This window comes from Actinomycetota bacterium (assembly GCA_035765775.1).
Taxonomy (GTDB): domain Bacteria; phylum Actinomycetota; class CADDZG01; order JAHWKV01; family JAOPZY01; genus DASTWV01.
This window is the reverse complement of sequence record DASTWV010000057.1, coordinates 57,672-106,684: the sequence shown is the minus strand read 5'-3', so window position 1 is coordinate 106,684 and position 49,013 is coordinate 57,672. Positions and strand designations below refer to the sequence as shown.

Sequence of the window (49,013 nt, the reverse complement as noted above, 5' to 3'; positions counted from 1 at the left end):
CTTCCTCCTCGAGGTGCTCTCCGACTTCCAGGTCACCATCCCCGAGCTGGGCACCATCAAGTGCAAGAAGCCCCCCGTCGTCATCCTGACCTCCAACCGCACCCGGGAGCTGCACGACGCCCTGAAGCGCCGCTGCCTGTTCCACTGGATCGACTACCCGAAGCTGGACCGGGAGGTCGAGATCGTGCGGGCCCGGGCCCCCGAGATCCCCGAAGAGCTCGCCCGCCAGGTCTCCAAGGCGGTGCAGAACCTCCGCACGAGGGACCTGCAGAAGCGGTCCGGTGGGGGCGGTGAGCTCGGTTGGTTCGAAGGGCTGGCCAAGGGGCTGACCGGCGCCCGACCGCAAGAGACACTGCGGGTGCCCGACTTGGTGGGCCTGCGGCTTGCCGAGGCCCGGCGGGTCGCCGAGGCAGCCGGTGCCGGTGTGGCCATCGCCGACGACGGCCAAGCGGGCGACGGGGCCCGGGTCGTGCGCCAGGAGCCGGTGCCGGGCTCGGAGTTCTCCGACGGCCGTGTGGTGACCGTCTGGACCCAGGAGGGTCCCGGCTCGGCGGGGGTCCGGGAACCGGGCCCGGCCGCCCCTGCACAGCGCGGCTTCTCGGTGGGCATGGATCCCGAGGGCCGCTGACCCGCAGGCCAACGGCTTCTGCAACCTGGTCAACGCCGCCGAGGCAGGGCTGCCTACGCCCGGTGCGGACTCGGCCAGTAGCCGGCGCCGGCGCCATGAGTGCCCAGGTGAGCGCGGCGGCCGACGATGCCCACACCGCGCTCAGCGGCTACGGGCTGCCCGCGTCCGAGGAGTCCTCGCGGATCACGGCTTCGTGGCCCGGCCGAGGAGGTAGGGCGCCGGCAGGATCAGCGAGCCGTCGGTCGCCGCGTTGGCCTCCTCGAGCGCGGCCTGGAACGTGCGCCGGGCCTCCGCGCCCCTGCCCAGCGACTCCAGCGTCGCCATGGTCCGCACGAACGGGCCGGCCTTGGTGAGGAAGGTCTCCATGCCCTCGTCCACCGAGGCGAACCGGAAGGTGAACGGCTCCTCGGTCACCCGGACCTCAGACAGGCCGACCGCCTCCAGCCGGCGGGCGAACTCGCCTGGCTCCGACCACTCGTCGGGCACCGGGCCACCCTCGGGCTGCGGGGGCAGCAGGGCCACGATTCGCTCCCGCCAACCTTCGGACCACCCGCCCGAGGCCCACGATGTCATGGCGAGGCGCCCAGCCGGGCGCAGGACCCGGGCCAGCTCGGCGGCGGCCCGGGTGTGGTCGGGGGCGAAGATCACTGCCATCACGCTGACCACCACGTCGACGCTGCCGTCGGGCACCTCTAGGGCCTGGGCGTCGCCGACCGAGAGGTCCACGGTGAGTCCCTCCGCCGCGCACCGAGCCCGGGCGTGCTCGATCTGCTGCGGGCTCAGGTCGATGCCCCGCACCACGGCGCCCCGCCGGGCCGCCTCGGCAGCCGCGTTGCCCGAGCCGGTCCCGACGTCCAACACCCGGTCGCCGCGACGAACTCCGGCCGCATCGACGGTCGCCACGGCAATCGGCATCAGATGCCGGGCGACGGTGGGGTAGTGGCCGAGGCTCCACAGTTCGCGCTCGGCGTCGACCGGCTCGTCCGCCACGGGCCGACTCTAGCCCGAATCCGGGAACCATGATCGAGAATGGCCCCAACAGAGCCCACCAACCGAAGCCAGCACAATGCGAATTCGCCTCGCTACCCTGTGCACGGCGCTACCGGTCGCGCTGTGCGCGTGCTCCAGCCGGTCTCCGGCGGCAGCCCATCGGCCCATCCCGTCATCGTCTCCCCGGTGGGTGACGGTGTACTCCGGTGGGGTGTCGGGCAGCGGGGCGGCCGGCTCAAGCGGCGGCAGTGGCGCCCGGTTCCGTCTCGCCGGCGGGCCGGCAGTCCTCAGCTACTCGGTGACGATGACGGGTTCCGCGGTGGTCACCTTCTCCGTCGCTCCGCTGGGTAACCGGAAGCCTGCAATGTGCACCGGCTCGGGGGCCCAGGGAACGTTCGACCGCTCGCATGTGGTCGCCGTCGTCGACAAGACCAGTACCGGCCAGGTGACCCTCCAAGCCGCCCCCGGACGCTATGAGTTGTGTTGGTGGGACCAGACGATCGCCGGCACTGGGTCACTTGCCTATGCCACCGTGGTCCAGGAACAGCAGTGACCGGGTGGCTATGGCGCTAGGGCTGCTGTGGCCAACGCGAGGAACTCCTCATCGCCGATCGCCTCGGCGTCGGTGGGCCGGAGCCGGAGGGTGGCACGCCCCGACTTGAGCTCTGGGTGCCTCGAGAGAAACCCGCCGTCGCGGTCCTCGCCCCAACCGTACAGCGACACCCCGTGCTTCCACGCGGCCAGGAAGAGCCTGCGCTTGCCCACCTTGAAGGTGGGGATCTGGTACGAGAGCACCACCTCGGCGTCCGGGGCGGCGGCCCGGATCAGGGTGTGCAGGCGGTCGAAGAGCTCCCGCTGCTCGGGCGGGATGGCGTCGATGTAGGCCTGGACTGCGTCTTCCATGGGGCGGCATCGTAGACGTGCACCTGTGCCCGCGCCGGTCCCTGCACAGCCCTTGACATGTGACTGAACGGTCACATATCATGACGCCATGAGCGAGGAGGACGACCGGGTGTTCAAGGCGCTGGCAGACCCGACCCGCCGTTTCCTGCTCGACCGGCTCTTCGAGCGTGACGGCCGTACGCTCACCGAGCTCGAGTCCGAGCTGGAGATGACCAGGTTCGGCGTCATGAAGCACCTGAAGGTCCTGGAGGACGCCGACCTCGTGGTCGCCCGCCGGTCGGGCAGGGAGAAGCTCCACTTCCTGAACCCGGTCCCGATCCGGCTGATCCACGACCGGTGGATCGACAAGTACCGGGAGCGCCAGGTGTCGGCGCTCACCGACCTGAAACGCGCACTGGAGGAGGAGGGATCCGCATGAGCACCATCGCAGAAGAGCTGGTCACCACGCAGGTCTATAAGGTCTACATCAAGGCCACCCCGCAGGCGATCTGGGACGCCATCACCAAGCCGGAGTGGACCGCCCGGTTCGGCTACGGCGGTGAGGCGCAGTTCGACGAGCGCCCGGGGGGCAGCTACCGCCACCTTGCCAGTGTCGAGATGAAGCAGGCGGGCAAGGCTGGCGGCTTCGAGGTGCCCGACGTCGTCGTCGACGGGGAGGTCATCGAGTGCGACCCGCCCCACCGCCTGGTGCACACCTTCCGCATGCTGATGGACGCCCGGACGGCCGGGGAGGGCTTCACCCAGTTGACGTACGACATTGCCGAGGGCCGCAACGGGGTGTCGATTCTGACGGTGACCCACGACCTCGAGCGGGCGCCGACGCTGGCGGCCCTGGTGGCCGGCAAGTTCGGCGGCACCGCCGGTGGCGGCTGGCCGTGGGTGCTCAGCGGCCTGAAGACGCTGCTGGAGACCGGGGAGTCGATGGGCAACCCGTACCTGTAACTCCAGCGCCGCACCAAAGAGCCGTCCGTGTCTCGGGCGGCTCTTTGCGTGTGATGATGTGCAAATATAGATAGTCATGTGTATGGATGTATGGAAGACACGGGCGGACTCAACGGGTTCGAGTCCGGGGGGATCGAGATCTGCGCCCGCACGAGCCGCCGGCTCCCCCGCGCCTGTTCGCGGGAGATCGGCCCGTACTGGCGGGCCGCAAGGGTGGCGAGGCTGGCGTCGGCATCCACGCGCGTATAGAGGGCGTGACGTTCCGTCGAGCATTGGTGAACTGTGCAACAAACTCCCCGCAATCCGGGGGTAAAGTTGCCCAGTTAGACCGGTGGGGCCCCGGGCCCCAGGGGCGCCGCCGCGCCCCGGGGAAGACCGGCGGGGCTACGCCGTCGCCGGCGGCTGCAGCAGCTTGAACTGGGCCCCGCTCGGGTCGGCCACGGTGGCGAGGCGCCCGTACGGGGTGTCCTCGGGCGCATGGACGACCGAGCCCCCGAGCGAGACTGCCTGGGCGGTGCTGGCGTCGGCATCGTCGACCGTGATGTAGACCCCCCAGCGGGTCGGGATGTCCTCCGTGAATGTGCTCGTGTCCATGATGCCGGCCAGCTGCTTGTCGCCGTCGGCCAGGATGGTGTAGTGGAACTCGGGCGTGTCCATGGCGGTCTGGGTGTTCCACTGGAACACCGTGCGGTAGAAGTTGATGCTGTCGGCGTAGGCGCCGGTGTGCAGCTCGAACCAGGCCGGGGCACCGTTCTCGCCGAAGACGCCGATGCCGGAGAAGGTGATCGGCTGCCAGGCGCCGATGACGGCGCCGCCGTTGTCCACCAGGACCGCCATCGTGCCGAGGTCGCCGACGGTCATCGGCGGGGCGAGGATCCGGGCGCCGTTCTCGGCGGCCAGGGCGACGGTCTTCTCGGCGTCGTCGCTCAGCAGGTAGACCGACCAGGCATTGGCGGGGGCTGTTCGGGCATCGGGCCCACGCAGCCGCCCACGGGCACGCCGTCGCGGAGGAACTGGAAGTAGCCGCCGAACTCGGCCAGCGGCTCGGTGACCGTCCAGCCGAACAGGGCCGGGTAAAACGCCCGGGTGCTCGCAACGTCGGGGGTGCTGAGGTCGATCCAGCACGGGGCTCCAGGGGTGGACGCGGTGGCCATGGTGCGGCTCCTTTCTGGGAGTCGGTGCTGCGCTGTCGTGCCGTCACGCGTTCAGACGGACGGAGGTGCCGGAACTCATCGCCGGCGAGCTGAAATCCGGCCAGGCAAACCTAAATCAACTGGCCGCTGGTGGGGTAGGCACTCCCCGCGGGAGGCAGGCTGCCCCCCTGGCGGTCGGGTCCCGGTGGGGCCACAGTGCAACGGGATGGAGCAACAGTGAGTGCAGTTGCGGCGCGGGTGCGCGCCGATCTTCGGAACCGGTGGCGATCCTGGCTGGGGCTGGCCGTCGTGGCGGGTCTCTTCGCGGGCGCGGTGCTGGCCAGTGCCGCCGGGGCCCGCCGCACCGACAGCGCCTACCCCCGCTTCCTGCAGTGGGCGGACTCGCCGCAGACCTTCGTCTTCCGGCCCCCGGCCGGGTCATCGGGCTTCGGCGACATCAGCACGGCCCAGCTGGCGCAGCTCCCGGAAGTCAAACGTGTGATGACCGCAGCCTCGTATGCCGCCCTCGATCCGGCCGTCGTCAACCTGACCGCCCCGGCCACCAACGCGCTCGGGACAACGATGTTCCGCCGCAAGATGCTCGCCGGCCGCCAGCCGGATCCGGCGAAGGCCGACGAGGTCACCATCAGCTTCCTGTTGGCCGACGACCTGCACCTCGGCGTGGGCGACCACCTCGACCTGACGGTGGCGAAGGCCGATGGCCAGTCGACCGCGCGCCTCCGGTTCCGGGTCGTCGGCGTCGATGCCGCACCGACCGAGTTCCCGCCCCAGCTGGGCTCCGGTGTTGACCTGGCCTGGGCGACGCCCGCCTTCTACCGGGCCCACACGGACGACCTGTTGACCTACGGTGTCTCGGCGGTCTGGCTGCGCGACGGCGACCGCGGCACGCCGAGCTTTCAGGGCGACGTCGGCCGGCTCGGCGGCGGGCTGCCCGTACAGTCGTTCCCCATCAGCGATCAGAGTGTCAACACCGAGCGTTCGATCCACCTCCAGGCCGTCGCCCTGTGGCTGCTGGCCGCGCTGCTCGCCGCCACCGGCGGGTTGATCGTCGTGCAGCTGCTCGCCCGCCAGAGCGTCCTCGAGGCGGCGGACAATGGCGAGCTCCGGGCCATGGGCATGACCCCGGGCCAGCTGTGGACAGTGGCGATGACCCGCGTCCTGGCCGTCGGCGTGATGGGGGCGGTGGTCGCGGTCGGGGTGGCCTATGCGCTCTCGCCCATCGCCCCGATCGGCCTGGCGCGCAACGCCGAGCCGCACCCGGGCCTGGCCTTCGACCCGCTGGTGTTCGGTCTCGGGACCCTCGGTCTGATCGCCGTGATCGCCCTGGCGGGCGCCGCCCCGGCGTGGCGCGCTGCCCGGAAGCCGGGCCGGCCGGCCGCCGCCACTCTGCGCCCATCGGTGCTGGCATCGGCCGTCGGCGCCACCGCGGCGCCGGCCACGGTGGCGACCGGCATGCGCTTCGCCCTGGAGTCCGGGCGCGGCCGCACCGCCGTGCCCGTACGCAGCTCGGTCGGCGGCACCGCGGTCGCGCTGGCGGCGCTCTCTGCAGCGCTGGTCTTCTCGACGAGCCTCAACCACCTCCTGGCGACACCGGCTCTCTACGGGGTGACCTGGGACGCCCAGGCGGCGAGCATCACCGCCCGCGACATCGGCCCGGCTGTGGACCTCCTGCGAGCCGACCCTCGCGTGGCTGCCGTTTCGGTGGGCTACACCGGGGCCCCGCTCGGTCTCGGCCCGAGGGGTAGCCGGGTGGACGCAATGGCGATCGACGCGGTGAAAGGCCCGACCCTGTTCCCCGCGCCGCTCGAGGGCCGGGTCCCGCGCACCTCGGGCGAGATCATGTTGGGGTCGCGGACCTTCAGCGAATTGCATGCCCACCTGGGTGGAGCGGTGCCCGCCGTGCTTGCGGACACGCCGGTCAAGCGGACCCTGCGGGTGGTCGGCGTCGGCGTGTTCCCCAGCCTGAGCGACGCCCTCGGCCTGGGCAAAGGCGCAGCCATGACCGTCGGCGGGCTGCAGGCCAGCCTGCCCCCGGGCCAGGATGGCCCGCCGCTGGACACGGCCCTGGTGCGCTTCCAGCCCGGGACGGATGCCCGGCTCGCCACCGCCGACCTGGGGCGGCGCCTGGGCGACGCCGGTTACTCGTTCCTGCCGGCGCAGCGACCGGCGGACCTCGTCAACTTCGGGCGGGTCCAGAACCTGCCGTTCGTGCTGGCCGCCCTCCTCGGCCTCCTGGCTGCGGCGACGCTGATCCACGTGCTCGTGGTGTCGATCCGGCGCCGGCGCCGGGATCTTGCGCTCTTGAAGACACTGGGGTTCGTGCCCCGGCAGGTGCGATCGACGGTGGCCTGGCAGGCGACGACGCTCGCGGGCGCCGCCGCCGTCCTCGGCGTCCCGATCGGCATCCTCGCCGGGCGCTGGATGTGGACCGCCTTCGCCCACCAACTCGGGATCGTCCCGGTGGTGATGATCCGGCCGCTGGGCTTCGTCGCCATCGTTGCCGGCGCATTGGTGGTGGCCAACCTGGTGGCGCTGCTGCCCGCCCGCCTTGCCGGCCGGGTGGCACCGGCGGCGGCCCTGAAGGCGGAGTAAGGCGGGACCGGTCGGCTGGCAGGCCCTACGACCCCTTACGACCCTTGCTTCAGGAACCCCGAGAAGAACAGCGAGGGCGTGCACGGCTTGTTGGCGGGCGGGGGGCTGGCCCCCCCTGTGCCCCCGGCGGTGCACTGCACGGTCATCTGGAACTTCTGCCCGCCGGGAAGGGTGGGCGGCGAGATGAAGTGGTAGTCCAGGTCCCGGAAGTTGTCGAGGCTCTCCACCAGCAGGGTGGAGGTGGACGACCCGTTCACCACCTGGATGGTGAGCGTGCCGCTGTCGCCGGCTGGGTTCTCCATGACGATGTCGGACACCGAGAGCGTGTTGTTCGCCGGCACCGCATAGGAGTCGGACTTGGTCTGGCCGGCCGGGAAGTTCTGCGAGGTGGGCAGCCGGGAGTAGAACGGGTTCCCGAGCGCCGTGGCCCCGACCGGTCCGGTGGGGCTGGGCGACACCGTCGGTGTCACCACGCTGTGGCCGATGATCGGGGCCACGGCGTCGTTCAGCGCCTTCTGCCCTGAGGCCAGGCTCGCCACCTGGGCCTTCTCTGAGGCGAGCGGCGCGGCGACCGCGGTGTTGGCGGCCGACTTGATCTGCGGCTTGACGAGCGCCAGCCAGGCGACCACGGCGAGGACCGCCAGGGCCAGGACCGCGGCCAGTGCCTTCATGAACCAGGGCGGCAGGATCGACTCCTGGAGCATGACGCCGTCCAGGAGCACGGGCGGGGCCGAGGCGGGCTTGATGGCTACCTGGAACGGGTGGCTGCGCGGCGGCCCCTTCCAGAATGGCTTCACCGGGCGGACCGCCAGCCGGGTGAAGGTGGCGGTGTTGGGGTTGGTCACCAGGCTGGGCGGCGAGAAGCGGAAGCGCAGGACGGCGTTGGGGTCGATGCCCTCCAGGTCGGCGTTCAGCCCGAGGTTGCCCCGGTTGTCCACCGCCAGGTCGTAGTGCGCCTCCCGGGTCCCGTGGGCGGTGCGGGGGAGCAGCTCGCCGAAGAGGTCCTTGAACGACCCGACGTTGAGGGTCCCCTCCTCGGTCACCGAGCCCTCGGGGTCCTCCTTGGAACGCACCCGGACGCCGAAGGGGAACGTGCCGGCCCGCACCTCGGAGGCCCGGGGCGGGCGGAACGACACCCGCGCCGTGCCCTCGGTCCCGGGCAGTAGGGAGAGCGACGGGGGCTCGACGCTGCTCCAGGCTGCCGGCTCGCCCACCACGTCCAGGGTGAACTCATCGACGACGTGGCCGGTGTTGCGGATCTTGATCTCGGCGCCCGCCTCGGCTCCCGGCTCGACCGCGACGGTCGAGGGGCTCAGGCTGGCGGCGGCACCCATGGCGTGGACGATACCGCGGGCCTGTGGGCAAAGGCCACGGGCGGGTAGCCAGGAAAAAAGGCATCACGGGTTGCCCGTTAAGTCTCCGTTAAGCGCCCGTAGAGCGGCGGGGGCCATCGTGGGCGGCCGCGGCCCGGAAAGCCCGGGCCGAGGTACCACGGGAGCAAGGAGGCGCTGCATGCCTGAAGGCATCCCGGTGTTCGTCTACGCCGGCGACCCCATCTCGCAGGCCGGGATGGCGACCCAGCTGCGGGGACGGACCGAACTCCGGGTGGTCGATGAACACGAGGTGGACGCCGCTGCGGTCGCCGTGGTGGTGGCCGATGCAGTGGACGAAAGCCTGGCCCGCGCCATCAAGGCGCTGCAGCGCAACCGGTGCCCGCGGGTGGTCGTCGTGGCCACCCAACTGGACGACGCTGGCCTGCTGACTGCGGTCGAGGCGGGCGCCTGCGGGCTGCTGCGGCGCTCGGAGGCGACCCCCGACCAGGTGGTGGCCGCCGTGACCAAGGCGGCCGCCGGCAACGGGGCCCTGCCGCCCGATCTCCTGGGCCGCCTGCTGGAGCAGGTGGGCCAGATCCAGCGCCAGATCCTGGAGCCCCGGGGGTTCCGGGTCTCGGGCTTGACCGAGCGCGAGGTGCAGGTGCTCCGGCTCGTGGCCGACGGGCACAACACCGCCGAGATCGCCCGCCAGCTGGCCTACTCCGAGCGGACGATCAAGAACGTGATCCAGGACGTGATCACCCGCTTCCAGCTGCGCAACCGGTCGCACGCGGTGGCCTACGCCGTGCGCCAGGGGTTCATCTGATGGGCGCCGAGGCGACGGACACCCGGCCGGCTGACAACCGGGAGCTGGAGCGCCAGCTGGAGCGCTCCAGCATGTTCACCCAGGCCTCGTTGCAGAAGGTGGTCGCCCAGATCACCGACACCCGCGACGTCCTGGCCGAACTCGTGGCGATCCTGCGGGCGAGGGGCATCCTGGAGGGAGCAGACACGGACGAGAAGGAGGAGGTCATCGAAGCCACCGCGCCCGCCCCCGACCTCGCACCCGACCTTGCCCCGCCTGACCGGAGGCCCCCCGGGCAGCGCCCCTCGATGGAGGAGGGCAAGGTCTGGCGCTGGCCGGCCATCGCGCTGGGCGTGGACACCGACGAGCACTCGGAGCCGGTCAACTGCGCCGAGCGCTTGCATATCTGCCAGGCGGTGTGCTGCCGGCTGACCTTCGCTCTGACCGGGCCGGAGGTGGATGCCGGCAAGGTGCGCTGGGACCTGGGGTTCCCGTACCACATCCGCCACGACGACCACGGCACGTGCGTCCACAATGACCCCGACGGGGGCGGGTGCACCGTGTATGCCGACCGCCCGGGCGTCTGCCGGCGTTACAGCTGCGCCCACGACGCCCGGATCTGGACCGACTTCGCCGCCATGGAGCTCAACCACGAATGGATCGAGGCCAACCTGGGCCGGGGCGAGCGGATCCGGGTCTCCGGCCCGGCCGCCCAGGAGCAGTGATCTACCCGCGGTAGACCAGCTGCGGGAGGATCTGCTCGACGCCCCCCGGGGCCAGCGGGGGCGGCACCACCAAGAAGGCGGCGGTGGCGGTCGGGAACGGGTCGGCGGTCAGGGTCCGGGGCCCGAGCCGGTCCTTGGGGAAGATGAGGACCTGGCGGCCGGTGAAGGTGCCATGGGCATCGGTGGTCACCGTCGTCCGGCCGATGCCCGGCGACCAGACCAGGGCGACGGCGCTGCTCGCCGGGAACCCGGTCCCGTCGACGGCGACCACCGTTCCCGGCGGCCCGACCGCCGGGCTCAGGGTGATCTTCGGGCTGAACCCGGGCGGCGGGGAGGGCAGCGGCGAGGCTGTCGTCGTGGGTGTGGCCGAGGCGGTGCTGGTCGGGATGATGGAGGTGGACACGGTGATCCGGTGCGTGACCCGGGCACTGGTGGAGCCCTGCCGGCTCATGGTCTTCCCGGTGAAGATGGTGCTGGGGGGCGACGTCGAGACCGTGGTCCCCGCCGAGTCCGTCTCCGTCAGCACCACCGAGTACTGGCCCGACTGGCTGTAGGTGTGGGACGCCGTGGGTGACGCCCCGGACTGGTGGGGGCTGCCGTCGCCGAAGTCCCAGTCGTAGGTGGTGATGCTGCCGTAGGCCACCGTCGACGGCGAGGCGTCGAACGTGCTGGGCTTGCCGGGGGGACCTGGAGTGGAGGCAAACTCCGCTGCCGGTGCCTGGTCGGGCGTGATGGCGATCTGGTTCATGCCCGGGGGGCAGCTCTGCGCCAGCAGGCAGGGGCCGAGGGTGCCGGGCGGGCTCCCGGCGCCGGTGACCGAGACCGTCTCGTCGCCGGTGGTGGTGATCTCGACAGTGGCGCCGTCGGGGGTCACGAACAGGCCATGGGGGCTCACGGACAACGCCAGCGTCTTGACCGTGGTCGGATTCGCCAGCGGGATCGAGTACAGGGAGTTGGCCGCGGCGTCGGTGGCGAACAGTGTGCTCGTGCCCGCCGGGGTCGTCCCGATGGCCAACTGGCTGGGCTGGGCGTTGGGGGGCAGGGCGATGGGGGTGCCCAGGGCGAGCGTGGGCTTGAGAGCGATGGGCGCGATGTCGCCGCCCGCTGCCCCGATTGACGTCAGGTATGCGGTGCTGCCGTCGGGGGAGACCACCAGGGACGGCCCGAACTGGCTGTCGCCGGATGGCACGCTCACCTGACCGGCCAGGGTCCCCGCCGGGAGGTTGAAGGCGTACAGGACCGAGTCCTGGCCCAGCACGAGGAGGGTCTTGCCGTCCGGGGTGACGGCGTCGAGCGTGGGCGCGGCGCTGGTGGGGAGGTTGATGGTCGGCTGCTCGGTGAGCGTGGGCCCCGCTCCCACGGTGACGGGTGTGATCCCACCGGTCGTGGCGCTGTCGAACCCGTCGACGACGTACGCCGTCCCGTCCGGGCCGACCGCGATGTCAACCGGGTTGGCTCCTATCGGGGCCGAGGCGACCACCTTGTTGGTCGCCGTGCTGATGGCGTTCAGCGTGCCGCCCGAGGCCAGGGCCCCGGGCGGGCGGAAGGCGGCGGTGAGGGCGAAGGGGCCCGCCGGGACCAGGGCCAGCTTGGCGTCCGGCGTGATGGCGATGCCGCCGGCGACCCCGCCCACCACGACCGAGCCCACCTGCTTCTGGGTCACGGTGTCGATGGCGTGGACCGTCGAGGTCGACTGGGTGAATCCCACCCACGTGACGGCGTAGGCGATCGGGTCCCCGCCCGGCGCGGCTGCTGCGGGCCGGGGCCGCAGGACGGTCACGGCGACGCCCAGGAGGCCGGCGATCAACGCCAGGGTGCAGGCGAGCGCGCCCGGCCGTGTGACCGCTCTCGCCGCCGCGCTCATGACCCGCGATTGTAGGCACTCGGATTCCCGGCCCAGCGTGCCCTCATGCCCTCATGCCCGTCGCGCTCACGACGCCCGATGGTAACCGTGCCGTGCAGGCCCCTGGTGGGGTTCCGCCCGGCCACGCCGAGATCCGCCCGGTTGGCTGCCCTTTCGGGTAGCGGAAGGCACCCGAAGGTCTGGCCGGGCGCCGGTGCCGCCGGGCGGCCCGGGCTTCTACCGTGGTCCGGGATGATCCACGACATCGACGAGTCGCTCCGCGCCCTGGTGCGCCGCGACGTGCTGAACGGGGCCAACGTGGAGGTCTCCTTCGAGGCCCCGTCCAAGGAGTGGTCCGCCCGGCGCAACGCCCCCACGGTCAACCTGTATCTCTACGACATCCGGGAGGACGTCAGCCGGCGGGGGGCGCAGTACGAGGAGCTCCGCAACGAGCGGGGCATGGTGGTGGAGCGGCGTCCGCCGCCCCGGCTGTTCCGCCTCTCCTACCTGGTGACGGCCTGGACGCAGCGCCCGGAGGACGAGCACCGCCTGCTCTCCGCCATGCTGGCGTGCTTCCTGCCGCTGGACGCCCTGCCGGTGGACATCCTGCGCGGCGAGGCCGGCGACCTGGTCCGCCCGCTCACGGTGACCGTCGGCCTGCCGCTGCCCGCCGACCGCAACATCTCCGACGTGTGGTCGGCGATGGGGGGCGAGCTGAAAGCGTCCCTCGACCTGGTCATCACCGCCCCCTTCGAGACCCGTCGCACGCGACCCATCGGCCCACCGGTACGGGAGGAGCGCATCCTGGTGGCCGGGATGGCCCCGGAGCCGGGGGGCCCGCGGCTCCCGGGCAGCCCCCCGCCGGAGCCCCTCGTCCGCAAGGTGGCCGAGGACCAGATGGAAGCCGCCGGGGACCCGGAGACCCGCACGGTCCGGGTGCGCCGGGTGCAGCCGAATGGCAGCTGAGCCGGAGCCGGGCGGCGAGCTCGCCGGGCTTCTCACCGGGCTCGCCGACCAGGTGGCCCGGGCCGTCGCCCGGCGGCGGGCCGTCGATCCCGAGCCCGAGGACCGGTTCCGGGGGCTCTACGTGTCCGATGCCCACGTTGACGTGCTCCTGGCCGGCGGCCGGCCGGGGGTCGGTCCCGAGGCGGGGTCGGGGAGCCCGGCGGTGCTGCCCGGGGGTACCTTCGCCCGGCTGGCGGCCTGCTTCGAGCTGGTGGCCCTGGACCTCGGGCTCCTGCTGGTGGCACTCGCCCCCGACCTTGACCCGCGCTTCGAGCAGCTCTACGGCTACCTGCACGACGACGTCTCCCGCCGGCGGGCCAGCACCGGGCTGGCGTTGGAGCTGTGCGGGATCAAGCTGGCCGACGGCGCCGGCCGGGGCCGCTTCCATCCCTCCGCACCGCTGGTGTCGGGGGGGCTGTTGCTGGTCGAGGAGCCCGACCGGCCGTTCCTCACCCGCCCCCTCCGGGTGCCCGACCGGGTGACCGGGTTCCTCCTGGGCGACGGGACGCCCGACCCGCTCCTGGAGGCCCTGCGCTCCACCCCGGTGATCGGGGCCGCAGACCCCGCCCCGGTGCGCCGGTGCCTCGCGGCGGGGGCCCGGCTGGTCTACCTGCGGGAGGGCACCGGGTCGGCGGCTGCCGGGCTGGGGGCCGCTGCGCTGCAGGAAGGGGGCGGCGCCGCGGTGGTGCTGGACCTGCACCGGGCCGACGCCGCCGACCTCGTCGAACTGGCGGGGGTGGCCGGCCGGGAGGCCCGGTTGCTGGGCGGCGGGCTCGTGGTGGGGCCGCTGGAGGCGGTGGGGGAGCGGGTGCGCTCCCTGGTCCGGGCGCTGGCAATGTGCCGGTGCCCGGTGGTGCTCCACGGGACCCCGGCCTGGGACCCGGCCTGGACCCGGGCGGTGCCCGCGCTCCTGGATGCCCCGGCGCCCGGCGCCGGGGAGCGCATCGCCCTGTGGCGCTCCGCTCTCGACAGCGCCGCCGGGTTGGTGGATCCCGCGGCGATCGCCGGGCAGTTCCGCCTATCGCCCGAGCAGGTCTTCCGGGCCGCCGATGCCGCCCGCCACCGGGCGGTGGCCGAGGAACGGCCGCTCAGCCCGGCCGACCTCCAGGCGGGGGCCCGGGCGCAGAACGCCGCCGGGCTGGAGCGCCTCGCCCGCCGCATCCGCCCGCAGGTGGGCTGGACCGACCTGGTGCTCCCGGCGGTGGTGCTGGCCCAGCTCCACGAGCTGGCCATGCGCGCCGGCCACCGGGAGCAGGTCCTCGACACCTGGGGGATGGGGGCGAGATCGTCCCGGGGGCGGGGCATCACCGCGGTCTTCGCAGGCGATTCCGGAGTGGGCAAGACCCTGTCGGCCGAGGTGCTGGCTGCCGAGCTGGGCCTCGACCTCTACGTCATCGACCTGTCCAGCGTGGTGGACAAGTACATCGGCGAGACCGAGAAGAATCTCGACCGGATCTTCGCCGAGGCGGACCGGGTCAACGGTGTGCTGCTCTTCGACGAGGCCGACGCCCTCTTCGGCAAGCGCTCCGAGGTGCGCGACGCCCACGACCGCTACGCCAACGTCGAGGTGGCCTACCTGCTGCAGCGCATGGAAACCTTCGAGGGCCTGGCCATCCTGACGACGAACCTGCGCTCCAACCTGGACGACGCCTTCACCCGGCGCCTGGACGCCATCGTCGACTTCCCGATGCCCGAGGAGGACGACCGCCTGCGCCTGTGGCAGGCCAACCTGCCGTCCGGGCTCCCGGTCGCCGGCGACCTGGACACCAGGTTCCTGGCCAAGGCGTTCGCCGTATCGGGCGGCAACATCCGCAACATCGCCCTGTCCGCCGCCTACCTGGCCGCCGGGGCCGGGCGGGGGGTGGAGATGGCCGACCTGGTCCGGGCCACCGAGCGGGAGTACCGCAAGCTGGGCCGCCTGTGCGTCCCGGCCGAGTTCGGGGCCTACTACCCCCTCATCGCCACGCCGGCCTGAATGCCCGTTCGGGCAGCCCGGTCTGCCCGAAGAGCCACCCGCCCGCCCATTGCCACTCGGGCCGATTGGGCGGTTGACTAGTGGGGCAGCCCTGCCGCTGTCGTACCGCCTAGCGCAAGGAGTCCAGCCATGCACACCTACGACGCCGACCCGACCCACGCCGCCAAGCCCACCCGGCCGGCGAAGGCCGCCGGGGAACCCACCGGCATCCTCGGCCTGCAGCGCACAGCCGGCAATGCCAGCGTCGCCTCGGTTCTGGGCGCCCAGGAGGAGGAGCGGTCGCCGGTCCTGGACGTGGTCGGCTCCGGTGGCGGCCAGCCGCTCGAAGCCGGGGTCCGCGCCCGCATGGAGACGTCGCTGGGGCACGACTTCAGTGGCGTCCGGGTGCACACCGGCGGCAAGGCGGCCGAGTCGGCCCGGGCGGTGCAGGCGCAGGCGTACACGGTGGGCAATGACATCGTCTTCGGTGGGTCGCACTACTCGCCCGGGACCCCGACCGGGCAGCGGATGCTGGCCCACGAGCTCACCCACGTCGTCCAGCAGCGCTCCGGCCCGGTGGATGGCACCCCGACCGCCGGCGGGATCCGGGTGAGCGACCCCTCGGACCGCTTCGAGCGGGAGGCGGAGGACACCGCCGACGCAGTCATGGGCGCTCCCGTGCAGCGCCAGGAGGAAGAAGAGGAAGAGAAAGAGGGCAGCGAGTAGGGGTCTGCCTCTTCAGGCAACCCAAGAGGGCAGCCAGGCCTTCCCCGAGAACGGTCCGCTTGGCCGTTGTTGCCGCCTCCCGAAAGGCGGACGCTGGACGCCAGATCCTGCACATCGACCTCGTAGCGAGGAGGAGGCCCTATGCCCCAGTACCTGTCCCCCGGCGTCTATGTCGAGGAGGTGGACTCCGGATCCCGGCCGATCGAAGGCGTGGGGACGGCGGTGGCCGCGTTCGTCGGCCTTGCTGCCCAGGGCCCCTTGAACGAGCCGACGCTCTGCACCAACTGGGGCCAGTTCACGAACACCTTCGGCGAGTTCGTCGAGGGCACCTACCTCGCCCACGCGGTGTACGGGTACTTCCTCAACGGCGGGGGAGCGTGCTACGTCGTCCGGGTGGGCGGCGACGGCAACGGCTCCGGGCCGCGGGGCGAGTTGGCCAGCGGGGCCGACGCCCGGCTGGGCGGCTACGTCATCCGGGCGCTGGAGCCGGGGGCGGCGGGCAACAACATCTCGGTCGAGGTGGCCGACCCCGGGGAGGGCGCCACCGAGGACCAGTTCAAGCTCATCATCCGCCGCGACGGCCAACAGGTCGAGGAGTTCGACAAGGCCAGCACCAAGAAGGGTCGCCAGAACGTGGTGGCCATGGTGAACGCCGTCTCCAAAGTGATCCGCATCGAGGAGGCCACGCCGGGCGCCGCGCTCGACAAGCCCGTCAAGTCCACCGTGAGCCTGACCGGCGGGGGCAGCCCGCCCGCCCCGGCCCGCCTGGCGCCGGACGACTACGTAGGCGACGCGTCGGACCGGACCGGCTTCGGGGGCCTGGAGGCCATCGACCCGATCACGATGGTGTGCGTGCCCGACCTCATGGCCGCCTACCAGAAGGGCATGATCGACCAGGAGGGGCTGAAGGCGGTCCAGCTGGCGATGATCGCCCACTGCGAGTTGATGGGCGACCGGGTGGCCATCCTCGACTCCCCGCCCGGGCTGAACGCCCAGCAGATCCGGGAGTGGCGGGTGGACAAGGCGGGCTACGACTCCAAGTACGCCGCCCTGTACTGGCCGTGGATCAAGGTCTTCGACCCCGCCTCGGGGCAGAACATCTTCGTCCCGCCCAGCGGGCACATGGCGGGCATCTGGGGGCGCAACGACGACACCCGGGGCGTGCACAAGGCACCTGCCAACGAGGTGGTCCGGGGGGCGATCACCCTGGAGTTGAACATCACCAAGAGCGAGCACGACCTCCTGAACCCCCACGGCATCAACTGCATCCGCAACTTCCCCGGCCGGGGCACGCGGGTGTGGGGCGCCCGCACCCTGTCCAGCGACCCGGCGTGGCGGTACCTCAACATCCGGCGGCTGTTCAACTACCTGGAGGAGTCCATCCTGGGCGGCACCCAGTGGGCCGTTTTCGAGCCGAACGACTATGCGCTGTGGGCCAAGATGCGCCGCACCATCGCCACCTTCCTGGTGAACGAGTGGCGCAAGGGCGCCCTGTTCGGTCTGAACCCCGACCAGGCGTACTACGTGAAGTGCGACGACGAGACCAACCCGGCGGAGTCGATCGACGCCGGGATGGTGATCTGCGAGATCGGCGTTGCCCCGGTTAAGCCCGCTGAGTTCGTGGTCTTCCGGCTCTCGCAGTTCTCCGGCGGAGCATCGCTGACCGAATAACCGTCCCTGCTTACTGCCTGCTACTGAACGAAAGGGGGTACAGGTCCTATGGCCCTGCCCGATGAGGATGCGAGTGTTGGCTGGTCGTTCGGGTTCGAATTCGACGGCATCCAGATCAAGCAGATCCAGGAGCTGTCGGGCGTGAAGATGGAGCAGGACGTCATCGAGCTCAAGGCCAACACCAAAGACGGCAAGTACGTCAACAAGCAGCTCCCCGGCCGGCCGAAGATCGGCGAGATCAGCATCACCCGGGGCCTGACGTCGGACAAGACCTTCCAGGACTGGGTCAAGGACGCTCACCAGGGCAACATGCCCGTCTCCCGGAAGGGCGGCTCGGTGATTGTCTACGACTACCAGGGTGCCGAGATCATGCGCTACAAGCTGACCAACTGCTGGCCCAAGGTGCTGGAGGTGGGGACGTTGAAAGCCGGTGACACCAGCATCCTCACCGAGAAGCTCACGATCGCCCACGAAGGCTGCGCACCCGCCTGATGCGCCGGGGACTGGCGCCCGTCCTGGAGGCGGGCAGGAGCGAGGACGACGCGCCCTCCGAGGGTTCCGGGCGCGGGGCGGGGCGCGCGGAGGAGCCGCGCAAGCTCCAGACCGAGTTCGATTTCGTGCTCCCCCGGGGCTATGTCGACCGGTCGGGCACGGTGCACCGCAACGGCGCCATGCGCCTGGCGACCGCCCGGGACGAGCTCTTGCCGCTGCACGACGACCGGGTCAAGGAGAACCCTGCCTACCTGACCATCGTGCTGCTGGCCCGGGTGATCACCCGGCTGGGGACGGTGGAGGACATCCACGGTGGGGTGCTGGAGAACATGTTCGCCTCCGACGTGGCGTTCCTCCAGGACCTCTACCGGCGGATCAACGAAGAGGGCCACACCCGGGCCGCGGTGACCTGCCCGGCCTGCGAGCACAACTTCTCGGTCGATGTGGCCGGTGGTCGCCTGGGGGAATCGTGACGTACGCGCCAGACCGGCTCTACCGGGAGGTCGCGTACGTCGCCTACCACTTCCACTGGAGCCTCGACGACATCCTGGACCTCGAGCATCCCGTCCGGCAGCGCTTCGTGAAGGAGATCGGACGGCTGAACGAGGAACAGGACCGGGGTAGGTGAGCCCCGGTGCGGGGCGGTTTCGGTGCCCGGGCTGGCCGCGGTGCCGGTCAGGGTGCGCGGCCTGAGTCGGTTCCCGTCGCCCCGCCGGTGACGCCGCCCGCCTCTGCGCGCCCCGAGGCCGGGGAGTGGCGGGCCGCCCGCGGGTTCGAGCCGGTCCTCGGTGCGATGCCCACCGTGGTGGGGGTCCAGAGTTTCAAGGACGGCCTTGCCGCCCAGACGGCGCCCTACCCCTTCCTGGCGCCGCTGGCGCACGGGGTGTCGGAGGAAGCGCCGGCAGGCCTGGTGAGCGGGCTGACCTCTGTGGTGGCCCCGGCACCCGTGCAGCGTCAGGTAGCTTCCCCGCCCCTTGCCCCCCGTGCTCCCCGTGCCCAACGTGCTCCCCGTGCTCCCCGGCGGCGGGCCGGAGGGCCTGGGCGGGAGCGGACCTGGCGGACCGTGTTCCGGGCGGCCGACCCCCCGGCGATCCGGTGGAGCGAGCCCGCTGCCCCCGTTCCCCCGGCAGTTGGGGCGCCGGTGCCGGTGCCGGGGCCGGTTGTGGTGCTGGGATCGGATGCGGTGGTGCCGGGGTCGCTAGTCGAGACCGGGGCGGAGCCTCAGGTGCAGCAGCAGTCGGCGGGCGCGCCGGCCCGGGAGATCGACCCGGTTCCGGATCCGGGCCAGCTCAGCGGGCGGGACTCCGCCGGCGCGGCCCCGAGGGGGGCCAGTCCCGCGGTCCCAGTTTCCAAGCCGATCCGGCCGCTCCTCCAGGCAGCCCCGAAAGGCCTGGTGCCCCGGGAGCTCCCGGCGGTGGAGATGCCGTCCGTCTCGCGGTCGGTGGCAGCCCCTGCCGCGACCATCCCTTTGCCCCGCGTTGCCCCGGTCGGTGTTCCCTCTGCAGACCCTGCGGGGCCGGTGGCGCAGACAGTCGCTGGGCTGCCCGTCGAACCGGTCGCCGAACCGCCCGTTCCCTCCATGGCACCCCAAGGACGGCCGATGGAGGCGCCGACGCTAGGAGCCGAGACGTTGCCCCCCGCCGCCGAGGGGCCGGCGGACCTGGTGTCGCCACCCGACCAGCTTCCGCCCCGGCCGGTGCCTCCGGCCGCGGCCCCCCGGCCGGCCGCATCCCGGAACGGCGGACCGGTCACTCCCGTCCCGTCCGGGCCACCGATCCAGCGTCTCCCGGCGGCCCCGGTGGTCCGCTCGGCTCCCCCCGCCGTTCCGTCTGGCCCTGCCGCCGCGGGCAGCCCTGCCTCGGCGGCTCCGCCGATTGCCTCGCCGTTGCCGGGGCCCTCGGATCCTTCGGGTCCGCCTATAGCCCCGCCGCGCTCCCCGGCCGCACCGGGTCCGGCATCGCCCTCTTCGCCCGTCGTGGCACCCGGAGCAGCGGCTGTGGCCCGGACCGCTCCGGTGGCCGTGAAGCGACGGACCATCCGCCAGCTGGGCCTCGGGCTGGGGGCACCGTTGCCGGGCAAGGCCGGTGCTCCTCCGGCGGACCTCGCGTCCAAGCCGGAGGCGCCGGTGCAGCAGCTCGTCGACGCTCCTTCTTCGGCGGCCACCAGAGCGCTGGTCACACCCCCCCTGGCCGAACGACCGATCGAGACCGCGCTGCCCGAGGTGGCACCGCCCCTGCCGCCGGATGGGAGCGCCGGCACCGTTCCAGCGGAGCGTGGCGAGGCACCCGCCGTCCGGATCCCGGAGGATGTGCCCATTACATCGTGGCCGCCGGCACCTCTCTCGTCGCAGACCCCGGAACCGGCACCGCAGCGGATCACGGAAGGCCCCGATCCATCGGTCAGCTCACCCGCCGCACCGCCGCTGGCCGACCGACCGATCTCGACCTCGTTGCCCGAGGCTGCTCCGCCGCTCAGCGAGGGCGCCGGAAACCCCGCCGGGGCGATGCGCGGGGCGGTCGTCCCCGCCCGGCTGCCCGAGAGTGTCCCGTCCGCGTCGCCGCCTGCCCCGCCGCTGACCGCCCGGGGCGCAGCTCCCGAGCGAACCGCCCAGCGATTGTCGCCAACCCCGGATTCTGTGTACACGCAGCGCCATATGGAGCACCCCGGTGTACACAGAATCCCGGAGCCGACGCTCCCGGTTGTCCCCGGGGGGCCGGCGGCCGCCCTCCCGGCGCAGACCGACGCGGCGCAGACGGACCCGGCGCAGGCCGTCCCGGCCACCGGGGTTGCGCCGCTCACGGAGCGCCCGATCGCCACCGCGCTGCCCGCAGACTCCCAGCACCAAAGCCCCCCCGTGCCGGCCGAGCTGCCCGGGACTGGGCTCGAACTGAGCAAGGAGGGTGCTTCTCGGCTGCCGGGCACATTCGCCGAACCTTCGGCGCCACGCAGCTGGGAGATCTCATCGCTGGCGGAGCGTCCCATCGCCACCGCCTTGCCCCGCCCAACGGACGAAGGCGCTGCCGCAACGCCGGCCCGTCCTGAGGTTTCCGCGCAGCGTCACGCGCAGCATCCACCGGTCTTGTTGCCCCATTCACCCACCGAATCCCACTTGGTCAACCTTCCGGCGCTCCCAGAGCGGTCCCCATCCCCGGTCGAGCACATCGCCCCGCTGCCCGAGCGCCCGATCGCCACGGCGCTGCCCAGCGCCGGCGTCGCGCCCAGCCCCGAGGTTTCCGCGCACCATTACCCTCAGAACTCACGGCTTTTGTTGTCCAGTTCGCCTCCGGGCCCCGCGCACCGGGTCCCGGCCGGCCATACCGCCCCGCTCCCCGAGCGCCCGATCGCCACCGCCCTCCGGGGGCGAGGTGAGGCCGACGCCACCGGGGTTCTGCCCAATTCGCCGCCTCCGGGCCCCGCGCACCCAGACCCCACCGGCGCCGACCTGCCGGCCCTCCCGATGCCGACCGCCACCCCGTGGGCGGCCCCCAGGCTGCCCGAGGCACCGACTCCGCTCCTCGGGGTCCGCGCCCTGCAACGATCTCTCCCCGGCCACGGCCCGGCCGCCCCGGCAACGCCGGCCGCCCCGGCAACGCCGGCCGCCCCGTCGTCCCAGCCCCGGTCGGCGCCGGGGGGTAGGGCTTCCATGGATGCCCTGGTGTCCCGCTCCCCGCTTCCCGCCCCCATCCTGCGGCTATCTCCTGCTCCCACCCGCCCCACGGCGGAGCAGGTGTTCCGCATGGTGCAGCGAGCGCCGACAGAAACCGCCACCGGCACCCCGTCCCCCATGGCCAGCCCGCCCAGAACCTCCCCGGCCCCACGTTCACCGGCAACCAGCCCGGCGGCATCTGCGGCCACCGCCGGCCCCGAGACGGCCCCGGTGGAGCCGAACAAAGCCCTGCCCGACGACATCGATGAGCTCGCCCGCCGCCTCTACCCCCGCCTCCGGCCCTACCTGCGCCGGGAGCTCTGGCACGACCGGGAGCGGGCGGGACTCCTGACCGACCTCACCTGAAAGGAAACCGACCGACGTGCCCGGCGCCACCGACACCGACCCAGCAGTCGCCCTCTACTTCCACGTGCGCATCGACGGCGTGGACCTGGGCGAGTTCACCACCTGCGACGGGCTGTCGATGGACGTCGTCACCGAGGAGCGGGTCGAGGGGGGCAACAACGGCTACGTCTGGAAGCTGCCGGTGCGCATCACCTTCTCCAACGTGCGCTTCACCCGCCCGATCGGCCCGGAGAGCATCAAGGTGGCCTCCTGGCTGGCCGGGCTGGCGAAGGGGGTCAAGCGCACCTCGGCCGAGATCGTGGCGCTCACCCCGCAGGGCAACCGCCTGGTGACCTGGCACCTGACCGGGGTCATCCCGGTGAAGTGGAGCGGGCCCTCGTTCTCGGCGGAGTCGCCCAAGGTGGCGGAGGAATCGCTCGAGATCGCCCACAACGGCTTCACCCTCGAGGCGGCGTAGGCCATGCCCATAGGACCCCCGCCCTCGGGCTTCACCATGGCCTACCTGGAGCTGGCCGAGATCAAGAGCTCCTCGACCGGCGAGGTGAGCGCCGGCTCGACCACGGGCACCATCCACTTCCAGTTCAACCCCCAGGAGTTCTCCATCGCCAAGAGCGCCAACTGGCAGACCACCAACGTCGCCGGCAGCAGCAACGCCGGGCCGGCGCAGTACATGGGGCCCAACCCGTCGCACATGAGCCTGGAGATGTTCCTCGACGCCTCGGAGGAGTCCGACGGGGACGTCTCCAAGGACGTGCAGAAGCTCATCGATGCCTGCACGCCGACGTCCGCCTCGCAGGGCAAGGACCGGCCGGTGCCCCCTGCGGTGCGCTTCGGCTGGGACAAGGTGTACTTCGTGGGCTACATCCAGCAGGTCAGCGCCCGCTACACGCTGTTCCACCCCAACGGCAAGCCGATCCGGGCGGTGTGCTCCCTCACCCTGCACGAGCTGCCGACCAAGCAGGGCAAGCAGAACCCCACCTCGGGGGCTCTGGCGGCGATGGCGACCCGCCAGTTCCTCGAGGGGGACACGCTGGCTGGCATCGCCTACCAGGAGTACGGCGACCCGACGCTGTGGCGGGCGCTGGCCGAGGCCAATGGGATCGACGACCCGCTCCGGGTGGCCGCCGGTCGCCACCTGCTCATCCCCTCGATCTCCTCGGCAGCGGGGCCGGCATGAACCCCACCCACTCGCTGTCGGTGAGCCTCGCAGGCTCCCCGCTCAGCGCGTCGCTCGAGGAGCTGCTGGTGTCCGCCTACGTGGAGACCAGCCTCAACCTCCCGGACGCCTTCGTGCTCACCTTCCGGGACCCTGGCCGGGTGGTGTTTGCGGCCTCGTCCGGGATCCAGATCGGCGGCAAGGTGACCATCAAGGTGGTGTCGGATGCCAGCCCCTCGGGAACGGTCCTGATCGAGGACGCCGAGATCACGGCCCTGGAGGCCGAGCACGACCCGCTGGGGACGCTCTCGGTGGTCCGCGGACTCGACACGTCCCACCGCTTGTTCCGGGGGCGGACCACCGCGGCCTACAAGAACATGAGCTACTCGGACGTGGCGGGCAAGGTGGCCCAGCGCAATGGACTGTCGCTGGGGACCGTCGACTCGACATCGGTCGTGCACGACGTGATCACGCAGTTCAACTGCTCGGACTGGGACTTCCTCGGTGGGCTGTCGGCCGAGGTGGGCTACGAGCTGATGGTCACCAAGGGCAAGCTCGACTTCCGCAAGCCGCAGTCGGCGTCGGGCGCTCCGGGCCCCGGCACGCTTGCCTCCACCAACCCGTTGCAGCTCACCCTGGGGGAGAACCTGCTGAGCTTCCGCTGCGCGGTCTCCGCCGCCGAGCAGGTCACGGAGGTCAAGGTCCGGAGCTGGGACCCCAAGCAGAAGCGGGAGATAGTGGGGACGTCGCCGGCGAAGAGCTCCGCCAGCCATCTCGATGTCACCCCGGCGGACCTGGGCGGCAAATTCGGCTCGCCGACGCACCTCGCCGCCAGCATCCCGTTCGCCACGCAGGCCGAGTGCGAGGCCGCCGCCGCGGCCCGGGCCGAGGACATCGGCAGCGCCTCCGCCACCTTCGACGGCGTGGCCCTGGGCAACACCGACCTGAAGGCGGGGGCGGCCGTCAGCCTCGGGCAGGTGGGCAAGCCGTTCGACGGTAAGTACCGCCTGACCTCCGCCCGCCACCACTATGACCCCGACGGCGGCTACACCACCTTTTTCACCGTGAGCGGCAAGCAGAACTCGACGCTGCTGGGCCTCGCTTCCGGCGGGGCAGCGGGCAAGGGCAGCGGTTCCGCGTCCCGGAAACCCATCCCCGGGGTGGTGCAGGCGATCGTGACCAATGCCAAGGACCCGGAGAACCAGTGCCGGGTCAAGCTGAAGTTCCCCTGGCTGGACGATACCTACGAAAGCGACTGGGCGCGGGTCGCCCAGATCTCGGCGGGCAACGGGTACGGGGCCGTGCTGGTGCCCGAGGTGGGCGACGAGGTGCTGGTGGCCTTCGAGCAGGGCGACAGCCGCCGGCCGTACGTGCTGGCCGGGCTCTACAACGGCGTCGACAAGCCGCCGACCGGCTCGGTGCCGACCATCGACGATGCCTCGGGCAAGGTCCAGCGCCGGGACTTCTTCAGCCGCACCCACCACCGCCTCTCCTTCACCGAGAAGGAGGGGACCGACGACGGGATCCTGCTGCAGACCGGCGACAGCAAGTACATCGTGAAGCTGTCGAAGAACAACCAGAAGCTGACCATCAATGCCGACGGGACCATCGAGATCGAGTGCAAGGGGGCCCCGGGCGACATCAAGATCACCGCAGCGGGCAACCTGGACCTCAAGGGCCGCCAGGTGAGCATCAAGGCCGACAGCGGGGTGTCGATCGACGGCGGCGGCGGCAACGTCGAGATCAAGGGGGTGCAGCTGAAGGCGAACGGAACCGCCCAGGTCACGGTGCAGGGCGCCACGATCAGCATCAACGCCAACGCCACTGCCGAGCTCAAAGGCGGCGCCATGGTCCAGGTCCAGGGCGCCATCGTCAAGATCAACTGAGGTGGGCCAACGATGAGGGAGCGCACGTGACCGAGGACTTCGTCGGCAAGGGCTGGGCCTTCCCGGTGCGCACCAGCGCCAGCGGGGGCATCGCCCTCGTCGGGCGCGAACAGGAGGTCGAGGAGGCCATCCGGCTCATCATCGGGACCGCCTACGGCGAGCGGCCGATGCGCCCCGAGTTCGGGTGCGCCATCCACGACTTCGTCTTCGCCGCCGTCACCGGGTCCACCGCCGGGCGGATCGCCTACGAGGTGCGCCGGTCGATCGAGCGCTGGGAGCCCCGGGTGGATGTGGAAGGGATCGCGGTGACCACCGACCCGGCCGATGCCTCGACGGTCTACATCGACGTGCAGTACTCGATCCGCGGCACCAATGACCCCCGCAACCTGGTGTTCCCCTTCTACGTGATCCCGAGCGAGACCCTGCCGGAAGCGGGGGTCGGGGAATGACGCTGCCGGCGCCGAACCTGGATGATCGCCGGTTCCAGGACCTGGTCGACGAGGCCAAGCGCCTGGTCCAGCAGCGCTGCCCGGAGTGGACCGACCACAACGTTTCCGACCCGGGCGTGACGCTGATCGAGACGTTCGCCTTCATGACCGACCAGCTGCTGTTCCGGCTGAACCGGGTGCCCGACCGGCTCTACATCAAGTTCCTGGACCTCATGGGGATCCGGCTGTTCCCACCCACCGCCGCCAAGGTGGACGTGACCTTCTGGCTGTCCGCCACCCAGGAGGTCACCATCGACGTCCCCGCCGGGACCGAGGTATCGACGCTGCGCACGCCCACCGAGGAGGCGGTGTCGTTCACGGTGCTCTCGGACCTCGCCATTGTTCCGTGCTCCCGGTCTCGCGTCGCCACGGCCCTCGGCCCACAGGCCGGCGACCAGACCGACCGGCTGGAGATCGGGGATGGCTTCCCGTGCTTCGATGCGCCCCCCAAGCCGGGCGACGCCCTCCTGATCGGCCTGTCCAACCCGGTGCCGTCGTGTGCGGTCCTCCTGGAGCTGGGCTGCCGGATCGAGGGCGTCGGTGTCGACCCCCGGAACCCCCCGATTGCCTGGGAGGCATGGGATGGCCGGGGCTGGGCAGTCTGCGAGCTCGAGCGGGACACCACCGGGGGCCTGAACAAGGACGGCGAGGTGGTGCTGCACGTCCCCGCCTCCCACCAGGCCTCCCAGATCGCCGGCCGACGGGCGGGCTGGCTGCGCTGCCGGGTCACCGACGCCGAGGAGGGCCAGCCGGTCTACAGCGCCCCGCCGTTCATCAGCCGGGTGGCGGCGTCCACCATCGGCGGGACGACGGTGGCGGTGAACGCCGAGATCATCGAGGGCGAGGTGGTGGCCACCGCCACCGGGGGCGCCGGCCAGCGCTACCCGCTGCGCAACGCCCCGGTGGTCCCGGGGGAGGCCCCCGTGATCCTCGAGGTGAGCGAGGGCGAGGGGTGGGAGGAGTGGGCTCCGGTGGACGGCTTCGCCCACAGCGGCCCGCACGACCGCCACTTCCAGCTGGACGCCGCCAGCGGCGAGATCGCCTTCGGCCCCGCCGTCCGGGAGCCCGACGGGTCCCTGCGCCGGTACGGGGCCGCCCCGGGCGACGGCGCCGTCCTGCGGGTGCGCTCCTACCGCACCGGCGGCGGCCGGCGGGGCAACGTCGCTCGGGGTGCCATCTCGGTGCTGCGCACCACGATCCCCTTCGTGGGCTCGGTGGTGAACCGGCGCCCCGCTTCGGGCGGGGTGGACGGCGAGGACCTGGAGTCGGCGAAACTGCGGGGCCCCCTCACCCTGCGGACCCGGGACCGGGCGGTGACCGCCGAGGACTACGAGCAGATCTCCCTCGAGGCGGCGCCCGAGGTCGCCCGGGTCCGGTGTGCGCCTGCGGGCAATGGCGCCGATCCCGGGGCCGTCCGGGTGCTGGTGGTGCCGGCGGCCAGCGAGCGGGAGGCCGGGCGCCTGGAGTTCGAGCAGCTGGTCCCCTCGGACGAGACGCTCGCCCGGGTCGCGGGGGCCCTCGACGAGCGCCGGGTGATCGGCTCCCGCCTGGTGGTGGAGCCCCCGGTCTACCAGGGGATCACCGTGGTGGCCCGGCTGCGGGCCCGCCGGTCGGCCTCGGTGGACCGCCTGCGGGCGGCGGCGGTCGAAGCCCTCTACGGGTACTTCCACCCGATCAGCGGCGGCCCCGACGGGACCGGCTGGCCGTTCGGGCGCCCCATCCACGCGGGTGAGGTCTACGCGGTCCTGCAGCGCCTGCCGGGTGTCGAGCTGGTGGACGAGGCCCGCCTCTACCCGGCGGATCCGATCACCGGCCGGCGGGGCGAGGCCGTGCAGCGCCTGGCGATCGACCCCCATGCCCTGGTGTTCTCCTACGGGCACCAGGTCCTGGTCGAGCCGGCATGAGGGGCGCCGTCCGGGGTATGGCCAGCCCCCAGCCGCTGGGGTTCCTGCTGCCGCCGATCTACTACGAGGACAGCTTCACCCAGCGCATCACCGCCGGGCTGGATGAGGTGCTGGCGCCGGTGTTCCTGGCCCTCGACAACCTCGACGCCTACCTGAGCCCCGCCGTCGCTCCCCCGGACTTTTTGGAATGGTTGGCCGGCTGGGTGGGGGTGGTGCTGGACGAGACCTGGTCGCTGGAGCGGCGGCGGGCGCTGGTGGGCGAGGCGTCCGCGCTCTACGCGCAGCGGGGGACGGTGCGGGGGTTGGTCGGGCTAGTGCGCCTTGTCTTCGGGGGCGACGTCGAGGTGGAGGAGAGCGGGGCCGCCGCGTGGTCGCCGGTGCCCAACGGCGATCTCCCGGGCACCGCCGAGCCGTCCCTCAAGGTGCGGGTTCGGGTGGCCGATGCAGGAGTTGTGGATCGCCAACGGCTCGAAGCGGTAGTTTCCTCGGGAAAGCCCGCCCACATCCCCCACCAGATCGAGGTGGTCACCGGTTGATCATCTGTAAGCAGTGCGGGAACCGCAACGAGGACGGCGACGAGTTCTGCGGTTCCTGCGGCTCCTTCCTGGAATTCACCGGGGAGCGCGAGGCACCCGCCGCCCCGGCGTTCCCCCCGGAGGCCGCTCCGGTGCCTTCACCCACCCCGGCGCCGGCTCCGCTGACCCCGCCCCCCCCGCCGCCCGACCTGGCCACCGAGCTCCGGCAACGGGAGGAGGAGCGCCAGCGCCTCGCCGCCCAGCGAGCTGCCGAGGAAGCCCGCCGCCGGGCAGCGGAGGCCGAGGAGGCCGCCCGCCGAGCCGCCGAGGAAGCCGCCCGCCGTGCCGCCGCCGAGGAGCAGGCCCGGCGGGCTGCGGCCGAGGCCGCCCGGGTGGCCGCCGAGCAGGAGCACCAACGGGCCGAGGCTGAGGAAGCCGCCCGGCGCCACGCCGCCGCTGAGGCCGAGGAAGCTGCGAGACGGCAGGCCGCCCAAGCTGCCGACGCCACCCAAGCTGCCGACGCCGCCCAGGCCCAAATGCAGGCGGCTGCTGAGGCGGCTGCGGCTGCGGCCCGCTCGGAGGAAGCGTCCAAGCCGGGACCGAAACCGGGTCCGGACGTGGCACCGGAGCCCCCGGCCGAGGCGGCCGGGACCGGTGGGCCGAGACCGGGCCCGCGGGGTGAGAAGACCGCCGAACGGCCACCCGGACCGGTGGGAGCAGCGCCTCCTGGGCCGAGTGCGGAGCCGCCTGGGCCGGCGGGAGAGCCTGCCCGGGCCCGGGTGGAACCATGGGCAGAACCGCTCGCGTCCGGCCGCTACAGCCTGAGCGACGCTCCGTTGGGGCCGGCTCGCCCCGGGCGCCGGTCCTTGGCGGACGACGCCCCTGCACCCGCCGGTCCGGAAGGACCGGTAGGCGCCGAAGCCGAATCTCTGTCGACCGCAGCGGCTGACGCCCCGGCATCGACGGGCGCCCCGGCGCCGGAAACCGGCAGGGCACGTCGTCCACGGATGCAGAGCGTCCTGGGGACCCGCCCGCCTGCTGGGCCGGCGCCGTCGGAGCCCGCCGTATCGCCTGCTGCGCCTCTCTCGCCGCCTGCGCCCGCCACGTCGTTTGGGTCGCCCCCGTCGCCCGGCGACGCCGGCTCGGCGCCCGGGGCTGGCCTGGCGGCTGGACCGGACGGCACGCCACCCCCAACGCCGGCCGAGGAGGCTGCCGAGGCGGAACAGGCGCGCCAGGCTGAGCAGGCCGCCCGGCTCGAGGAGGAGGCTCGGGCTGCAGCTGCCGCCCAGGCTCATGAGGCCGCCCGCCGGGAAGCGGAGGCGCAGGCCCGACGCGCGGAAGCGGAGGCCGCCGCCAAGGCCCAGGCGGAAGAGGAGGCCCGCCGGGCGCAGGAGGAGGCCCGCCTCGCCGCCGAGCAGGCGGCCAAGGCCCAGGAGGCTGCCCGCCGAGCAGCGGCACTCGTGGCCAAGGCGCCCCCACCACCACCGCCCGGGGCATCGCCGGCCGGCCCCCGACCCACCCCGGCACCGGCAGCAGGCCCGCCCGCGCCGCCTGCCGCGCCCGCGGGACCTCCTCTGTGGGGAGCTCCACCTCCTCCCGCACCACCGGGCCCTCCGCCGCCGCAGCGTTCCCTCTGGGAACCGGCTCCGGCGACGCAGGCCCCCGCGGCCGCGTCACGAGCCGACACGCCAGCCCCGGCCCCCGGCGCACCGGCGCCTCCCTACGCCGCGTCGCCCTCGCCGTACGGGGGACCGATGCCGCCCCAGGCCCCCGCGGCGGTGAAGCCCCAGGTGTCCCAGCCCGAGGCGGTGAAGCCCGCGGCCGCCAAAGCCCGGCCCGCCCCTGCGGAGGCGCCGCCACCGGCCCGCACCTACGCTCCGGGCGACCTCATCTGCGGCCAGTGCGGTGAGGGCAATACGCCCAACCGCAGGTTCTGCCGGCGCTGTGGCACCTCGCTGGAGGCGGCGGTCGTGGCCCCGACACCCAAGGTCTCCTGGTGGAAGCGCATCTTCGGGCGGAAGAAGGCGGTGCTCGCCGCCGGCGAACGGCCGGCCCAGGGCCACGGGAGCCGGACAGCCCCCAAGCCCTCGGCAGTGGGCAAGGTGATCAAGATCATAATCGCCCTGGCGGTGGTCGCCGGGATCGTGGCCGCCGCCGGGCCGTACCGCAAGACAGTCGAGAACAAGGTGAAGAGCGTCACCTCCAGCATCCGCAAGAAGGTGTCGCCGCACTACAACCTGGTGACGCCGTTGAACGCCTCGTCGACCTCCTCAGTGCCCACGCACCTGGCGGCGCAGGCCATCGACGGTCACACCAACACCTGGTGGCAGGCGCAGGCGAGCCCCAAGCTCGGGGTGGGGGTCTCGATGTTCATCCTCTTTTCCTCCACGTCCCAGCAACCGGTCAACCTGGACCGGGTGAACGTGTTCAGCGGCATTGGCGCCACCTTTGTCGCCGAGCCGCGGCCGAAGTCGGTGCTCATCAGCTACAGCAACGGGCAGTCGGACACCCTGACGCTCAAGAACCAGCCCGACGCCCAGCTCCTGACCCTGGAGCACGGCCATGGCATCCGGGGGGTGACGATCACCATCGAGTCGGTCTACCCGTCGTCCAGCGGTGGCACCTCCGTGGCCATCAGTGAGCTGGAGTTCTTCACCAAGGAGTAGGAGAGCCATGCCCCCGGCGGCCCGCATCGGCGACATGCACACCTGCCCGATGGTCACGCCCGGAACGCCGCCCATACCGCACGTCGGCGGGCCGGTGACCGGGCCCCCGGCAGGCCCCCCGGTGTTGATCGGGGGCGTCCCGGCGGCCACGATGGGCATGATGTGCACCTGCGTGGGGCCGCCCGACACGATCGTGAAGGGCTCGGTCACGGTCCTGATCAACGGCAAGCCCGCCGCCCGGATGGGCGACACCACCGCGCACGGCGGGGCGATCGCTTTGGGTCTCCCGACCGTGGAGATCGGCGGCTAGGCTCGGCGAGCGTCGGCAGCACCGCCGACGCTAAATCCCCAGGTCGGCCAGCACCTTCTCGTAGCGCCGGTGCGCCGCCAGGGCGGCGGCGTGGTTGCCAGCCAACTCGTGGGCCTCCTCGAGGGCCCGCCACAGGTCATCCCGGGTGTGGTCGGCGTCCAGGCCCAGCTCGCATGCCCGGGCCGCGGCCAGCCCGTCGCCCTCGGCCAGGAGGAGGTCGGCCAGCTCGCAGGCGGACTCGACCGCCAGGGACCGGAAGCGCTCCCGGGCCCGCACCACCCAGTCGTCCGGCCCGTCCTCCGGGAAGAGCTCGCCCCGGTAGATGCTGAGGGCGGTGGTCAGCGTCCCGACGGCCTCGGCCTGCTCGCCGCCTGCCTGGAGGCGCCGGGCGCGCCCCACGAGGTCGGCCAGTTCGACGACATCGACCGACCAGGCCGCGGCCGGGACCAGCCGGTAGTCCTCCCCGTCCCGGTCGATGCGCACCGCCCCTGACACAGGGGCGGACTGGAGGCACTGGCGCAGGACCGAGACCGCCACGTGCAGGTTCCGGGCACCCACGCGGGGATCGGCGCCCGGCCACAGAGCTTCGATCAGGACCTCACGGTGCAGGGGGGCGCCGGCGTGCAGGGCCAGCAGGTGCAGAAGCTTCCTGGGTCGGGGCTTCACCCGGGCGAGGTCCGCCTCGGCGCCGCCCACCGAGAGGCTGAACCCGCCGAAGCACTGCACCCGCACGGGGGGCGGCGGGGGGTCAGCCGGGCCCGTCCTTGCCCGGGGGGCTGCGAAGGCACGCAGCAGGGCCAACCCGCTGTCCCGGCTGAGCGCCCCGGCCCAGCGGCCGACCTCGTCGAGCGAGGCCCCGTCGATGCGGGCAAGGGCGAGGTAGGCCAGCGCCCACGGTCCCCGCAGGCCCACGCGGCGGGCCTGGCGCTCGGCGTGATCGGCCGCTGCCCGGGCCTGCGGGTCGGCGGCGGCGGCCAGCATCGCGGCCCGGGCGCACAGGCACCAGGCCTCGAGGACGTAGGCGTGCAGCCCGGCGAAGCCGTGGGCGGCCTGTTCCAGCACGCCGGCGTGCGTCCCGCCCGCCTGCAGCTCCCCGAGGCCCTCGAGCAGCCCGGCGAGGCTGGCGCCCCAGGCGTCGCCCTGCTCCTGGCAGAAGAAGCGGGCCGCGGCTGCCTCGGAGCGCCCGTCCGGGCGGTCGGTGAGGGCGAGGACCGCCTGGCCGACCCGGGCCAGCCAGGGGATCCGCAGCTCCTCGGCCCGGGCCGAGGCGTGCTCGGCGAGTTCCTTGGCCTCCGGGAGACCGGCGAGGGCCGCGGCGGCCGCCTCGGCGACCATGGCCCCGGCAGCCAGCTCGGGGCTGGCGTCCTCGGCGCCGAGGACGGTGGCGAGCCGGCTCCGGGCCTCATCGACGTCCCCGGCCAGCAGGCTGGCCAGGCCCCCCGCCAGCAGCCCGCGCGCCCCGGCGATGCCGCCGGCCAGGGCGCCCAGGGGGTCGCCGGCGACCGCCCGGCGGAGAGCCCCGCTCCAGTCGGGGGCAGGCGGGGCGGGCTCCATCCAGGAGCCCAGGGCGAGGCGCTCCTCCACCGCGCTGTCCAGGCCGGTCTGCGGGCCGGCCTGGGAGCCGAACCCCTCCTCGGCGAGGCGGTAGGTGGCCTGGGCCTCGGTCCAGCGGCCGTGCGCCCGCAGCCGGCGGGCGGTGGCCAGCAGTGCCCAGGGATCGTGGGCGCGCAGGTTCGCTGGGAGCAGGCTGATCCAGTCGCCCCGCCCCATGGCCAGGCTGCCGCCCGCCGCGCCCAGCAGCCGCTCCACCGACGGCCAGTCCTCTGCCCGGCAGTACGCCTGCAGGGCGTCGACCGCCAGCCCGTCGGCCTCCAGGACGGTCCCCGCCTTGCGGTAGCGGTCCCGGGCGAGGTCGGGGCCGAGCTCCTCCCGCAGCACCCCTTCGAGGTGCGCCCGGAGGGCTTCGTGGTAGCGGTAGCCGCCGGTGTCGAGTGTGGAGGTGAACACCTGGCGGCGCTCCAGCTCCTGCAGGCAGCGCTCGCTGCCGGTGGTGCCGAGCAGGGCGTCGCACAGCGGCCCGGACATGCGGCTGAGGACGCAGCTTCCGACCAGGAACTGGCGCAGCGCGGGCGGCAGGTCGTCCAGCACGTTGCGGGCGAGGTACTCGCGGGCCAGCCGCCGGGTGGCGAGGGCGGCCAGGGTCTGGCGCCGTTCGGTGGCGGTCTTGCCGCTGGTGCCCAGGTGGAACATCTGCAGCCCGGCGGCCCAGCCCTCGGTCCGGCGGGCCAGCTCGCCCGCCTCCTCCGGCGGGAGGGGCTGGCGGTAGTGCTCGGCGAACAGGCGCTCCACCTCCCAGCTCCGGAAGCGGAGGTCCTCGGCCCCCAGGTAGAGGAGCTGGCCGGCGATGCGCAGGCGGGTGAGCAGGGCCAGGGACGGCACGCGCCGGGTGGCGGCCAGGACGGCCAGCGACGGGGGCCGGTAGGCGAGCAACTGCTCGAAGGCCCCGGCCGCCGGTGTCCCCTCGAGGAGGTGGAGGTCGTCGACCACCAGGACCACCCGGGTGGCGGGGGACCCCTCCAGGGCGAGCACGGCGTCCTCCACGCTCGCCCACCCGCCCGGGAGGCCGGGCAGGCCGGGGAGGGCGTCACGCAGGGTGGCCTCGAGGTAGGCCAGCGCAAGGCGGGCGTCGCCGTCGGATTCCTCGACCCGGTACCAGGCGGCCGGCGCGCCCAGCGCGGCGGCGCACTGGGCCAGCAGCGTCGTCTTGCCCGCGCCCGCCGGGGCGGCTATCAGGCTCAGCGTGCGGTCCCACGCCCCGGCGGCGAGGGCCTCCTCGAGCCGGAGCCGGCGCATGCCATCCGCCCTGGGTGCCCGGATCTTGGCCGGGACGACCCCGGGGCTGGCGCCGCGGGTGGCCAGCATGGCGGCCGAGGCGCCGGTGTGGATAGCGGCGGCCCCCCGGGCGGGATCGGGGGCCGGTGGTACGTGAATCGCTGGCGAGTTGTCCGTTTGGTGATACAAGCGGGGGCCCCCAGTGGCACGGGAATCGCCGATTTCTCTTGATTCTCCGGACGCCGGGCGCGGCGGTCAAGTTAAAAATTTGGCCCGGAGTACCGTGGTTCATGGCCACGTCTGCGAAATCCGCCGGCCAGTTGATCCGTGAGGCGGTGGCATCCTGGCCGGGGGTTGCGACCACCGTGCACCGCTTCGGCGGGATCGAGTACCGGCTCGGCCGCCGGGAGTTGGGCCACGTGCACGGCGACCGCCTGGCGGACCTGCCCTTCCCCCGCCGCATCCACGACGAGGTGATCGCTGCAGGCCGGGCCGAGCCCCACCATGTGCTGCCCGACAGCGGGTGGGTGAGCTGCTGGATGCGCCGCCCCGAGGACGCCGAGGGCGTGATCGCCCTGTTCCGGATGCAGTACGAGCGCTACACCAGCCGGCGGGCCGCCGGGGGATCAGCCCCGGCCGGAGAGGACCGGGTGCCGGGGGGCGGTGTCGGGCAGCTGGATGAAGGTCCGCGCCAGGCGGTTCCGGGCGAAAACCAGCACGTTGTTGTAGCCGAGCTCGAAGTGCCGGCTGGCCTCGATGGAAAGCCCGGCGGCGGCGAAGACGTCCCGGATCTCGGCGGCATCGAGCAGGGTGCGCCGCCGGGGCGGGCCCGAGATGACGTGGGCGCTCTCCAGCAGGCGGGCCACCCCGTCCACCCCCGGTGAGGGCGTGGTGACGATGAGGCGCCCGCCCGGGTGCAGGTGCATGGCGCAGGCCGAGGCCAGGGCGGGGAGCTGGCCCCGGGGTACTTCCTCGAGGAGCGCCAGCAGGGTGATGACGTCGAAGGGGTCCCGGTCGTCGAGGTGCTGGGGGAACGCCCCCCGGACCAACCGGTAGTTGCGCCCGATGATGGTGCCGGGGAGGGCGGGGTCGATGCCCACCCCCCATCCGATCCGGGATCCGGCGGCCCGCAGGAGGGCGCCGTCGCCGCACCCCACGTCGAGCAGGCGGACCCCGGCCGGGACGTAGGCCAGTGCCTGCGCCAACCGCTGGCGCTCCAGCAGGCGGTCCACGGCGGTCTCGGGACCCGGCTGTCCCCTCTTCAATGGCTTCTCCGGCCTCTCGGCCCCTCGGTCCTGTTCATCGGTTCTCTCTCGAGCCTACACAGTGCCGCGCAGCGCAACGCCCCGTTTGTGTGAACGGAGCGTGAACACCTCTTGAACTCTTGGCACTCCGGCCCTGCGTGGGACGATGGCTCTGTTGGCATAAGGGAGGAGCGACAAGATGAAGGCAATCGTGTATTCCCGCACCGGGGGGCCGGAGGTGCTGCAGCTGGCTGAGCGGCCCGTACCCGACCCGGGTCCGGGCGAGGTGCTGGTCCGGGTGGCGGTATCGGGCGTCAACCCGACCGACTGGAAGGTGCGCCGGGGGAGCGCGCCCGATCAGCCGACGCCCTTCCCCGAGGTGGTACCGAACCAGGACGGCGCCGGCGTGATCGAGGCGGTGGGCCCGGGTGTCCCGGAGGGCCGGGTGGGGGAGCGGGTCTGGCTGTGGGAAGCCCAGTTCCAGCGCCCGGGGGGCACCGGCCAGGAGTTCGTCGCCCTCCCCGCCGACCACGCCGTCGCCCTGCCCGGGGGCGCCCCGTTCGAGCTCGGCGCCAGCCTCGGCACCCCGGCGATCACCGCCCACCGCTGCCTCACGGCGGGGGAGGGCCCGGCCCAGTTGGCCCCCGGGGCGCTGGCGGGCAGGACGGTCCTGGTGGCCGGTGGGGCCGGGTCGGTGGGCCACGCCGCCATCGAGCTCGCCCGCTGGGCCGGGGCGACCGTGATCACGACCGTCAGCAGTCCCGAGAAGGGCGTCCTGGCGGCCGCCGCCGGGGCGCACTGCGTGGTGAACTACCGCACCGAGGACGCCGGGTCGGCCATCCGGGCGGCGGCTCCGGGCGGCGTGGACCTGGTGGTCGAAGTGGCCGTCGTCGCCAATGCCGCCCTGGACATGGCGGTGCTCGCTCCCGGGGGCACCGTGGCCTCCTACGCCAGCGGCGGGACCCCGGAGGCGGCGATCCCGGTGCGGCCCTCGATGGTGCTGAATGCCCGGTGGCAGTTCGTGCTCGTGTACGGATTGGCCCCGGCGGTGAAGCAGGCGGCGGTGGCCGCCGTGGCGAGCGCCGTGGCGGACGGCGCTCTCCGGGTGGGGGAGGCGGCCGGCCTGCCCGTGATCCGCTTCCCGCTCGAGGAGATGGCCGCCGCGCACGAGGCCGTCGAGGCGGGGGCGGTGGGCAAGGTGCTGGTCGATATCGGGTGAGCGCCCCGGTCGAGGTCGACGACCCCGGGGATCCCCGGTTGGCCGACTACATCGGCCTGAAGGATGCTGACCTGCGCCGGGCGGTCGAGGAGCCGGGGGCGGGCGGCCAGGGGATCTTCATCGCCGAGGGCGAGCTCGTCGTCCGCCGGCTGCTCGGGTCCGGGTTCGGCGTGCGCTCGGTGCTGGTGACCCCGAAGGGGCTGGCCGCTCTCGGGGCGCTGCTCGATGGCGTCGCCCACCCGGTCTACGTGGCGAACCAGGCGGTCATGAACGCGGTGGCGGGCTTCAACATCCACCGGGGGGTCCTGGCGTCGGCCCTCCGGGGGCCGGCGGTGGACCCGGCGGCCCTGGTGGCCTCCGCCCGGCGGGTGGCGGTCACCGAGGCGGTCACCGACCACGAGAACCTGGGCGGCATCTTTCGCAACGCCGCCGCCTTCGGGCTGGACGCCGTGCTGCTGTCGCCCGAATGTTGTGACCCCTTCTACCGCCGCTGCATCCGGGTCTCGATCGGCCACGTCCTCTCGGTGCCCTCCGCCCGGCTGGCGGCGTGGCCGGGGGGCATCGGGTGGTTGCGGGCGGAGGGGTTCTACGTTGTCGCCCTCACGCCGGGTGCCGGGGCGGCAGACATCCGCTCGCTGGGCCTGGGCGCCCGGGACCGGGTGGCGTTCCTGCTGGGCACCGAGGGCCCCGGCCTGTCTGCGGCAGCCCTCTCGGCGGCCGATGCGGCAGTCCGCATCCCGATCGCGGCCGGGGTCGACTCGCTGAACGTGGCGAGCGCGGCGGCCGTGGCCTTCTACGAGGGCAGCCGGCCCGGTTCGTGAGGGATGAGGCGGGGGAGCACCTGGCCGATGGGCAGGCGGACCACGGCGTGGGCGGCGCCGTCATAGGGGGTCGGCTCACCGTTGACGATCACCAGTCGGGCGCCGTGCTCCAGGGCGATGCGGGGCAGGCCCGCCACCGGGTAGACCAGCAGCGATGTGCCGATGGCGAGGAGGAGGTCGCACTCCGCGGCCGCCCGCTCGGCCCGGGCGAGGTCCTCGGGGATGAGGGACTGGCCGAACGAGATGGTGGCCGACTTCAGGATGCCGCCGCAGCCCAGGCAGGGCGGGTCCTCCTCGCCCGCCCGGACCCGGTCGAAGGCCTGCTGGGCGGGGAACCGGTCGCCGCATGCCAGGCAGATGACGTCCCGCATGGTGCCGTGGATCTCGATGAGGAGGCCGGGCGACGTGCCGGCGTCGCGGTGGAGGCCGTCGATGTTCTGGGTCACCAGCATCGAGAGCCGCCCCGAGTGCTCCAGGTCGACCAACGCCCGGTGGCCCGGGTTCGCCACCGCGCTCCACGCCGGGTGGGCAATGCGCTGGCGCCAGACCTCGACCCGGAGGGCGGGATCGGAGACGTAGGCGTCGATGTGGCTCAGGCGCTCCGCCTTGGCGTCCCGGGTCCACACCCCGGACGGCCCCCGGAAGTCCGGGATCCCGGACTCGGTGGAGATGCCGGCACCGGTGAGGGCGACGATCGACCTCGCTCCGGCGATCCAGCCCCGGACGGTGTCGAGGGCGTGCTGGTCGGTGGCGGCCATGGTTCCCACGGTACCCCCGGTGTCCCCCGGCTTCCCCCGGCTTCCTTCGGTTTTCGGGTGAGAGGATGGGGCCCGTGGATTTCATCGACGCCGACGTCTCGGCCTACCTGCGCCGGCTCACCGACCGGTTCGACGAGCCCGTGCTGCAGGACATGGAGGCGCTCGCCGAGCAGCGGGGCTTCCCGATCGTGGGCCGGGTCGTGGGCTCCACCGTCGAGCTCCTCGCCCGCTCCATCGGTGCCCGCCGGGTGTTCGAGATGGGCTCGGGCTTCGGGTTCTCGGCCTACTGGTTCGCCCGGGCGGTCGGGGAGGGCGGCGAGGTGACCCTGACCGACACGGATCCCGAGAACGCCCGCCAGGCGGAGGGGTTCCTCACCCGGGCAGGGGTGTGGCCCCGCTGCCGCTTCGTGGTGGGCGACGCCATGGTCGCCCTGCGGGAGATCCCCGGCGAGTTCGACATTGTGTACTGCGACATCGACAAGGAGGGCTACCCCGGCGCCTGGGCGCTGGCCCGGGAGCGGGTCCGGGTGGGGGGCCTCTACATCTGCGACAACGTCCTGTGGTCCGGCAAGGTGGCCCGGGACAACGACGAGGCGTCCACGGTGGCCATCCGGCGGCACAACGACCTGATCGCCGCCGACCCCGACTTCGACTCGGCGATCGTGCCGACCCGGGACGGGGTGATGGTTGCGCTCCGGCGCCGCTGACGGGGCCGCCCGGCGCCTATACTTCGTGGACGAGGTACCTCCTGGGGGCGCGTAGCTCAGGGGGAGAGCGCTGCTCTCACACAGCAGAGGCCACTGGTTCGATCCCAGTCGCGCCCACTCAGAAGTGTTGTGCCCGCTCCAGGGGGAACATCGGCCGGTCCCGGCCTGTCCTGAGACGCTGTAAGGGCCCGGTCAGGGCAGTATGTGCATCGGTGGACAGCTTTCGTGCATGAATAACCGCCTTATTAGCGGTCAGCGATGCACAAACGTGTCTCCGCCAGCCTGAACCGATGCTTTCACGCCTAGCAGTGCAGGTTAGTCCCTTTTGGCTACTCGCTTTGTTCGCCCCGCCCGTCGATAACAACGAGTCGATGCCTCGTTCGTCGTGGCCCTCTGCGTCGTCCTGCCCGCCCTCACCGTGTGGGGCGCCCGGAAGGAGCCGGGGACCGCTGGGTAGCCGGCTACTGCGTGGTGGCCCTGGTGCTCGGCGTTGGGGGGACCATCGCACAGTGGTGGTCGGGGACGCATGTGGCGACCTTCACGTGCCCCCCGACCGACCTTCTTTCGCATCCAACTGTCTCGTGCGAGCCGGCGCATCCAGCCTGGACGGTCAGCCCCGCCCTCGTGGCCATGGGGCTGGCGCGCACGAGCCCGGGCCGTGTCCTAGCGCCCGGGCTCGCAGGAAACCAAAACCAGAGGCCCTAGCCGGCGGTGCCGGCAGTCGTCGACTCCTTGCGCACCGCGACCGCCCCGACCGTGAGCACAATGGCGAAGATCAGGCCCAGGTAGGCACCGATGGCGAGGTGGCTGGTGTGGAGGATGAACTTCAGCCCGAGAAGCACAAGGGTCGCCACGCCTCCGAAGAAGTGTGCCTGGCCCCACGGCATGCCGATTTCCGGCAGCTTCACCTCGCTCATGCGAGCCAGAACGATCTGGGCCCCCATCGCAAGAGCGATGACCAGGGCCAGTACCCCCAGCAGGGAATCAGGCGCATCGACGCCCTTGACTGAGACGGTCAGGATCCCCGGAATGCTGTACGACAGCCAGGGAAGCAGAAGCAGATCCAGCACCAGCAGGATCGCGCCGGCGACCACTATGCGATCCCCTTTGGTCAGCTTGCTCAGGTCCATTACCCCTCCTCTACCGCGCCACGCCGCGCCCAACGAGCAGCCACTCTTAAATGATGGCAGCGCGCGACGTTTGATACCAGCGCGAATGGGTTAAATCTGGGAACAATCGGCCCACATCGGGCCCTCAGCTCCCGCTTCAGTCCACGCTGGCGCGGCGCAGGCCCCCCACGGCCTCCCGCACGACCGCCTCCTTGCCGGTCTGGTGCCCGTACAGGGCCAGGACGGCGTTCATCCAGAGGGCGAGGACCCGTGCCCGGACCAGGTCCTGGTCGCTGACCGGGCCGTAGGCCTGCAGGAACTCGGCGCGTGCCGAGGGCGGGAAAAAGCTCCAGTAGAGCGGCAGGTCGATGGCGGGGCAGGCGAGGCAGGTATCGCCCCAGTCGATGACCCCGCTGAGACGCCCGCCCTCGATCAACAGGTGGCGGAAATGCAGGTCGCCGTGGACCACCGCTGTGGTGGTTGGGTAGCGCAGCATGCGGGCGCCTTCGATGACGTCGATGATGGCGCCGCTCGGCGACCAGAGACCCAGGCGCTGGAGGTCGCCCCAGGCCATGCGGGTGCGGCGGATGCGCTCGCCCATGTCGGCCCGCCGGTTCGGGTCCACGGGGAGGTCATAGACGGCTTGGACCGCCTCGGCGGTCGCCGGCGCGTGGAGGGCGTGGAGGAACTCACCGAGGGGCCGGGCGATGCCCGCTCGCTGGTCGTCGGTCAGGGCCGCCTCGCCCGACTCCCGGCCCGGGATCGGCGGGCCACCGAAGAAGGGCCAGGGGTAGCCGGCGGCCTCGTCGGGCTTGCCTGCCCGCTCGACTGCCGGGACGGCCAGCGGCAGGCGCCCGGCCAGGACCGGCAGGACCGCGAGCTCCCGGGCCACGCCCGGAGCCGCCATCTCCCGGCGCGGGAAGCGGAACAGGGTGCCGCCGCCGGTCAGCCACAGGACGTTGTCCCAGCCCTCGCCGAAGGCCTCCAGCGAGGTCGTGTCGACCTCGGGGAACTGGGTGCCGACCAGGCGCCGGGCCAGGTCGGCGTCGACGTCGATCTCGGGGGTCCACTCGGGCACGGCCCGGGATGCTACCGCAGGTCGGGCGCTATCCCGCCCCTACACTGGCCCCATGATCACGGTGACCAATCTGTGGAAGGCGTTCGGCCCCCGGGACCTGTTCACCGGCGCCGCCCTGCACGTCGGGCCGCGGGACCGGGTGGCCCTGGTGGGCCCGAACGGATCGGGCAAGACCACGCTCTTCGACATGCTGGCCGGCGAGCAGGCCCCGGACCGGGGGGAGATCCAGGTCATCAAGCGGGCGGTGATCGGGTACCTCCGCCAGGAGGCCGACCCGCTGCCCGGCCGCAGCCTGCTGGACGAGGTGCTGACCGCCGCCGGCGACGTCACCGAGACCGGCCGCCGGCTGGCCGTCCTGGAGGAGGAGCTGGTCGGCTCCGAGGAGGGACCCGAGCGCGACCGGCTCATCGCCGAGCACGCCGAGCTCCACGAGCGCTTCACCGGCCTGGACGGCTATTCGGTGGAGTTCGAGGCCCGCTCGATCCTCGCCGGGGTCGGGTTCGCCGGGGCCGATCTGGCGATGCCGGCCGACGCCCTGTCCGGTGGGCAGCTGATGCGTGCCGCCCTCGCCAAGCTGCTCCTGGCCGCCCCGGATCTCCTGTTGCTGGACGAGCCCACCAACCACCTCGACATCGAAGCGGTCGAGTGGCTGGAGCGCTTCATCCGGACCTACCACGGGGCCGTCTTCCTGGTGTCGCACGACCGGGAGTTCATCAACCAGGTCGCCACCCGGGTGGTGGAGATCGACGGCGGGAAGCTGGTGGCCTACAAGGGCGACTACGAGGCCTACGTGGCCCAGCGGGCGCTGGCGACCGAGCAGGCCGAGGCCGCCGAGCGCGCCCGGGCACGCTCGGATGCCGAGGCGCAGGAGTTCATCGACCGCTTCCGGGCCAAGGCGACCAAGGCCCGCCAGGTGCAGAGCCGCATCAAGGCCCAGGAGCGGGCCCGGGCCGAAGGGGGTCCCCGGGTGCCCGAGGTGCGCCCCCGGGCGATGGGGCTCGCCTTCCCGACGCCGCCCCGGGCCGGCCGGGTGGTGGTCGAGCTGCACGGCGTGTCGTTCGGCTACGGGGCGACGCCGCTGTACGCCGGGCTGGACCTCGCGGTCGAGCGGGGCCAGAAGATCGCCCTGGTGGGGCCCAACGGGGCAGGCAAGACCACGATGCTGAAGCTGCTCGCCGGCGTCCTGGTTCCGCAGGAGGGGCAGCGCACGCTGGGCCACAACGTGGCGCTGGCCTACTTCGCCCAGCACCAGGATGAGACCCTCACTATGACCAACCGGGTCCTGGATGAGATCGCCGCGGCCATCCCCGCCGGAGCGGCGATCCGGCCCGGCGACCTGCTGGGCCGCTTCCGGTTCAGCGCCGAGGATCTGCGCAAGCCGATCAGCGTGCTGTCCGGGGGCGAGCGCACCCGGCTGGCGATCGCCAAGCTCCTGGTGACACCGCTGAACGTGCTGGTCCTCGACGAGCCCACCAACCACCTCGACATCGCCAGCCGGGATGTCCTGGAGCAGGCCCTGCTGGCCTACCAGGGGGCACTGGTCCTGGTCACCCACGACCGCCACCTGATTCGCAGCGTCGCCACCCGGGTGGTCGAGGTGCGGGCGGGCCGGGTCACCTCCTACGCCGGCGACTATGACTTCTACCTCTCGCAGCGTGACGCCCAGGCGGGCGCCCCGCCGGCGGGCAGGGCCGGCAAGGCCTCGGCCCAGACCAACGCGAAGCCCGAGAACGGCCAGGCCGCCGCCGACCGGCGCCGGGCGGGGGCCCAGGCCCGGTCAGCCCTCCGGGCCCTGCAGCAATCGGTCAGCCGCATCGAGGCCCAGCTGGAGGCGGAATCGGCCCGGCTGAACGAGCTGACCGCCCGCCTGGCGGATCCCGCGGTCTACGCTTCCGGGGCCGATGTCGCCGGCCTGGTGGACGACTACGAGGCCCGGGCCAAGCGGGTGAAGGACCTGGAGGCCGCCTGGGAGGAAGCCGCCGGGCTCCTGGAGGAACAGGCCGCGGCGCGCTGAGGCGGTCCCATCGGTTTGGGGCTGCGGCCCTTCTCGGTATGATCCGGCCATGGCCAACGGCGATGACGACGAGACCCTCGAAGAGGAGTTGGACGAGGATCTCGAGGACGACGAGGACGAGGGCGAGGACTGGGAGGGCGACGAGCTCGATGTCCCGGTCACGGCCGAGCTCGAGGAGGCGCTGGAAGCCTTCGTCCTGATCGCCGACTGGGACCTCGCGCTGTCCCGGGCGGAGACCTTCGACTTTGTCGTGGAGAGCCTGCGGGACCTGGAGGACGACGACGCGCTCGAGGGCTGGGTCCGCCAGTACCGGGGCCGGGACTTCCACCTGGCGCAGGAACGCGACGGGCGCCTCGTGGTCTCCGATGTGTTCCCGGTGGCGGGGGTGCTGGGCCTGATCCCGCGCAGCATGCTCGACCCCGTCCTCGAGGAGCTGATGGCTCAGCCCGAGGATGACCGGCCCGCCTGGGTCGAGAGCCTGGGCGAGGTGATCGGCGACTGGGTATTGCTCCTGTCGGACGAGGAGAAGATGGTGGGGCACCTCATCCGTGCCCACGAGGTGGAGGCGGGCAGGACCGCCGGGGAGCTGGCCGACCTGGCCGCCCTGCACGCCGAACTCCACAGCGGGCTGGACACCGACGACGGAGCAGACGACTAGGAGGGCTGGACCGCGATGCCACTCGGCTACGACCGCACGATCTACATCATGGCCTTCGACCACCGGGGGTCCTTCCAGAAGCTCTTCGGCGTAACCGGGCCGCCGACCGCTGAGGACACCGCGCGGATCGCCGACGGCAAGCTGCTGATCTTCGAGGGCCTGCAGCAGGCCATCGCCGACGGCGCCGCCGTGGAGACCGCCGGGGTGCTCACCGACGAGCAGTACGGCGCCGACGTCGCCCGCAAGGCGAAGGCGGACGGGTTCCCCTTCGCCATGCCGGTGGAGAAGACCGGCCAGGACGAGTTCGACTTCGAGTACGGCGACGCCTTCGGGGACCACATCGAGGAGTTCGACCCCACCTTCGCCAAGGTGCTGGTGCGCTCCAACCCGGAGTGGGACCCCGAGATGAACCAGCGCCAGTTCGCCCGCCTCAAGCGCCTCGGCGACTGGCTGGCCGACCACGGCCGGCGGTTCCTCTTCGAGCTGCTGGTGCCGGCGACGCCTGCGCAACTCGCCGCCGTGGGCGGCGACGCCAACCGCTACGACACCGAGGTCCGCCCCGGGCTGATGCTGCGCATCATCGAGGAGATCCAGGAGGCCGGCATCGACCCCGACGTCTGGAAGATCGAGGGCCTGGAGTCCCGGGAGACCTGCGGGCAGGTCTCCGAACTGGTCCGCCGGGACGGCCGGGACACCGTGGGCTGCGTGGTGCTGGGCCGGGGGGCGGACGACGCCAAGGTGGAGACCTGGTTGCGGGCCGGGGCCGGCGTGCCGGGCTACCTCGGCTTCGCCATCGGGCGGTCGATCTTCAACGAGTCCGTGAAGGGCGTGGCGAGCGGGACGATGGACCGCTCAGCGGGCGCCGCGCTGATCGCACGCAAGTACCGCCACTTCGTCGACGTCTACGAGGGCCGGGCCTAGCCGCCCCGGTTTCCTGCCCACGGAACGCCGGCGGGTCCTGCCTGCCGTGGCCTCCAGCTACCGGGCGGTCGGCGCCGGCGGCGCCCCGAGGGCCTTCTCGGCCTCGGCCATCTGCGCCCGGTACCAGGTGCGCTTCGCCTCGTAGGTGCGCACGGCCCGCAGCGACGCCTCGCACACCCGGATGACGTCCCGGTGCGCCCGGCGCTGCTGGTAGATGAAGATCAGGCGGTCGTAGGGCCCGGCGGCGTCGAACCCGGCGGCGACCGCCTCCTCGTAGAGGCCCACCGCCTCCTCCGCCTTGCCCACCTGCTCCAGGTTCTGGGCGTGCAGGAAGTCCCGGACGATCTGGTCCGCCGGGATGCGGCTGGCCTCCTCCGGTGCGGGCATGCCCCCACCCTACCCGCCGGGGGGCGCCCGAAGGCTGCTTGGTAGTCTGCGAGCCATGAGCGAGCAGGCGCCCCCGGCGGAGCGCGACCACGACCCGGAGGCGCTGGCGGTGCTGCGCCACTCGGCGGCCCACGTCATGGCCCAGGCGGTGCTCGCCCTGTGGCCGGACGCCCACTACGCCATCGGTCCGCCCATCGAGGACGGCTTCTACTACGACTTCGACATCGGCCGGCCGTTCCTGCCCGAGGACCTGGCGGCCATCGAGAAGCAGATGCAGGGGATCATCCGCCAGGACCAGCCCTTCGAGCGCGAGGAGGTTTCGATCCCGGAGGCGATCGAGCTGTTCTCGGACCAGCCCTACAAGGTGGAGATCCTGCAGGGCATCGGCGAGTCCTCCGAGCAGGGCGTCGAAGGGGAGCGGGTGTCGCTGTACCGCAACCCCAGCAAGGCCAAGCCGGGCCAGAGCTACCTGGACCTGTGCCGCGGCCCGCACGTCGACTCCACCGGCGCCATCCCGGCCTTCAAGCTCCTGCGCACCTCGGGCGCCTACTGGCGGGGCGACGAGCACCGCCCGATGCTGCAGCGGATCTACGGCACGGCGTGGTTCACCAAGGCCGACCTCGAGGCCTACCTGCACCGCCTCGAGGAGGCGCAGCGCCGCGACCACCGGCGGCTGGGCACGGAGCTGGACCTGTTCTCCTTCCCCTCCGAGCTGGGCGGCGGGCTGGCGGTGTGGCACCCGAAAGGGTCGCTGATCCGCCGGATCATGGAGGAGTACTCCCGCCAGGTGCACGAGCGCTCGGGCTACGAGTTCGCCTTCACGCCCCACGTCGCCCGGTCCACGCTGTGGGAGATCTCGGGCCACCTCGGCTTCTACGCCGAGAACATGTACCCGCCCATGGAGCTGGAGGGCGCCAAGTACTACGTCAAGCCGATGAACTGCCCGTTCCACATCCTGGTCTACAAGAGCCGCATGCGCTCCTACCGGGAGCTGCCGCTGCGCATCTTCGAGTTCGGCTCGGTGTACCGCTTCGAGCGCAGCGGCGTCCTGCACGGGCTTCTGCGTGCCCGGGGCTTCACCCAGGACGACGCCCACATCTTCCTGCCCGAGGAACAGGTGGTGGACGAGCTGCGCAGCCTGCTGGGCTTCGTCCTGCGCATGCTGCGCGACTTCGGCTTCGACACCTTCGAGGCCAAACTCTCCACCCGGGACCCGGCCAAGAGCGTGGGCACCGACGAGGGCTGGGACCTGGCCACCTCGGCGCTCCGCCAGGCCCTGGAGGCCGAGGGCGTGCCCTACGTGATCAACGAGGCGGACGCCGCCTTCTACGGGCCGAAGATCGACGTCGACATCCGGGACGCCATCGGCCGGGCCTGGCAGGTCTCGACCCTGCAGGTGGACTTCAACATGCCCGCCCGCTTCGACATGTCCTACGTCAGCGCCGACAACGAGCGCGTCCGCCCGTGGATGATCCACCGGGCGTTGTTCGGCTCGGTGGAGCGGTTCTTCGGCATCCTGGTGGAGCACTACGCCGGCGCATTCCCCGCCTGGCTGGCGCCGATCCAGGTCGTGGTCATCCCGATCGCCGACCGGCATGGGCCGTACGCGACCGAGGTTGCTGCGGCTCTGGCCGCGGCCGGCCTTCGGGCTGAGGTGGACGAGTCCGGGGAGACGCTGGGCAACCGGGTGCGCAAAGCCCAGGGGATGAAGGTGCCGTACATGCTGGTGCTGGGCGACCGGGAGATGGAGGCCGGGACGGTCTCGGTGCGGGCTCGCACCGGCGAGAAGTCCGACGGGGTGCCCCTGGACCGCTTCGTCGCCGGCCTGGTGGACGAGGTCGCCCGCCGGGGCGTCCTCGATTGATGGAGCGCCTCTTCCGGCCCTGGCGCCTGGCCTACGTCAGCGCCCCCAAGGAGGGCCCCACCGCTGGGACGGGATGCTTCCTGTGCGATGCAGCCGCCTCCACCGATGATGCCGCCAGCCTGGTGGTCGCCCGGGAGCCGGCCGCCTTCGTGGTGCTGAACCGCTACCCGTACAACAGCGGGCACGTCATGGTGGTGCCGACCCGCCACATCGGCGACCTGGAACTGCTCACCGTGGAGGAACGCATGGCGCTGATGGACCTGCTGATCCGCTCCCTGGCCGCCCTGAAGGTGGAGATGACCCCGGACGGGTGCAACGTCGGGATCAACATCGGCCGGGCCGCAGGGGCGGGGGCCCCGGACCACCTCCACATCCACGCCGTGCCCCGCTGGAGCGGCGACACCAACTTCATGCCGCTCTTCGGCGACACCATGGTGCTGCCCGAGGGCCTCGAGTCCACCCGGGAGCGCCTGGCCCGCCGGATGGCGAGCGCGGCGCCGTGAGCGCTCTGGACGGGCGCGGCCCCGGGCTCAGCCCCTACCGCAGCGACATGTGCGGGTTGCTGCGTGCCGGGGATGCCGGCCGCTCGGTGCGCCTCGCCGGTTGGGTGCAGGCCCGCCGGGACCACGGCGGGGTGGTGTTCTTGGACCTGCGGGACCGGGAGGGCCTGGTCCAGGTGGTGGTGCACCCCGAAGACTCGCCGGAGGCGCACACCGTCGTGCAGCGGGTGCGGCCGGAGTTCGTGCTGATGGTCACCGGCGAGGTCCGGGCCCGGCCCCCCGCCAACGTGAACCCGAACATCGGCACCGGGGAGGTGGAGGTGGCGGCCTCGTCGATCGAGTTGCTGGCCGAGGCGGCCGTCCCGCCCTTCCAGATCGAGGACCGCACCGAGGCGGGGGAGGACACCCGCCTGCGCTACCGCTACCTGGACCTGCGCCGGCCCGAGATGCAGGCCCTGCTCCGGCTGCGCTCGACGGTGGTCCGGGCCATCCGGGAGCACTACGACGCCGAGGGCTTCCTGGAGGTCGAGACCCCCTTGCTGACCAAGAGCACGCCCGAGGGCGCCCGGGACTTCCTGGTGCCCTCCCGGCTGGAGCCGGGGGCGTTCTTCGCCCTGCCGCAGTCGCCCCAGCTCTTCAAGCAGCTGCTGATGGTGGCGGGCGTGGACCGCTACTACCAGATCGTCAAGTGCCTGCGGGACGAGGATCCCCGGGCGGACCGCCAGCCCGAGTTCACGCAGCTGGACGTCGAGATGTCCTTCGCCGACGAGGAGTCGGTGCTGGGGGTTACGGAGGGCATGGTGGCGGCCGTGTTCCGGGCCGCCCACGGCGTCGACATCCCGGTGCCCCTGCCCCGGATCCGCTTCGAGGAGGCGATGGACCGCTACGGCACCGACAAGCCCGACCTGCGCTTCGGCCTGGCGATGGTGGACGTCGGAGCGGTGTTCGCCGCCTCCGAGGTGCAAGTGTTCCGCCGTGCCCTGGACGCCGGGGGGGCGGCCCGGGCTGTCTGCGTGCCCGGATGGGCGGCGACCGGGCGGGGCCGGAAGGACCTCGACGCCCTGACCGCGGTCGCCAAGGCCAACGGGGCGGGGGGCCTGGCATGGCTGGTGTTCGACGCCGCTGCCGAGGGCGGGGTGACCTCGCCGCTGGCCAAGTTCCTGTCCGCTGCGGTGGTGGACTCTTTGGCCGCAGCCACCGGGGCCACCGATGGGGACCTGGTGCTGGTGGTGGCCGACCGCCGGGCGGTGGCCAACCGGGCCCTCGGGGCGGTGCGCCTGGCGGTGGCGGACCTGCTGGGGCTCCGGCCGGCCCTGGCCCCGACCGACCCTGCCTCCTGGCAGCTGACCTGGGTGGTGGACATGCCCCTGGTGGAGTGGAACGACACCGAGCGCCGCTGGGACCCGGTCCACCACCCCTTCACCGCCCCGCATCCCGACGACGAGGCAATCCTGGAGTCCGACCCCGGGGCGGTGCGCGCCCGGGCCTACGACCTGGTGCTGAACGGGTGGGAGCTGGGCGGCGGCTCCGTGCGTATCCATCGCCCGGACCTGCAGCGCCGGGTGTTCTCGCTGATCGGTATCGACGAGGAGCGGGCCGAGCAGCGCTTCGGCTGGTTCGTGCGGGCGTTCCAGTACGGCGCCCCCCCCCACGGCGGGATCGCCTTCGGCATCGACCGGCTGGTGGCGATGCTGGCAGGGAAGGACTCGATCCGGGAGGTGATCGCCTTCCCGAAGACGTCGTCGTTCACCGACCTGCTGACCGGGGCGCCGGATGCTGTCGAGGAGGCGCAGCTGAAGGAGCTCGGCCTGCGGGTGCGGGGGGTGCCGGGGGTGCCCCCGGCGAGCGCCTGAAAGAGGCGTCCCTGAAAGCCCTCCGGGGGCGTCGTAGATCGTCAGGGTGTGCCGGAGAGCCCAGCCGCGGGCCAACGGTCCGCCGGCCACAGGCCTCGCAGAGCCGAGGTGACCTCGAGGTCAATCAACACAGGGCAGCCAACTGCTCGCCCACGAGTCGGGTACGGACTCGTGCGCCAAGCGGGCCGTCGTCAGCCGGGGCCGGGACGATGACCACGGCATCGAGCACGATCACGTGCCGTCGCGGTCTGCGCGCACGGTGTCCACCGCGTCTGGAGCTCGATGTGGCCACCGGTGCCGTGCCTCACACGCGTCAGTGGGTGCGGGCAGGGTTGTTGCAGGAACCGGCGGGCATCAGCCCTGGGGTC

44 protein-coding genes, 1 tRNA gene and 1 pseudogene are annotated in these 49,013 nt (G+C 72.5%); 34 read left to right on the top strand and 12 right to left on the bottom strand.

From position 1 onward, the window contains the following. Window positions 1-628: MoxR family ATPase (locus VFW71_13730; GenBank protein HEU5003816.1), on the top strand; the 628-nt coding region annotated here is incomplete at its 5' end. A gap of 183 nt (window positions 629-811) precedes the next feature. Here VFW71_13730 and VFW71_13725 read toward each other — a convergent pair. Then, window positions 812-1,618, bottom strand: a complete 807-nt coding sequence (locus VFW71_13725; GenBank protein HEU5003815.1) for a methyltransferase domain-containing protein — start codon at window positions 1,616-1,618, stop codon at window positions 812-814. Between the two features lie 190 nt (window positions 1,619-1,808). Here VFW71_13725 and VFW71_13720 point away from each other — a divergent pair, with 190 nt between their 5' ends. Next, window positions 1,809-2,171, top strand: a complete 363-nt coding sequence (locus VFW71_13720) for a hypothetical protein (protein HEU5003814.1) — start codon at window positions 1,809-1,811, stop codon at window positions 2,169-2,171. 8 nt (window positions 2,172-2,179) lie between these two features. Here VFW71_13720 and VFW71_13715 read toward each other — a convergent pair whose 3' ends face one another. Then, window positions 2,180-2,521 (bottom strand): DUF1801 domain-containing protein, encoded by a 342-nt coding sequence (locus VFW71_13715; protein ID HEU5003813.1) that lies wholly within the window; start codon window positions 2,519-2,521, stop codon window positions 2,180-2,182. Between the two features lie 88 nt (window positions 2,522-2,609). Between VFW71_13715 and VFW71_13710 the strand changes: the two genes are divergently transcribed. Together VFW71_13710 and VFW71_13705 are read left to right on the top strand one after the other, a co-directional pair. Then, window positions 2,610-2,939 (top strand): metalloregulator ArsR/SmtB family transcription factor, encoded by a 330-nt coding sequence (locus tag VFW71_13710; protein ID HEU5003812.1) that lies wholly within the window; start codon window positions 2,610-2,612, stop codon window positions 2,937-2,939. Next, a complete protein-coding gene (locus tag VFW71_13705) occupies window positions 2,936-3,463 on the top strand; it encodes an SRPBCC domain-containing protein (protein HEU5003811.1) in 528 nt (175 codons plus the stop codon). The genes VFW71_13710 and VFW71_13705 overlap by 4 nt, the downstream gene beginning before the upstream one ends. A gap of 384 nt (window positions 3,464-3,847) precedes the next feature. Here the strand turns inward: VFW71_13705 and VFW71_13700 are convergent, their stop codons facing one another. Both VFW71_13700 and VFW71_13695 read right to left on the bottom strand, forming a co-directional pair. Further along, complete coding sequence (locus VFW71_13700) at window positions 3,848-4,324, bottom strand: VOC family protein (protein HEU5003810.1); 477 nt, start codon at window positions 4,322-4,324, stop codon at window positions 3,848-3,850. Window positions 4,325-4,389: 65 nt separating this feature from the next. Further along, complete coding sequence (locus VFW71_13695; protein HEU5003809.1) at window positions 4,390-4,617, bottom strand: hypothetical protein; 228 nt, start codon at window positions 4,615-4,617, stop codon at window positions 4,390-4,392. Window positions 4,618-4,905: 288 nt separating this feature from the next. Between VFW71_13695 and VFW71_13690 the strand changes: the two genes are divergently transcribed. After that, window positions 4,906-7,209 (top strand): FtsX-like permease family protein, encoded by a 2,304-nt coding sequence (locus tag VFW71_13690; GenBank protein HEU5003808.1) that lies wholly within the window; start codon window positions 4,906-4,908, stop codon window positions 7,207-7,209. Window positions 7,210-7,244: 35 nt separating this feature from the next. On the opposite strand, the gene VFW71_13685 is transcribed toward VFW71_13690, so the two are convergent. Then, a complete protein-coding gene (locus tag VFW71_13685) occupies window positions 7,245-8,543 on the bottom strand; it encodes a hypothetical protein (GenBank protein ID HEU5003807.1) in 1,299 nt (432 codons plus the stop codon). Window positions 8,544-8,721: 178 nt separating this feature from the next. On the opposite strand from VFW71_13685, the gene VFW71_13680 reads away from it, so the two are divergent. Together VFW71_13680 and VFW71_13675 are read left to right on the top strand one after the other, a co-directional pair. Further along, a complete protein-coding gene (locus tag VFW71_13680; protein HEU5003806.1) occupies window positions 8,722-9,348 on the top strand; it encodes a response regulator transcription factor in 627 nt (208 codons plus the stop codon). Further along, a complete protein-coding gene (locus VFW71_13675; protein ID HEU5003805.1) occupies window positions 9,348-10,052 on the top strand; it encodes a YkgJ family cysteine cluster protein in 705 nt (234 codons plus the stop codon). Before VFW71_13680 ends, VFW71_13675 begins: the two co-directional genes overlap by 1 nt. 1 nt (window position 10,053) lies before the next feature. On the opposite strand, the gene VFW71_13670 is transcribed toward VFW71_13675, so the two are convergent. Then, window positions 10,054-11,916 carry a PKD domain-containing protein gene (locus tag VFW71_13670; GenBank protein ID HEU5003804.1) on the bottom strand — a complete coding sequence of 621 codons (1,863 nt, stop codon included), beginning with the start codon at window positions 11,914-11,916 and terminating at the stop codon, window positions 10,054-10,056. A gap of 231 nt (window positions 11,917-12,147) precedes the next feature. On the opposite strand from VFW71_13670, the gene VFW71_13665 reads away from it, so the two are divergent. The 16 genes from VFW71_13665 (at window position 12,148) to VFW71_13590 (ending at window position 30,680) form a co-directional block, all read left to right on the top strand. After that, complete coding sequence (locus VFW71_13665) at window positions 12,148-12,861, top strand: DUF4255 domain-containing protein (GenBank protein HEU5003803.1); 714 nt, start codon at window positions 12,148-12,150, stop codon at window positions 12,859-12,861. Further along, window positions 12,851-14,875, top strand: coding sequence for an ATP-binding protein (locus VFW71_13660; protein ID HEU5003802.1), 2,025 nt, complete (start codon window positions 12,851-12,853; stop codon window positions 14,873-14,875). The genes VFW71_13665 and VFW71_13660 overlap by 11 nt, the downstream gene beginning before the upstream one ends. Before the next feature lie 129 nt (window positions 14,876-15,004). Next, complete coding sequence (locus VFW71_13655) at window positions 15,005-15,580, top strand: DUF4157 domain-containing protein (protein HEU5003801.1); 576 nt, start codon at window positions 15,005-15,007, stop codon at window positions 15,578-15,580. A gap of 141 nt (window positions 15,581-15,721) precedes the next feature. Beyond that, window positions 15,722-17,251, top strand: a complete 1,530-nt coding sequence (locus tag VFW71_13650; GenBank protein HEU5003800.1) for a phage tail sheath family protein — start codon at window positions 15,722-15,724, stop codon at window positions 17,249-17,251. 48 nt (window positions 17,252-17,299) lie between these two features. Continuing rightward, the gene (locus VFW71_13645; protein HEU5003799.1) at window positions 17,300-17,743 is read left to right on the top strand and encodes a phage tail protein; all 444 of its coding nucleotides are present in this window, start codon (window positions 17,300-17,302) and stop codon (window positions 17,741-17,743) included. Then, window positions 17,743-18,216, top strand: a complete 474-nt coding sequence (locus VFW71_13640; protein HEU5003798.1) for a hypothetical protein — start codon at window positions 17,743-17,745, stop codon at window positions 18,214-18,216. Before VFW71_13645 ends, VFW71_13640 begins: the two co-directional genes overlap by 1 nt. Further along, a complete protein-coding gene (locus VFW71_13635) occupies window positions 18,213-18,371 on the top strand; it encodes a DUF6760 family protein (protein HEU5003797.1) in 159 nt (52 codons plus the stop codon). The genes VFW71_13640 and VFW71_13635 overlap by 4 nt, the downstream gene beginning before the upstream one ends. Before the next feature lie 3,015 nt (window positions 18,372-21,386). Next, a complete protein-coding gene (locus tag VFW71_13630) occupies window positions 21,387-21,755 on the top strand; it encodes a hypothetical protein (protein ID HEU5003796.1) in 369 nt (122 codons plus the stop codon). A gap of 16 nt (window positions 21,756-21,771) precedes the next feature. After that, entirely contained in the window at window positions 21,772-22,212 is a 441-nt protein-coding gene (locus VFW71_13625) for a phage tail protein (GenBank protein ID HEU5003795.1), read from the top strand. Window positions 22,213-22,215: 3 nt separating this feature from the next. After that, window positions 22,216-22,932 (top strand): LysM peptidoglycan-binding domain-containing protein, encoded by a 717-nt coding sequence (locus tag VFW71_13620; protein ID HEU5003794.1) that lies wholly within the window; start codon window positions 22,216-22,218, stop codon window positions 22,930-22,932. Further along, entirely contained in the window at window positions 22,929-24,797 is a 1,869-nt protein-coding gene (locus VFW71_13615; GenBank protein HEU5003793.1) for a VgrG-related protein, read from the top strand. The genes VFW71_13620 and VFW71_13615 overlap by 4 nt, the downstream gene beginning before the upstream one ends. A gap of 26 nt (window positions 24,798-24,823) precedes the next feature. Next, window positions 24,824-25,246, top strand: a complete 423-nt coding sequence (locus tag VFW71_13610; GenBank protein HEU5003792.1) for a GPW/gp25 family protein — start codon at window positions 24,824-24,826, stop codon at window positions 25,244-25,246. Continuing rightward, a complete protein-coding gene (locus tag VFW71_13605; GenBank protein ID HEU5003791.1) occupies window positions 25,243-27,189 on the top strand; it encodes a putative baseplate assembly protein in 1,947 nt (648 codons plus the stop codon). Before VFW71_13610 ends, VFW71_13605 begins: the two co-directional genes overlap by 4 nt. Further along, on the top strand, window positions 27,186-27,725 hold the full coding sequence (locus VFW71_13600; GenBank protein HEU5003790.1) for a phage tail protein: 540 nt from the start codon (window positions 27,186-27,188) through the stop codon (window positions 27,723-27,725). Before VFW71_13605 ends, VFW71_13600 begins: the two co-directional genes overlap by 4 nt. Next, window positions 27,722-30,370 (top strand): hypothetical protein, encoded by a 2,649-nt coding sequence (locus tag VFW71_13595; GenBank protein HEU5003789.1) that lies wholly within the window; start codon window positions 27,722-27,724, stop codon window positions 30,368-30,370. The genes VFW71_13600 and VFW71_13595 overlap by 4 nt, the downstream gene beginning before the upstream one ends. Window positions 30,371-30,377: 7 nt before the next feature. After that, on the top strand, window positions 30,378-30,680 hold the full coding sequence (locus VFW71_13590; protein HEU5003788.1) for a PAAR domain-containing protein: 303 nt from the start codon (window positions 30,378-30,380) through the stop codon (window positions 30,678-30,680). Between the two features lie 30 nt (window positions 30,681-30,710). Here the strand turns inward: VFW71_13590 and VFW71_13585 are convergent, their stop codons facing one another. Then, window positions 30,711-33,602, bottom strand: coding sequence for a BTAD domain-containing putative transcriptional regulator (locus VFW71_13585; protein ID HEU5003787.1), 2,892 nt, complete (start codon window positions 33,600-33,602; stop codon window positions 30,711-30,713). 200 nt (window positions 33,603-33,802) lie between these two features. Here VFW71_13585 and VFW71_13580 point away from each other — a divergent pair. Continuing rightward, window positions 33,803-34,111, top strand: a pseudogene (locus VFW71_13580) (luciferase family protein). Between the two features lie 27 nt (window positions 34,112-34,138). On the opposite strand, the gene VFW71_13575 reads toward VFW71_13580, so the two are convergent. Continuing rightward, a complete protein-coding gene (locus VFW71_13575; GenBank protein ID HEU5003786.1) occupies window positions 34,139-34,777 on the bottom strand; it encodes a class I SAM-dependent methyltransferase in 639 nt (212 codons plus the stop codon). A gap of 178 nt (window positions 34,778-34,955) precedes the next feature. Between VFW71_13575 and VFW71_13570 the strand changes: the two genes are divergently transcribed. Then, complete coding sequence (locus VFW71_13570; protein ID HEU5003785.1) at window positions 34,956-35,975, top strand: NADPH:quinone reductase; 1,020 nt, start codon at window positions 34,956-34,958, stop codon at window positions 35,973-35,975. After that, window positions 35,972-36,796, top strand: a complete 825-nt coding sequence (locus tag VFW71_13565) for an RNA methyltransferase (GenBank protein ID HEU5003784.1) — start codon at window positions 35,972-35,974, stop codon at window positions 36,794-36,796. Before VFW71_13570 ends, VFW71_13565 begins: the two co-directional genes overlap by 4 nt. On the opposite strand, the gene VFW71_13560 is transcribed toward VFW71_13565, so the two are convergent. After that, window positions 36,769-37,554: a Sir2 family NAD-dependent protein deacetylase gene (locus VFW71_13560; GenBank protein ID HEU5003783.1), complete on the bottom strand. Its 786-nt coding sequence runs from the start codon at window positions 37,552-37,554 to the stop codon at window positions 36,769-36,771. The two genes, VFW71_13565 and VFW71_13560, sit on opposite strands and share 28 nt — an antisense overlap. A gap of 74 nt (window positions 37,555-37,628) precedes the next feature. Here VFW71_13560 and VFW71_13555 point away from each other — a divergent pair, with 74 nt between their 5' ends. Together VFW71_13555 and VFW71_13550 are read left to right on the top strand one after the other, a co-directional pair. Beyond that, window positions 37,629-38,261, top strand: a complete 633-nt coding sequence (locus tag VFW71_13555) for an O-methyltransferase (GenBank protein HEU5003782.1) — start codon at window positions 37,629-37,631, stop codon at window positions 38,259-38,261. 45 nt (window positions 38,262-38,306) lie between these two features. Further along, window positions 38,307-38,378, top strand: a tRNA-Val gene (locus tag VFW71_13550). A 584-nt stretch (window positions 38,379-38,962) separates the two neighbouring features. Here VFW71_13550 and VFW71_13545 read toward each other — a convergent pair. Then, window positions 38,963-39,391 carry a hypothetical protein gene (locus VFW71_13545; protein HEU5003781.1) on the bottom strand — a complete coding sequence of 143 codons (429 nt, stop codon included), beginning with the start codon at window positions 39,389-39,391 and terminating at the stop codon, window positions 38,963-38,965. A gap of 136 nt (window positions 39,392-39,527) precedes the next feature. Beyond that, entirely contained in the window at window positions 39,528-40,448 is a 921-nt protein-coding gene (locus tag VFW71_13540) for a phosphotransferase (protein ID HEU5003780.1), read from the bottom strand. Window positions 40,449-40,500: 52 nt separating this feature from the next. Here VFW71_13540 and VFW71_13535 point away from each other — a divergent pair, with 52 nt between their 5' ends. Genes VFW71_13535 through VFW71_13525 form a run of 3 tightly spaced genes read left to right on the top strand, consistent with a single transcriptional unit; the run spans window position 40,501 to window position 44,041 of the window. Next, window positions 40,501-42,462, top strand: a complete 1,962-nt coding sequence (locus tag VFW71_13535; GenBank protein ID HEU5003779.1) for an ABC-F family ATP-binding cassette domain-containing protein — start codon at window positions 40,501-40,503, stop codon at window positions 42,460-42,462. Between the two features lie 49 nt (window positions 42,463-42,511). Continuing rightward, window positions 42,512-43,120 (top strand): hypothetical protein, encoded by a 609-nt coding sequence (locus VFW71_13530; GenBank protein ID HEU5003778.1) that lies wholly within the window; start codon window positions 42,512-42,514, stop codon window positions 43,118-43,120. Between the two features lie 15 nt (window positions 43,121-43,135). Next, window positions 43,136-44,041 carry a DUF2090 domain-containing protein gene (locus tag VFW71_13525; GenBank protein ID HEU5003777.1) on the top strand — a complete coding sequence of 302 codons (906 nt, stop codon included), beginning with the start codon at window positions 43,136-43,138 and terminating at the stop codon, window positions 44,039-44,041. Between the two features lie 57 nt (window positions 44,042-44,098). Here VFW71_13525 and VFW71_13520 read toward each other — a convergent pair whose 3' ends face one another. Next, window positions 44,099-44,428 (bottom strand): hypothetical protein, encoded by a 330-nt coding sequence (locus tag VFW71_13520; protein ID HEU5003776.1) that lies wholly within the window; start codon window positions 44,426-44,428, stop codon window positions 44,099-44,101. A 55-nt stretch (window positions 44,429-44,483) separates the two neighbouring features. Between VFW71_13520 and thrS the strand changes: the two genes are divergently transcribed. Genes thrS through aspS form a run of 3 tightly spaced genes read left to right on the top strand, consistent with a single transcriptional unit; the run spans window position 44,484 to window position 48,645 of the window. Then, on the top strand, window positions 44,484-46,292 hold the full coding sequence (gene thrS / locus VFW71_13515; GenBank protein HEU5003775.1) for a threonine--tRNA ligase: 1,809 nt from the start codon (window positions 44,484-44,486) through the stop codon (window positions 46,290-46,292). After that, window positions 46,292-46,795, top strand: a complete 504-nt coding sequence (locus tag VFW71_13510) for an HIT domain-containing protein (GenBank protein ID HEU5003774.1) — start codon at window positions 46,292-46,294, stop codon at window positions 46,793-46,795. The genes thrS and VFW71_13510 overlap by 1 nt, the downstream gene beginning before the upstream one ends. After that, window positions 46,792-48,645, top strand: a complete 1,854-nt coding sequence (aspS, locus tag VFW71_13505) for an aspartate--tRNA ligase (protein ID HEU5003773.1) — start codon at window positions 46,792-46,794, stop codon at window positions 48,643-48,645. The genes VFW71_13510 and aspS overlap by 4 nt, the downstream gene beginning before the upstream one ends. The last annotated feature ends 368 nt before the right edge of the window (window positions 48,646-49,013 follow it).

Bases quoted from the DNA above. Each gene is read 5' to 3' on its own strand.
- VFW71_13715 (HEU5003813.1), bottom strand. From the start codon at position 2,521: ATGGAAGACGCAGTCCAGGCCTACATCGACGCCATCCCGCCCGAGCAG.
- VFW71_13710 (HEU5003812.1), top strand. From the start codon at position 2,610: ATGAGCGAGGAGGACGACCGGGTGTTCAAGGCGCTGGCAGACCCGACC.
- VFW71_13705 (HEU5003811.1), top strand. From the start codon at position 2,936: ATGAGCACCATCGCAGAAGAGCTGGTCACCACGCAGGTCTATAAGGTC.
- VFW71_13700 (HEU5003810.1), bottom strand. From the start codon at position 4,324: ATGACCGTCGGCGACCTCGGCACGATGGCGGTCCTGGTGGACAACGGC.
- VFW71_13695 (HEU5003809.1), bottom strand. From the start codon at position 4,617: ATGGCCACCGCGTCCACCCCTGGAGCCCCGTGCTGGATCGACCTCAGC.
- VFW71_13685 (HEU5003807.1), bottom strand. From the start codon at position 8,543: ATGGGTGCCGCCGCCAGCCTGAGCCCCTCGACCGTCGCGGTCGAGCCG.
- VFW71_13680 (HEU5003806.1), top strand. From the start codon at position 8,722: ATGCCTGAAGGCATCCCGGTGTTCGTCTACGCCGGCGACCCCATCTCG.
- VFW71_13675 (HEU5003805.1), top strand. From the start codon at position 9,348: ATGGGCGCCGAGGCGACGGACACCCGGCCGGCTGACAACCGGGAGCTG.
- VFW71_13670 (HEU5003804.1), bottom strand. From the start codon at position 11,916: ATGAGCGCGGCGGCGAGAGCGGTCACACGGCCGGGCGCGCTCGCCTGC.
- VFW71_13665 (HEU5003803.1), top strand. From the start codon at position 12,148: ATGATCCACGACATCGACGAGTCGCTCCGCGCCCTGGTGCGCCGCGAC.
- VFW71_13660 (HEU5003802.1), top strand. From the start codon at position 12,851: ATGGCAGCTGAGCCGGAGCCGGGCGGCGAGCTCGCCGGGCTTCTCACC.
- VFW71_13655 (HEU5003801.1), top strand. From the start codon at position 15,005: ATGCACACCTACGACGCCGACCCGACCCACGCCGCCAAGCCCACCCGG.
- VFW71_13650 (HEU5003800.1), top strand. From the start codon at position 15,722: ATGCCCCAGTACCTGTCCCCCGGCGTCTATGTCGAGGAGGTGGACTCC.
- VFW71_13645 (HEU5003799.1), top strand. From the start codon at position 17,300: ATGGCCCTGCCCGATGAGGATGCGAGTGTTGGCTGGTCGTTCGGGTTC.
- VFW71_13640 (HEU5003798.1), top strand. From the start codon at position 17,743: ATGCGCCGGGGACTGGCGCCCGTCCTGGAGGCGGGCAGGAGCGAGGAC.
- VFW71_13630 (HEU5003796.1), top strand. From the start codon at position 21,387: ATGGATGCCCTGGTGTCCCGCTCCCCGCTTCCCGCCCCCATCCTGCGG.
- VFW71_13620 (HEU5003794.1), top strand. From the start codon at position 22,216: ATGCCCATAGGACCCCCGCCCTCGGGCTTCACCATGGCCTACCTGGAG.
- VFW71_13615 (HEU5003793.1), top strand. From the start codon at position 22,929: ATGAACCCCACCCACTCGCTGTCGGTGAGCCTCGCAGGCTCCCCGCTC.
- VFW71_13605 (HEU5003791.1), top strand. From the start codon at position 25,243: ATGACGCTGCCGGCGCCGAACCTGGATGATCGCCGGTTCCAGGACCTG.
- VFW71_13600 (HEU5003790.1), top strand. From the start codon at position 27,186: ATGAGGGGCGCCGTCCGGGGTATGGCCAGCCCCCAGCCGCTGGGGTTC.
- VFW71_13590 (HEU5003788.1), top strand. From the start codon at position 30,378: ATGCCCCCGGCGGCCCGCATCGGCGACATGCACACCTGCCCGATGGTC.
- VFW71_13585 (HEU5003787.1), bottom strand. From the start codon at position 33,602: ATGCTGGCCACCCGCGGCGCCAGCCCCGGGGTCGTCCCGGCCAAGATC.
- VFW71_13570 (HEU5003785.1), top strand. From the start codon at position 34,956: ATGAAGGCAATCGTGTATTCCCGCACCGGGGGGCCGGAGGTGCTGCAG.
- VFW71_13560 (HEU5003783.1), bottom strand. From the start codon at position 37,554: ATGGCCGCCACCGACCAGCACGCCCTCGACACCGTCCGGGGCTGGATC.
- VFW71_13545 (HEU5003781.1), bottom strand. From the start codon at position 39,391: ATGGACCTGAGCAAGCTGACCAAAGGGGATCGCATAGTGGTCGCCGGC.
- VFW71_13535 (HEU5003779.1), top strand. From the start codon at position 40,501: ATGATCACGGTGACCAATCTGTGGAAGGCGTTCGGCCCCCGGGACCTG.
- VFW71_13530 (HEU5003778.1), top strand. From the start codon at position 42,512: ATGGCCAACGGCGATGACGACGAGACCCTCGAAGAGGAGTTGGACGAG.
- VFW71_13525 (HEU5003777.1), top strand. From the start codon at position 43,136: ATGCCACTCGGCTACGACCGCACGATCTACATCATGGCCTTCGACCAC.
- VFW71_13520 (HEU5003776.1), bottom strand. From the start codon at position 44,428: ATGCCCGCACCGGAGGAGGCCAGCCGCATCCCGGCGGACCAGATCGTC.
- thrS (HEU5003775.1), top strand. From the start codon at position 44,484: ATGAGCGAGCAGGCGCCCCCGGCGGAGCGCGACCACGACCCGGAGGCG.
- VFW71_13510 (HEU5003774.1), top strand. From the start codon at position 46,292: ATGGAGCGCCTCTTCCGGCCCTGGCGCCTGGCCTACGTCAGCGCCCCC.